The organism is Bacillus sp. SJ-10, from assembly GCF_002843505.1.
In the GTDB taxonomy this organism is placed as follows: Bacteria; Bacillota; Bacilli; order Bacillales; family Bacillaceae; genus Bacillus; species Bacillus velezensis.
In genome coordinates this window covers 933,358-990,077 of the sequence record NZ_CP025258.1, presented here as the reverse complement: position 1 = coordinate 990,077, position 56,720 = coordinate 933,358, and the positions used below count along the sequence as shown (strand labels likewise).

The window sequence follows — 56,720 nt, the reverse complement described above, 5'->3', positions numbered from 1 at the left end:
TCCTCCAATGTGTACATTCGTTCAAAGACACGGTCTTTATGCATTTCATTTATTCCTTTTCCTTTATCTGATATTTCTACAAAAACATCATTATCAGTTATTCTGATCTTTAAACCCACCATCTTACCATCGGAACCATATTGAATTGCATTCGTAATTAAATTATTCAGAACCCTCTCAATTGCATCTTCATCTCCGCTAACAAAGACAGAATCATCGGGTATATCAATCACTACTTCAAATTCTTTGCTGATTAAAATTTCGTAGTAATCCAAAATTATTTTTCGGCTGACTTCACATATGTCAATTCGTGAAGAATTTAATTTTTTATCTCCTGACTCTAATTTTACAAGTTCAAAAAAACGGTTTATTAACGCTAATACCTCGACCGTTTTTAAATTAACTGTTTTTAGTAAACTCATAACCTTTTCCGAAGTCAGACTTTTATCGTTATTTATCATTTCAATATAACCTAGTATAACTGTTAAAGGCGTCTTTAAATCGTGTGAAATATTTGATAACATTTTTCGCATGGACAGTTCAATACTATTGTAGTTCCCTTTGATCTTTTGATTATGGTCTAAAAGACGGTTTATTTGAATTAACAAGGATTTTATATATTTATCTTCCGTGTTAAGCAATAATCTTTCGCCTGTCTCTTCATTAACAACTTTTCGAAGTTTATTTCTTATATATTTAATCTCAGTCCTTAGATTTAATCGGCTTCGGAAAAGAAATATATTTACTGCTGCAGAGCATATGAATAAAATAACCAACATATAAAACAATTTAAAAATCTCCCAACTTATAACCGATTCCCCACAAAGTTTTTATGTACATTGGATGAGATGGATCGTCCTCAATTTTCTCTCTAAGCCGTCTAATATGAACATTAATTACATTCTCATCTCCATGATACTCATCTTCCCATACGGATTTATAAAGTTGAGACTTAGTATATACTTGTGAAGGATTAGAAATAAAGAGTTTTAAAATATTAAATTCTTTTGCTGTGAGATTAATCTTTTCATTGAATTTTTTAACAGAAAAGCCATGCAGGTCAACACTTAAATCACCTATTTTAATGATTTTTTCTTCCTTTGAAGACAGGGAGCTCTTATAGTGTCTTTCTCTTCTAATGGTTGCTTTAATTCTGGCTATTACCTCCAGCATAGAAAAAGGTTTAGAAATATAATCATCAGCCCCGAGGCCGAGACCAAGTGCCTTATCTACATCTTCATCTTTTGCAGACATGATAAGAACGGGAACCATACTTTTGGAACGAATCATTCTTAAACATTCCATCCCATCTATCTTCGGAAGCATTAAATCCAACAATATAACCTCAAACTTTTGGGTGTTCAATATGTCTAAAGCTTCTTCACCATCAAAAGCTGCTGTTACTTCAAACCCTTCTTTCGTTAAGCTTTCGCTTACCATATCGCTTATGAATTGGTCGTCTTCTACAATTAATATTTTGTAACCCAAGCTTTCCGCTCCTTAAATATAAAACTGATATTCCTAATTCACTGTTTATTTCAATCATTATACAGATAATTAATCTCATTATAATTATTTTTTATACAAAAGGAGATAAATATTCCAAAACATTTTAAATACAAACAAATAAGACAACCATTCTTCAATAGCGGGAATTGTTGTCTTGTGTTTTTCTCTTTTTATCTCACCTTTATCGAACCATCTTCACTAGATAGACTCACTTTATTACTTCCCGCGCCAATTTCACCTTTTTTCAGTTTTACGCCATCATGGCTCTTATTAAGCCCATCTAGATCAAACGTTACATCAGAATTACTCTGAGCAAAAACAGCAAGTGAAGTTGGCGCTTTTTTATAAGATACACCTATATCTCCTGATTTCGTATTTACTGATAAAGATGTTCCTTCTGTTATGTCCTTGATTGAAACCGCTCCATCTTTAGAAGTAACCTTTACATTGGAACTATGTATTTCCTTCATCTCGTTATCGCCGCTTGCAGATGTTATATTTAATTTCTCAAAAGAACTATTTTCAACGCTTATCGCCCCATCCTTGGATGAAAACTTTCCAGTATGAGCCGAAACATTATTGATTTTTTCATCACCGGAATGATTATCAACGACAATATGTTCAGCTGAAATTTCACTTAATTGTATATTCCCATCTTTATTGGTTATTTCAATATTGTTCATACCTGAATTGGGAACATTAATATAGATTGTGCCGCCCTGCTTCCCAAAAGTAAATCCATCCAAAAAGCCGCCATTCTTTTGTTCTTTTTGACTAACGACCAAATCTCTCCCATTTTCTTGAAATGTAACTGGAGCCTTATCTTTCTGTTTCCCCTCAGCAGATATTGTTGCCTTATTTGAATTACTCTTTTTAAACTTCACATCCCATGAGTCAGTATATACTTTTAAAGTATCAATTTTTTCAACATTGTAGGACACGTTCTTTTTAAAGTTTTTTGTATCTGTCTTATCAAGGATTAAAACAATTCCGCCGATTACGATTAACACTGCACATGATGCTATAATCTTCTTCATTGTATAATTTCTCCTTTTATCTACAATAAATCTTTCTGATCCACCTTACGGTAAGAAAGATAACCGACTAAAAAACCAAATAAACAAAGTATAATTGGAATGATAATAAATTGACTTAAACTGACTGTTTCTTCTCCGTCGGAAACTGTTGCATTGATAAAGACCCCGATTATGACAGCCCAAGTGATTGTAGCAGAAGTTGATTTTTTTCTCATGCCGAAAAATAAAGGAATCAGACTCACTCCTCCCATCATAAAAGCGGTGAGAAGAGACGATGGCATAGCGGAAATAACTTCACTCATTTCAACAGGCTTCTCGAATAAATATAAGTGCGGACTCACGAAGAGAATTAACAAGTTAATAACAAACGTAGCAATAACAATACTTACAAAGCAGAATAGGAAGACAATAGATAGTTTAGCTTGCATTAATTTTTTTCTTTGTAAAGGATAAGTAAACAGCAATTGTATTGTTTTATTTTTATATTCATCAATAACTAAACGGGATAAAATCACAGCAGAAAAACAAATAAACACAATTCTAATTAAAATATTAGTTAGAGATATAAAATCTGCATAATCACGAAACATAAGTTCATTTTCATTTTTAGATTCCCATCCCATAAGAGCCACTAAGGCAAAGATGATGAATATCCAAAGTGCCACCCATTTAAAATACTGTGATAAGTGATGTTTTTTGTACTCTAATTTCATAAGTTTTAACATTTCAATTAGCCTCCGGCAGAAGAATTTAAGACAATGCAAATAGGTGCATAACACAGACAGGCAATCTATCTAGTGTGTATTCCCTCCCCATTCATAGAATTTAAGAAGTATTCTTCTAAAGAACTGTGTTTTTTATTTATACTTTCTATACCAATGTCATTCAGAATAAGTGCTTTAGAGATTTCTTGTTGTGTAACTGCTGTTTCATAGATACGAATTAATTGCTGGTCAATCATTTTAAAATTTCTTATCCCCAGATTTTGCTCTAAAATATATAACGCTTTTTTTATATTTTGGACTTTTACCTCTACATACTCTGTTTGTTTTCCGTTTATACTCTTCATAGAAACTTCTTTTATTAACTTGCCATTCTGTATGATACCAACAGTATCTGACATTTGTTCCATTTCGGCTAAAATGTGACTGGAGACTAATAATGTAATTCCATATTCTCTGCAAAGTAACTTAAAGAGATCCCTCAACTCTTTTATACCTATTGGATCCAGACCGTTAATCGGCTCGTCTAAAATGAGAAGTTCTGGTCTTGTAGAAATAGCTCTGGCTATTCCTAACCTTTGTTTCATTCCTAAAGAAAACTCTTTCACTTTTTTATTATCAATATTATGTAACTTTACAAGCTCGATAGCGTGGTCAATGGATTTTTTATCGTAATAGCCCATATATTCACAATGGAAATCTAAATTTTCTTTAGCAGTGAGGTTGTCATAGAAAATGGGATATTCAATAATGGTGCCCATTCGTTTTAAAACTTCAAATGACGTATCTGTTAATTTCTCACCGAAAATTTCTATTTCCCCACTTGTTGGCTTGATTAAATTGGTAATCATTTTCATAATGGTTGTTTTACCTGCACCATTGGGACCCAAGAATCCATAAATCTCCCCTTTTTTCACGTGCATATTAACCCCGGAAACAACTTCTTTTCCTTTAAATGTTTTTGTAAGCTGACTCGTTTTTAAGATGTATGTCATTCGCTTTCCCCTTTCCATATATACTCCTACTATATAAAGGAAAGTTCTCTTTTCCCTTAAGCAAATATTACTTTTTTCTTAAGATTTTTCTAATTAAATCCTAATCCTATCCCCATTCTATAAATCATTTATTGTTTTTTAGGATGTATGTTCTTCATAGGAGAAGAAAATAAGAATCTTTTAATTTTTGGTTCCATTAAGGATTAACCGACATCTTCCAAGACATTTTTGATGAAATTGTCCTTCAGGCCAGCAATCATGATAGTCGACGGTCGTATCTTATTCACTAGCTCCATTCACAGCAAATGCTAACATCAGCACAAAAAAACGAAGACATCCGCTGTCTTCGTCTTGTGCGCTACCGGTGAGCCGTCTGCCAGTCAAATCCGATGGTGTCATCATTCCACGGAATTCTTTTTTCGTCAGGCTGATCCGGATTGTAGGACATCGTCGTGAAATAAATAATGGTCAGCGGGGTTTCGCCCAGCACTCTGTACCCGTGTGCGACGCCTTTGGGAATGAGAAGGAGCATCGGATTGTCTTCTCCCATGTAGTAGACATCCGTTTCTCCCTTGGTTGCCGACTCTTCGCGAAGGTCATGGAGCACGACCTGGGCGTGACCCGTCGGAAAAAACCACAGGTCATCCTGTTTCTCATGATAGTGAAATGCTTTAATGACGCCGGGATAGCTTTTGGACCAGGAAGCCTGCCCGAAACGCTCTAAGAGATGTTCATCGTCACGGACGAGTTCTGAGAAAAAACCCCGGTCATCGCTGTGTTTGATCAGCTTTTTGATTTTTACGCCTTCGATCACTTGCACTGTCCCTCCCTTTGTAAATAATCATGCAGCGCTTCCCGCCAATGCCTCATGCCGAGCCCCTGCCGTTCAATCGACTCAAGACTCAACACCGAATAAGCGGGGCGCGGCGTCTCATTTCCGTATTCCTCCGTCGTGACGGGCAGCACGGCGGCGGTTCTGCCGCTTTCTTCAAAAATAGCCTTGGCAAATTCATACCAGCTGCACACTCCGCTGTTTGCGGCGTGATATAAGCCCGGCGGCCTGTCAAACAGACCGATCACCGTTTCGGCTAAATCCTTTGTGTACGTCGGTGCGCCGACTTGATCGTTAACGACACGCACCTGATCATGTGTATCCGCAAGTTTCAGCATCGTATTGACAAAGTTGTGCCCGCCGCTGCCGTACACCCACGATGTTCTGATAATGGTGTGGTTTTTTCCCGTTAACCGGATCAGTTCTTCGCCGAGTTTTTTGCTTTTTCCGTAAATCGTGCCCGGATCTGCGGGATCGTCGGTCTGGTATGGCCGTGTTCCTTTGCCGCTGAAGACGTAATCGGTGCTGATGTGAATGAATTTCGCGCCGGTGTTTTCAGCCTCAAGCGCGGCATAATAAGCGCCGATTCCGTTTATTAAATACGCTTTGTCGAGCTCCGTTTCACATTTGTCAACGGAGGTGTATGCCGCCGTATTGACGACGATATCCGGCTTGTAATGGCTGAACGAGTGCCGCACCGAACGCTGGTCGGATATGTTCATCATCGCTTTTGTCAAGGCGATCACTTCATACCCTTCCCGCTTCAGCTGGCGGCATAACTCCCGCCCCAGCTGGCCGGCCGCTCCGGTTACTAATACCTTCGTCAATCGGATCACCTTCTTTCCGATTAGTCTTGGCTGTCTGTATACCAGCGAATGGTTCTTCTCATTCCTTCTTCAAATGTGACGTCCTGCCGCCATCCCAGCTCATTTTTCAGCTTTGAAGCATTGATGGCGTAGCGGCGGTCATGCCCTTTTCTGTCTTCGACATGAGCAAACCGTTCCTCGACACCGAGCTCCTTCATGATAAATGACGCAAGCTCTTTATTCGTCCGTTCATTTCCTCCGCCGATATTGTAAATGTCACCGAGTGTTCCTTTTTCCAGGACGAGCTTAATGGCGCGGCAATGGTCTTCGGCAAACAGCCAGTCTCTGATCTGCAATCCGTCGCCGTACAGCGGAACCGGCGTGCCGTTTACGGCATGCCTGATAATGGTCGGAATCATTTTCTCGTGATGCTGGTACGGCCCGTAATTGTTGCTGCATCTTGTAATGATGGCTGGAAGCTTATGAGTTTTCACATAAGACATGACGAGCAGGTCTGAGCTTGCCTTGCTGGCGGAATACGGATTGTTCGGAGAAAGCGGCGTCGTCTCTGTAAAAGCGGGATCATCCGGCGCCAAATCTCCGTACACCTCATCTGTGGAAATGTGAATCAGTCTGCCGGCTTTTCCCTGCAACACCGCGTCCGCCAGTCGGTATGTGCCCATCACATTTGTTGTGATGAACGGCTCTGCCTGATTTATGCTTCTGTCCACATGGGATTCAGCCGCAAAATGAATGACAGCGTCATACATGTGGGAAAAGACTTTGTCAATGTCCTCTTTTTTAGAAATGTCACCTTTGATAAAACGGAAACGGCCGTTCTTTTTTAAGGCTTCTATTTCAAGCGGCCTGCTTGCATACGTGAGATTATCCAGGACGGTAATCTGCGCGTCCGTTTCTTTCAGCATCATCTTTGTGAAGGTAAGGCCGATAAATCCGGCGCCGCCTGTAATTAAATATGATTTTGGCATGATTAATGCTCCTGTCCTTTCTGTATTGCCTGATGCGCCAGGCTTCCGGCGAGGTAGAGCGATTCATGCGTGCCCGCATCCACCCACCAGCCCGTTAACACATCATACGTCAGCTCACTGTGTTCAATGTATAAATTATTGACATCTGTAATTTCCAGTTCGCCGCGTTTTGAAGGGGAAATTTGTTCAATATAAGAAAACACTTCTGCGTCGTACATGTAGATCCCTGTGACGCATAGTCTGGTCGGCGGCTGCTCCGGCTTTTCAATGATCGACTTGATCCGTTTGTTTTTCTCATCAATCTCGGCGATGCCGAAGCGCTCCGGATCGTCCACTTCTTTCAGCAGCACTTTCGCTCCTTTTCCCTGCTTTGCGAAACGCTCCGTATAAGGTTTTAATGAATCTTCAAAAATATTATCTCCCAAAAGCAGAACGAACGGATCGCGCCCGGTAAACCGCTTTGCGTATGATAAACCGTCGGAAATGCCGGATGCGGCTGGCTGAACCTGATATGTGATTGAGACGCCGAGTTCTTCTCCGGTTTCGAGAAGTTTATGAAATTGCGGAATATATTCTTTTTGCGTAATCAGCAAGATATCCGTAATCCCCGCTTCTTCCAGCTTCATGATCGACCAGTAAATCATCGGATATGGACCGACAGGGAGTAAATGCTTATTGACCGCTTTTGTCAGCGGCATAAGGCGTGAGCCGGTGCCTCCGGCTAAGATAACACCTTTCACATGAACACTTCCTTACGTGTGGTTTTATCACAAATCATAAAGAATCGCCGCCGCCCGTTTGATGCCCCTGCCGTCAACCAGCGGCTTTCCGTTTTGATGAAGTCCGGACCGCATCGGATAATCAGCGGCCATGTCAGACATATGCCGTGCGAGAACGTCCGCTGATATGCATTCACCAAGGCCGAGATGAACGGCGGCCCCCCGTGCGGCGAATTTTTCCGCCGTCTCAGTTTGATGCTCCACTTGAGAAAGTACGATGCAGGGCACACCCGTACAAATGGTCTCATATAAAGTGATCCCGCCGGACACGACGGCCATATCAGCCCTCGAAAGAAGCGCGGCCATGTCATTTGTCTGCCTTACCATCTCGGCATAAGGCATTTGTGTAAGATGCGCGCGTACGTCATCAGCATGAGGCGCGGCGCCGCCCATGACGATGATCACTCGTTTTCGCTGAATATCGGGAATGCGGCGGCATGCTTCCATCACTTTAAAGACAAGCTTCTTCGGGTCGCTTCCTCCTAATGAAACCAATATGGTCCGGCATTCTTTTCTCAGCTGATAGAGCTGCTTTGCTTTTTCAAAACCCGGATGAAGAATGATATATTCCGGGCCTTCATATACAACGGCGCCGCCCATTTGAACCGTCCGGCTTTTCAGCCCTCCGTAAATGCCGTTTATAACGGCATCGCATAAATGAATGACATGTTCCCGTTTTTCTTCAAATAAGACGATACGTGCCGATGAATGCTTTTTGACTTCCTCTAACCAGTCACACGGCATATCGAGCAGATCGAATATGAGAAGGTCAGGAGCCTGCCTGTTTATTTCCCGGACAATAAATTCCTTCTGTCCCTTGTCAGGCTTGATGATCACTTCCCATTGATCAGAAGACAGATAAGAAGAAGCCTCTTTATTTGTGTAGAACGTTATTGCGCAATTGTTCTTAATGGCACCGGCAAGCAGCTTCATCCGGACCGCGTGCCCCATGCCGATGTCACGGCCCCCGTCCGCGAAAATCAAAACCCGCATGCTAATCAGCCTCTTTTTGCCGGATCATTTGATTAATGGCCCTGAGCTCCGGATCACTATTCAGCAGATGGATCAATTCTCTTGCCGGAATATCAGGACGCGAGCCCGCTTTTACGTACAGCTCGCGGGCCAGCCTGTAGTCCTCTTCTGTATCGACGGTCAGCCGCAAGTGAGGAGCCCGGAGTTCCTGCGGGGGCTCAGGAAAGAGAAGCCGGTACTTCTCAGAGGATTCTCTTATTAAAAGCGTGACATGCTCCTGATATTTGTCCGCCAGCGTTTTGTCGGCATTGATCTCTGTTAAAAGGCGCGCGTTTACCGCCTCGCCGCCGATGCCGAGCGGTGTACCGCAGATATACGTGTAGTCTGCGTGCTGATCTAAATGCGATTGAATCAGAAAATCAAGCAGCGAAGGGTCGACAAACGGGTTATCCCCCGTCAGTCTGACTGCGATGTCCGGTTTTACTCGTTCGATGACTTGTGCAAACCGGTCAAGCACGCGCTGCTCGCTGCCGCGGTGCACACGGTAGTTCTTGCTGAGGCAGTGCGCAGACAGAATGTCGTCGGTCTTGCTGTCAGACGAGGCGACGATCAGATTATCCCGCGATTGATCATAATACTCGCTTTGCTGAACCCTTTTGACAATCATATCGAGGATCGTATAACCGCCGATCGGTTTCAGCACTTTACCGGGAAGACGCCCGCTTCCCATCCGCGCCTGAATGATAAACAAAATGTCAGTCATCATATGGGCTGCCTTTCGTCAAAAGGTCATCCCAAGTGATGCCCGTGTCGGCGGGGATATCCCTGACCGCACGCGCGCCGTCAGTTAAAAGCTCAAAATATCTCGGGTGGAGCCCCTGCGGTTTTTGGCCGGGACGAAGGACGGCAAGGTTTTCAGCCGTAAAACATTCGCCTTTTTGAATCGGCGCTGTTGAAAAAATGCCTCTGTAAGCGAACCTTCTGATATCCCCTTCAATCGGTGTCGTCGTTTTATGGGAGCTTCCCGACAGCACTTCCGGAACCGGAGCGTGATGCCCCTGCCGCAGCTCCGCTTCAACTGAGCGGATCGCCGCAACCATTTCTTTTAATTCATCCGGATTGAGGGCGAAGGAGTGATCGGCACCGGGCAGGTTTTTATCGATCGTAAAATGCTTTTCAATCAGTTTCGCTCCGAGCCTGACAGCCGCGCACGGCACATCATACGGATGGGCGCTGTGATCGGAGAAACCGATCACAGCATCCGGGAATGCGGCGGCAAGCATGGGAATGACGCTCAGATTGCTGTATTCAGGCGGCGCGGGATATTTCGCCACACAATGCATGATCGCAATTTCTGTGTTCCCCTCGCCGGTAATGGTTTGATAAGCCTCCTGAATATCTGAAATATCAGCGCCCGCGGTGGAAAAAATAATCGGGGTCTTCAGCCCCGCGACATATTTCAATAACGGCAGATGGTTCAGCTCGTAGGAGGCGATTTTAAAGGCTGAAGGGGAAGTCGCATACAGTAAGTCGGCAGAGCCTTCGTCACATACTGTGCTTAAAAATAGCACGCCTTTTTTCTTACAATATTCAAGCAGCGGTTCGATCCACTCGGCGGGCATTTCCATTGATTGCACCAAAGAAAAAATAGAGACGTTTTTTCCCGCAGCGGTTTTGTACAAGCCGGGGTCTTTCTGATACATTTTGTCAGCCTGAAACATTTGGAACTTGACCGCGTCCGCGCCGGCCTCACTGGCCGCATCTATCAATTCAAACGCCTGGCTCAGTTTTCCGTCATGATTAATTCCGGCTTCGGCGATGATGAATACGGGCGAACCTTCGCCGATTGACTTCGTTCCGATTTTGCATGATGCCATCAGTCCGCCTCCTTCCCGGGCCACACATGATAGTAGTAATAGGACGCATCCGCTTTAAATCCCATTCTTTCATACAGGCGGATGGCTCTTACATTGTGGAGCTGCGTTCCCGCTGATACAGTCTTATGCTGAAAGCGCAATGATTGTTCAATCACGTGCGCCGCTAAATGGAATCCCGCTCCTTTTCCTTCAAAGCCCGGCTTTACCGCCATCAGATCAAGGACGAATTCATCGCCTTTAGACAGCCCCTGAACAAAGCCCACGGTCTCTCCCTTATATGTGGCGGCGAATTGTAACGAAGCTCTGCCTTCCGCGTTATTCCGCGCCCACTCTTCAAACAGGCGGTTTGCACTTTCATAGCTGAGGCGGGGATCTTGGTAATACCTGCTTTTTGTAAAGGCGTCGCGGGCCAGCCGGCTGATCGCTTCCGTGTCGCCGGGTCCGGCTTCTGTAATCTCAAACGGCGGCGTGCTGTTATATACACGCACCGGACTGACGAGCTTGAGCAGACTCCCTACAAAATAAGCGTTCGGAAGCTGCTGAACGACCTGCATCGCGCCGATATCTTCAGCCGGTATTTTAATAAATATAAAATCAGTGCCTGCCGCCCGCCTTGCCGCGTAAAATTCCTGAAACAGCCTTTTGAGCTGTCCGGTGCTGTTTGCGGCTGCAAGCTTCACATTGATGATATTTTTTCGGAACAATTGACTTTCCCACGAAGAGTTTTCATATAAAATCACGCCTTGAAGGCTGTTTTCTTCCAATAAACAGAGCGACGATTCATAGGCTTCCGGCTGGATGCCCTTCTGATGCAGGAAGGCATGAATTATGTTCTCCGCAAGATTTTCCCTCAGTCTGTACACCTAATCAGCCCCTTTGACGATATCCGTAACGGCTGCAATGACGTATTCAACGTCGTCATCTGTCATTGACGGATAAAGAGGGAGTGACACGGTGCGGTGATAATACGCTGCCGCGGCCGGAAAGTCAGTTTCCTTATATCCGTACGTTTTTTGATAATACGGATGGAACGGAACCGGAATAAAATGAACACTTGTGCCGATATGATATTGGTCTTTTAAAGCGGAAATCAGATCGTTCCGGCTGACCCCGGCCTCCTGCTCCTCTATTTGAAGAACATACAGATGCCATGCATGCCGTCCGTCATCACTGACATGCGGGATGGTCAGCCCTTTCATGTGTCTGAAGGCGTCCTGGTAGCGGCTCGCAATGTCGGCTCTTCTTTGCTGCATGCTGTCAATCCGTTTCAGCTGATGAAGCCCAAGCGCTGCCTGAAGATCAAACATATTCATTTTATAGCCGGGCGTTTCGACCTCGTAGTACCAGCTTCCGTTTGAAGAATAGCGGTTCCACGCGCCTTTGCTCATGCCATGAAGGCTGAGCACCCTGATCTGATCGGCAAGCCCGTCATCGTCCGTCGTCAGCATGCCGCCTTCACCGGTTGCCAGGTTTTTTGTCGCGTAGAAGCTGAATGCCGTCGCATCACCGATTGATCCGATCATTTTCTGTTTATAAGTGGTATACACGGCATGTGCGGCATCCTCTAAGACAAATAACTGATGCTTTTCGGCAATGGCCAGAATCTGATCCATATCACACGACTGGCCGGCGAAATGAACGGGTACAATCGCCTTTGTCCGCGGCGTGACGGCCGCCTCAATTTTTTTAGGGTCCGCATTCAGCGTAAGCGGATCGATGTCAACAAACACCGGAACGGCGCCTGTGTGCACGATTGTATTGGCTGTAGAACTGAACGTCATGGCAGACGTGATGACCTCGTCGCCGGGACCGATCCCTTTCGCTTTCAGGGCCAAAAACAAAGCGGCGGTACATGAGTTCAGCGCGATCGCGTGCTTTGCCCCCGTCCATGCGGCAAAGGCTTTTTCAAACGCCTCTACTTTCGGTCCCTTTGAAAGCCAGCCCGATTCAAGCGTATCAATAACCTCCTGAATTTCGTCCTTCCCGATCATGGGCAATGAATAAGGAAGAAAAGCTGATCTTTTTTGCACCATTTTCTTTGCGCTCCTATCTTTTTTATGAAGGGTCAACCCGTCTGAAGCTGACTCCGGTTTTTTCCTGAAGCACTTGGCATAAAGCGGCAAGCGAATCCTGAACCGGGTAGTTCGCGGCGACAAAAGCACGGCGCGCCTGTTCCGCTTTTTGATATTCCGCGGGGCTTTCGCATATCCGGATTAATTCCTGAGCAAGTGCCTGCGGGTCCTCAAAAACAAATTCTCCAAGTGAATGATAATAAGGGTATCGGCGGGTTCCCGCTGATTTTCCGATCAGCACGGGCTTTTGAAACAGCATCGCTTCAAGACCGACCGTTGATGTCTGTGTCACCGCAGCGTCAACATACGGTAGAATATCATACAGCTCCATCTCTTTTTTGATGATTTTGCCTGCTTTATATTTCCGCAGCACCTGATTGTAAGCATCCAGCTTGTTTTTGCCGATTTCCCACGGATGCGGTTTAATAATGAGCTGCATGTTCTTTTGGCCGGCAAGCTCTTCAAGCACGCCCGTATAAAATTCATCAGAAAACGGCTGCGTGGCGATCAGCACCGTCCGCTGTGACGGGAGAAAAGAAAGTTTGCGGTAAAACGTGTCTTGATCTATCGGCTCTCTTGAGAAAATCTCGTCGAAACGGGGATGCCCCGTGATGATGATTTGTTCATCCCTGCAGCCTTTTGCTTTATACCACTCCGCTTCATAAGCCCCGAATACTGCCTGATAGTCCGTAAATACGGGCAGAAACGCTTCATCTCCCATGAGCGCTCCGTGCTGCAGACAGATGCTGACGGCGTTTTTTTTCGCGGACATCAGCGCCAGCACACGGCTGTAAATATCCTCCGTCGTGCCGACTACAACGGCGGAAATCTTCTCGGCCGTAAACAAAATATCAACGGCATCAACCGCTTCAATAAATAATGGAATGTCTTTATACAAACGTTCCTGAAATTCTCTGTTTCCGAAAGCGGGATGGCTGTGAAGCTCTTTCAAAATGGAATGGGCTTTTTCAATATAAGGGACGGGGTTCCCTTTTTGCCCCATTCCCGTCAGCTCCAATTTGCAGATAACGGGCAGCCCGTAATGGTCAGGCAGACTCCATCTGGCCAGTACCGCTGTTTTTGCCGGATCAAACTGCCGGTAATTTCCCTCGGTGAACCGAAGATGATCGAAATGCAGAATGACTTTTCCGTTTACCGGTTTCTCATCTGTTTTCTTAATGTTTTGCCTTTTTTGATCATAATATGGCTGTATACCGGCTTCAGGAATATGCTGATCAGCCGGACCGAAAAGCTCTGGGTTCTGCTCCATGCTCTCCCGAAGCGCCGGACTGATATATTGATAAAAATTACTGATCAATGCGAGCGGGATGTCTTTGTAGCGAAGTGACTGAAAAAGGTCAATATACTGCCGGTACAGCACCCAATAGTTCGCTAAGTATGCCGACAAGCCCTCACCCCTTTCCAAGCTTTTTTAATGATTCCCTCAGCTCCCGGCACGTGGTCTGCTGCGGAAGACTGTTCACAAACTCGTTTTTCTCCGCCGCGAAAAGCTGATAATGGATGGATTGATCGGTAATATAATTGATATCAAGCTCCTCAGAAATCGGGTAAAACGGATAAAAATGATTCACTCTCCAGAAGAAACGGGCGTCACCGATCCGGTAAAACGCGGGGCTTTCATCCCAATAGGAACCGAATGCCGATTTGACCTGTTCCAGCACGGAAAACCGGTGCATGACCGAACAATGGTCAATGGCGCACGGCGCGTTCCACACGATCCGTTCGGCGGGCCTGGCCGTCTCCTTCACCGTCTCTTTCCGCTGATTCAGATGATAGGTTTTGGAACTTGAATACACGACGGCTTTTTCCGGGTCTTCATCAAGCTCTTTCACCATTTTCTCAAGCCGTTCCGGCACATACGTGTTGTCGTCGGTCGCATACGTCACGTACTCGCCCTCCGCCATTTCTATTGCCTGATTAATCAAGGCGGCGTAGCGTGTTTTTTCCGTTCTTTCTTTGACGCCCGATACATCGCTTTGATAAAACCGGACGCGGTCATCCGTGAGAAAAGGACGTATTTTCACCAATGTCGCTTCATTTGAGTTGTCATCCATAATGAACAGCTCAAAGTCCGTAAACGTCTGAGACAGAATACTTTTAATAGAGCGGGCCACATAGTCACTTTTGTTATAGCTCGTCATGATCACTGACACTTTAGGCAACTCGTCACCCCCTTTTCGCACCTGAAACTACCGCTATCATATGTTCCTTATGCGGAAGATGCGATAGGAATACAGACTATTATGTGAAAAGTCAGCATTGCGCGCACAAAAAAAACCGGCTCTGATGTCCGGACTCATTGGAGCGTATTTTCTTTTTTCGCATAAATCTTTCTGCGGGCTCATATGGTGGAATAGATAAAAACAGCAGCTTCTCTGTCGGCTGTCTGATACTTGTCAGGAGGTTTCAGCATGAAGAGGTTTTCATCAAAGGAGGAACAATATGAAACCGAAAAAGAATCAATATCAGCAAATGCAAGGGATGGGGATGGGAATGGATATGCAAGGATACCAGCCGCAGCTCGGGCCTAATCCTTATCCGCAGCCTCAGGGCGGCCAAGGATCGCAAATGATGCCGATGCAGCAGCAAATGACAATGCCGATGCAGCAAGGCCAGCAGGGCTTCGGCGGGGGGTTTCCCGGCCAGCCGCAGCAGCAGGGCCAGCAGGGCTTCGGCGGGGGGTTCCCCGGCCAGCCGCAGCAGCAGGGCGGCGGCAGCTTTCAGATTCCGTCAGGTCCATCATCGTCACAAAACGTTCCCGGCATGCTGCCGATTGAAGAGTCATACATTGAAAATATTCTGCGGTTGAACCGGGGCAAAACGGCGACGATTTATATGACATTTGAAAACAGCAAAGAATGGAATTCAAAGATTTTCCGCGGTGTGATTCAGGCGGCGGGACGTGACCATATCATCATCAGCGATCCGAAAACGGGCACCCGCTATCTGCTTCTGACCATTTACCTTGATTACATCACGTTTGATGAGGAAATCGCTTATACTTATCCGTACTCCATGTCTTCTTATTCTCCGAGATAAATCAAAAAGCCAATCGCTCACTTGACAGAGGATTGGCTTTTTTTCTTTATAAATATTTGACGGCCGCGACGATAATCATAATCCAAGAGATGATAAACGCCACGCCGCCGAGCGGTGTAATCGCGCCGAGAATGGAAATCTGCGTCACGCTCAATACGTACAGGCTTCCTGAAAACAGAACGATGCCCGCAAACATCAGCCAGCCCGCAACAGAAACACTGCCTGCGCCAGAGAGCTTTTCGGCCAAAAACGCGACAGCCAGAAGACCGAGCGCGTGATACATATGATATTGCACGCCTGTGTGCCACACCTGCAAATATTTATCGGGGATTTTCCCTTCAAGCCCATGCGCGCCGAAAGCGCCCAGCGCCACGGCCAATAAAGCGTTAATCGCACCAAGAATAATAAACACTTTCATCTATTTTTCTCCCGCCTTTTCGTTAAAGTTTCCAATTCAATCATAACCCAACATCGGCAAAATTCAACGTCCGCCGTCCGATGACACGAGATTGTCGGATTTTTTCTTTTTGATAAGCTGGATTCGGTCAATCGCTATCGCCAGCAGCGTCCCGAGCACAAGGCCGTTGCTTAAGAGCGAAATCAGGATCGGGTGCATCCCTGATAACGCGCTCTCCGGCACAAACATGACGCCGACCCCCGTCAGGAGCGCCAGACCGATAATGGAGCGGATTCGTTTTTGCTCCGCTTTCTCATAAGAGTCAAACTCCGTAAAGGCAAGACCTGCCATCGTGGAAAAAACGACGAAGTTTACCGCAAAGCCGACCGGTGAGGGCAGACTCGCAAACGCATTCATAAATAGCGGGATCATACTGATGATCATGACAAATACACTTCCCAAAAGAAACGGCTTTTTCGAAGGAAGCTTCGTCGTCTCAATAAAACCGGCCGCCCCTGAAATCGGTACAGGCGCAATGCCCCCTGACAGTCCGCTCAAAAGGTGGCTGATCGAAGCCGCAAACCCTGCCGGACGCTCACGCCGCTTCCCAACGGTGCCGCCGAATTTTTTCACCGCCGCTTCTACAACCCGGATGCTCGCGAGCATGTTGACAATCAAAAGCACGGTAATGAAGAGTGACGTAATGATCAGACCGCTGTCAAACACGGGTTTTCCAAATGGAAAAAGAGCCGGCAGCTGAATCACGCGATCCGGTATTTGAATCGGTTTGGCAGCGCCGAAGACGGCGAATAAGATCCATCCGCCGGCAAGCGAAAGGAGAATCGCATACTGTCTTAAGAACGTAACATTCGATCGGGACATGATGAACATCGCCGCCGTCACAACCATGGCGAGCCCGAATACAAGGCCGTCGACGCTGTTTTTTAAATAGCCGATGCCCAAAAGGCCTTTCACAATCGGCTGACTCAGCTGCATGACCAACAGCAGCAGATACACACCGGTCACAACCGGCGTAAACAGCACGGCCAGCCGTTCAATCACTTTAAAAAGGCTGAACAAAAAGAAAAATACAGCGCTTAATAACAGCGCCCCCTGCAGCGCCCGCAGCGTCTCGCCGAATGTCGCGAACACCGTGCCAGTCAGTCCGCCGTAAATCGTGTATACGCCCCACCATAAGCCTGCCGGGCTTTCATTAATCGGCAGACGATGTCCCTGGAGACATTGGATGACCGCGGCGACGCCAAGCACAAAAAATGTGCTCTGAATCAATGCGGCAGAATCGGCATGGTTCAAGTGAAATGATTGTGCGATGGCGACAGGAACTACAATCGCAGCCGCAATCATAAATGCCGTCCATTGCAAACCCCCGAGTATCAGTTTCAAGTCAATCAACCTCTCCTGTTAAAAATCGAAAATGGAATCCCCGTTTCCGTCTTCCTCACGTTCGTCTTTCGCTTTTTTCTGATATTGATTCAGCCCGGCGCTGCCCATCATTTTTTCAAGCAGCAGCGGGTCTGTCGAAGGAGACGCGGAAGGTTTCGGCGCCGCTTTCGGAATCGGATTCTGCACAGGCGCCGGAGCGGTGTGCGTCTGAGTGCCGAGCACGACATCACACAGAGAGCGGATGGCGGCTGCGTGCATTTTGACCTCCTCGGTGCGGGTCGCCGTTTTCGCCTGCCTCAGTTCTTCTTCCATCTTCTGAATCAAAGCAGAGATATGTATGTTCATGAGTAAATCCTCCAGCAGTAATTTGTCTTCTTCCTGCATTTTATCAAATTTCTGAGTGAATCGCAGAATTGAGTTTGTTATTTTTTCTGACGGCATATCGCCCTGAACGTCAAAAAAGACGCTTCCGCCGGGCGGAAGCGCCTCAAAAAAAACGTTTATTGCGGCAGGTCGGGGATGCACCAATCGATCGGCTGCTCCCCCATTTTTTCAAGGGCGGCGTTTGTACGGGAAAACGGTCTGCTCCCGAAAAAACCGTTCCTTGCCGAAAACGGGCTCGGATGAGTCGATTCAATAATAATGTGTTTCGATGTGTCAATGCGCTCTTTTTTCATCTGCGCGTGACGCCCCCACAGGATAAAGACAATCGGTTTCTCTCTTTCATTCACCACATCAATGATGCGGTCAGTGAGCCGCTCCCATCCCTTGCCTTTGTGGGAATTGGCCTGACCGCGGCGAACCGTAAGCACTGTGTTTAACAAAAGCACTCCCTGCTTCGCCCAGCTGACGAGTGATCCGTGGTTCGGTACGGAGCAGCCGATATCGTCCTGAAGCTCTATGAAAATATTTTTCAAAGACGGCGGCTGTCTGACCCCGGGCTGAACGGAAAAACTAAGCCCGTGCGCCTGTCCTGGCCCGTGATAAGGGTCCTGTCCGAGAATGACCGCTTTTACATCCTCATAGGGCGTATAATGCAAGGCGTTAAAAATATCATGGCTGTCAGGATAAATCGTTTGGCTGCTGTATTCTTGTTTCAGCATTTCTCTCAGCTCTTGATAATACGGTTTGTCAAATTCATCTTTCAGCTGATTCCACCAGCTGTCCTTTAAAAGCTGTTTCAAACTGTCCGTCCCCCCTTATGAACTGTGCAGTCTTGAATGGACGGGCTTTCCGTCCCACACAATGTCAGTCGGCGCCTCCCGCCTCTTCATGTCCGGCTCTTCAAGAAGAACCGCGAAGTTTTTCGTCGGGAGCTCCCCAAGCCCGTGCTTTTCACTTAACCGGTCTAAGTACCGCTTCCGTTTGCCGCCGAGATCCGCGGACTGATTGCCGCCTCCCTCAAAAAACGCATATATGACGCTCGCGCAAGGAACACGCTTCACACGGTGCTGTTTCGCGGCGCGCAAATAAAAGTCCCAGTCCCAATAATTATGGACATCCGGATCAAAATACCCTAACGTGTCATGCAGAGAACGCCTGTACATGCTGCCTGACGGAACGTACGTGGAAAACACCCGCATATCCGCATAATCCGCCGTATAGGCGAACGGCTTTCGTGACACCGGGTATCTCGTGCCGCCCCGTTCTTCAAATGACACAATTTCCGCGTCAGAATGGACAAAATCCGCATCAGCAAGTGCAGCCGCCATTCTTTCCAAATGGCCCGGCGTAATGAAATCATCATCATCGCACAGCATGATACAATCACCCGACGCTTTTTTCACACCTGCGTTCCGCGCTTCCACATGTCCGGCATTCTGTTCTAAATCAATAATCTGAATCGGCAGATCGCTGTACAGCTGCTTCGCTTGTTCGACCGATTCCCCGGCATCATTTACGATGATGACTTCATAAGGCTTTATGGTCTGCATGGAAATCGACTCCAGCAGCTCACACAAAGCCGGAATCCGGTTATACGTGACTATAACAATTGATATATTCATGACCCGCTCCTTCTGCTTTTTCTCATGTTCTATTAAAACATAAAGCGGCGGAGAGATCAGGGGGGATTTTTGATTTCGGCCCATTCAGAAACAAATCCAGGTCATGCCCGCCAGCAAAACGAGAATGATCAGAAGGTCTCCCCAAACAGTGCATACCGCCTTGGCATTAAGTCTGCCCGCCTCCATGGCGTTCCAAAGTTTTGATTGATAAACAGGAACCAACACCATCGCATAGCATGTGCACAAACAGACAAAAGCCGGCGGGACAAGCGCACATCCATCCTCATTCCAATCATGAATCAGTTCCGGTATACTCACTCCGCTGTCAATGTACAAGTATAATATACCCGCCAGCGGAATGAGCGAACTGATCTGCAGCTCGAAAAGTTTCACCTTCCACTCACGCGCAAACGAAACGGCCCAAATCCATCCCAGCGCATAAAACAATAGAAGAAGCAAAATACTGAAAACAACAAAAATAGCGTCTTGCATCCCATTCAGAACCATAATAAAAAGACTCACAACGGGCAATGCAAGAATCAAGCCGCAGACGGTAAATACGGTAACGGCTATTTGGGCGCACGCGCCGTACATCCACGAACCTAATCTCATTTTAACACCCCTATATAGATTCCCTATGTATATAGTGAAAAAGATCAGGCAAGCCTCTGCCTGCCTGCGTAAAAACCTATTTTGCCGCAAAACGGAAAACATACCGTCACAACGGCGCATACTGCCGCAAAACTCGGTGTGACCGCCGAAGGAAACAGCCCAGCCGGAACCAGATTGAACAAAAAGACAAACATAAAACATAGATTCGGCACCATTGAAGCCCATACCGTCCGCTCAGCAAGCTTTTTTCCGCCAGCCCCGAACTCTTTGCCAGCTTGATAGCCGATTTGGAACCAATACAGCACATAACCGATCATAATCAGCCATACTGACACGGAAATCCCTTTCCACAGCGCGTCAACAGCGGGATGAATCCTCCACGCGTGCATCATCGTAATCATCGCCCCCATCACAAAAAGACCGCAGTTGCAGAACAGATAAAAGAGCATAAAAGTCCGCGCGGGCACCGCCGAAGCTTTTTGAAAAGCAGAGATAATCTCAGACGGAGTCCCCACTTCCCGCAGAATAAGCGCCATCGCTTCGCTTTCGGTTTTGCCTTTTTCCAGATGATCACAAATGGCATGATGAATATGACTTTCGATTTCCTTTAATAATTCACGGCTTCCGGCCTTGCCTTCCAGCCCTTTTCTGATTTCCTGCACATAAAGGTCTTTATCCATTCTGCCCGCCCCGCTTCAGCATCCGGTCCATCAGAGCAGAGAACAGATTCCATTCCTTCGTCCGTTCGGCTAGAATGTTTTTTCCTTCATCGGTGATCCGGTAATATTTTCGGTCCGGCCCTTTGGTCTGCTTTTCCCAGTAAGAAGAAATATAGCTTTGGCGTTCAAGCTTATGAAGCGATGGGTACAGCGTGCCTTCCTTCATTTGCAGTTCATTCCCGCTTCTTTTCTCCATTTCTTTCACTAGTTCATACCCGTACATGGGCCGTTCATTCAGCAGCGTCAGCACCAGAATGACCGTGCTTCCCTTTACAAGCTCCCTGTTGAGCATTTATTTTCTCACCCTTACCTAGTAATCTTATGTAGGTATTGTACGCACATCCCCCGCGGCTGTCAAATCATTCCTCCAAGCCTTCCGTATTGTGATCGGGAGAAAATCTAACTATAATGAGATATAAAACACTGATGGAGGCCATTGATATGTCAATGCACAAAGCACTTACTATTGCCGGTTCTGATTCCAGCGGCGGCGCGGGAATTCAGGCCGATTTAAAAACATTTCAAGAAAAAAACGTATACGGAATGACGGCTTTGACCGTGATCGTAGCGATGGACCCGGAGAACAGCTGGGATCATCAAGTATTTCCGATCGATGCCGATACGATTCGCGCACAGCTGGCGACGATTGTTGACGGAATCGGCGTAGACGCCATGAAAACGGGAATGCTCCCTACCGTGGAGATCATAGAGCTTGCGGCGAAAACGATTAAAGAAAAACAGCTGAAGAATGTCGTTATCGATCCTGTCATGGTCTGCAAAGGAGCGAACGAAGTGCTGTATCCGGAGCATGCCGAAGCGCTTCGCACCCAATTGGCGCCGCTGGCAACCGTCATCACGCCCAACCTGTTTGAAGCAAGCCAGCTGAGCGGTATGGATGAATTAAAAACGGTGGAAGACATGAAAGAAGCGGCCAAGAAAATTCACGAACTCGGCGCGAAATATGTATTGATTACAGGCGGAGGCAAATTGAAACATGAAAAAGCGATCGACGTGCTGTATGACGGAGAAACCGCGGAAGTATTAGAAAGCGAAATGATTGATACACCTTACACGCACGGAGCCGGATGCACATTCTCCGCCGCCGTGACGGCAGAACTGGCCAAAGGCGCTGAAGTGAAGGAAGCCATCTATGCGGCAAAAGAATTTATCACCGCGGCAATCAAAGAATCCTTCCCGCTGAACCAATACATCGGACCGACTAAACATTCGGCGATGCGTCTTAGCGGAAAATAAAATAAATATCCCCCTCATGATCGAGGGGGATTATTTCATTTTTTTCGCGGATGACCGCAAAAACATCTCAATCGATTGCACAAACAGCGCATATTCCTTCATCTGTTCATATGTATGCATCAGCCGAGCACTCCATTCATTGTGCGGCTCAGCCCTCTTGAGCATGCGATTCAGCTGAAGCAATACTTCTTTATATTCTTCCCGCTTATCTTCCACTTGCTCTGCGGCTTTGACAAGTAAACATTTCGGCGTCATCTTCTGATTTTTCAAAACTGAGAAAACAACTCCTTTTATTCCTGGAATCATAGTCTTTCGTTTGAAGAATAGCACAGATGGCATAGGTTTCACATAAGAAAAAAGAACGATTTTCTACAAAAGTGTCCAAATTGAGCCATTTATTTCCGTTTTTCCTACCGAAGTGACGGTTACGTCATCATTTCCCGGGAAAGGAAAATATCTGGCGCTGAAAACCTCTTCTCCATCATTCAAAAACAATTCGATGGAGGATGCATCCAGAAAGAGCTGCACGGAATGCACCTCGCTGATGGCGCAGCTTCTCTTTTCTTTTTCTTCTCCGCTGAAAGCGGTGCGCTCCAGCACAGCCAGCCCCTCTTCCTGATGAAATATAAACCGGGCCGCGCCCCGAATTGAGATTTCAAAACCGGATTCGCAAGTGATGTCTTCCAGCAGCACTTCAGCCCGGGACGCATCTTTCACCGGCAGGCTTACAGACGAGCACTCCAATTGAAGACGGCGCTTTTGCTCATCCGTGCGGCGCGATTTCATTTCCGGAAGCGGACGCTGTATGATTCTGCCGTTGGACAGTGACAGCTGTCTCGGCATCGTTAAGCAGTGAATCCAGTGATACGCATGTGTCGGATGTTTGTCCTCATGCTGATCCGGAACGCCCATCCAAGCGAACAGAATTCTCCGTCCCTTATCATCTTCCAGCGTCTGCGCCGCGTAAAAATCAAATCCTCTGTCAAGCTCCGTAAATTCACCGTGCTTAAATTCTGGCGGCTCTGTATGAAACCTGCCGAGGAAATAGCCCGCCTGGTGGCTGTTATGATATTTTATCCCGGCGGCTTCAAGCCCCTGCGGACATACGAGCAGCACGTCGGTTCCGTCAAGGGAAAACACGTCGGGACATTCCCACATATAGCCGAATGACCCGAGACCGCCGGATTCCGCCCCCGCAATCGCACCGAGAAACGTCCAATCCATCAAGTTCTCCGATGTGAACAACACAGCGCTTCCGGTGAGCTTTTCTGTCTGCGCGCCGAGCACCATGTAATACGCTCCGTCTTTCTTCCATACCTTCGGATCACGGAAATGAGCGGTATAGCCTTCCGGGAGACGCGCGACGACTCCTTTTTTTTCAAATACGATCCCGTCTTCGGATACGGCGAGGCATTGGTACGTTTCCCGATTGCCTTCTCCGTCACGGACATTGCCTGTGTACATTAGGCAGAGGCGCCCGTCTTTTTCGATGGCGCTTCCGGAATAACAGCCGTTTTTGTCATACCACTCACCCGGCGCAAGCGCGATTTCTTCCTCTTTCCAATTAACGAAATCCTTCGTCGTCACATGCGCCCAAAATTTCGCGCCGTGCCCCGTATGAAATGGCTGCCATTGAAAAAACAAGTGATATACGCCGTTCCATTGGATCACGCCGTTCGGATCATTTAAAAGCCCGACCGGCGGCATAATATGATAGTTCTGGCGGTATGGATCTGACGCGGCTGTTTCTTGCCGCTTCTTTTTCGCTTCCTCAGCCTGCAGGCGCAGCTCTTGATCCGGTGTCCTCATTTGACGGCCTCCTTTTCTTTAGCTCCCATAATGTAAGCGGCAATAAACGCTGAGACAGAGGCGATGCCCATTCCGATCAGATAGTTTATAAGATTTCCTAAACCGAGCGGAGCCGTGATGGCAATCATCGGAATTCCGGTCAGACCGTAGGCATTGGCGGCGACACCGGTCACCACGACATAGGCTCCGCCCAGCGCTCCGCCGATCATTCCCGCGATAAACGGCTTGCGGTATCTTAGGTTCACACCGAAAATGACTGGTTCGGTTACGCCGAGAAAAGCGGAAAATGCGGCAGGCAAAGCGATTTCTTTCATTTTCGCTTTTTTCGTCAGGAAAAATACAGCCAGTCCCGCCGCGCCCTGAGCGACATTCGCCATCGACCAGATAGGAAGGATATAGTTTCTGCCCAAATCAGCGATGAGGCCGGCCTCAATCGCATGAAAGCTGTGATGCACACCGGTAAGCACAATAAGCGGATAAAGACCTCCGAAAAGCAGTCCGGCAACAATGCCCGCATGATCATACACATACGTCAGCGAGACGGTAATGCCTGATCCGATCGCCCTGCCAAGCGGACCGATTGCGATAAAGGTGATAAATCCCGTGACAATCACCGTGACAAACGGCGTGACCAATAAATCGAATGCGTGAGGCACAATTTTTCTCGTGCCCTTTTCCACTTTGCTCATAATGTAAACGGCTAACAGTACGGGGATGACCGTCCCTTGGTAGCCGAGCAGCGCAATGTCGAAGCCGAAGAGCTGCATAAAATCAGGCGGTACATCCGCAAGCCCCCACGGATTCAAAAGCGCCGGATGGATCATAATTCCCCCGAGCACGGCACCGAGAAAGGCATTACCGCCAAATTCCTTCGCCGCGCTGAACCCGATGAATACGGGCAGGAAGATAAACGCCGCGCTTGAAAACATGTCTAGAAGCTTAAACAGCGATGATTGTTCAGACACCCAGTGAAAAGCCTTCATCATGCCGAGCAGCCCCATTAAAAGTCCGCTTGCCACGATAGCCGGAATGATGGGAACGAATATGTTAGACAGTGTTTTCGCAAATCTTGCGGCCGGATTCAGCTTTTTTTTCGCTGCGTCCTGATGTGTCTCACGATCCTCCCGCTCCAAATCAGCTTCTTTTGAAAAAGCGTCATACACTTTATTCACGAGGCCGGTGCCGAATATAATCTGATATTGCCCCGAGCTGCTGAAAGCCCCTTTTACTCCTTCTGTCTCTTCAATGCCGGCCTGGCTGATCTTCTGTTCATCTTGAATGACGAGCCTGAGCCGTGTGGCGCAATGTGTCGCGCTGATGATATTTGATTTCCCTCCGATGTGTTTGATAAGCTGTTTTGCCGTTTCTTGATAATTCATTATGTATCCCCCTTTCTAAAATCAAAAAAGACCTAAAATTCGCCAACGAAAAAGGTCAGCATGATCCCTTTTTCATGTACGCAAATTTTAGGTCTTGCCTGCATTACCAGTCACAATCCCGCCGGATTCAGTTTTTTTAATGCGCTTTCATTCTATTCCATGATAGCGCTTTCGTCAATATGTTTTCAAAAAAAAAGTCTGTTTCTCGAAACAGACGCGTTATTCCGGGTTTTTTTGCAGACGCTGGACATGCAGCGTGATATAGCCGGCCTCGGATTCCGGCAGTTCCAAATCATATTCAGTTTTTAAAAACGCCGCCAGTTCAAGCGCACACCGATAAGCAAACGGATACTTTTTTTGGATGAAATAAAGCATCTCCTCGTCCATGGAATGGAGTGCTTCATTTGAGTCCAACCGGCTGACCGCATACCGCAAGTGCGTGACGAGGCGCTGATAGGAAATACTGTCTTCATCCACCTTCTGTTCGAAAAAGGATTCGATCTTTTCGATCATTTCTTTGATCATGGTTGTATGCTTCATCGCCGAATACATGCTTTTGGCATCCGCCTTGGCAGTGTGGATATGAAGCGCGATATACCCCGCTTCATCATCAGGCAATGATATACCGAGGGTTTGTTTCACGTGTTCAACCGCCCAGCGGCCGATCTCATATTCTTTTTTATAAAGCGCCTTAATTTCATGAAGCAATCGGTTATGCACCTGAAGGCCGTTTTGAATCCTTTCGATCGCAAAGGATAAATGGTCCGCCAGCGCAATGTGGATGTGATCGTTCAAAGGTGCCGCAAGCTCTCCCTCCGCATGGCTGATGATATCTTCAGCCGCCTCTATATGCTCTTCGGGAAGCGTTTCTAACACTTGTTTGAACTTTTCATTTTCGTCGTGCACGACAAATATTTTTTCAATTTTATGCTTTTGAATCACATCATTTTTTCTCTTTTGAAAAGCGATTCCGGGACCCATTACGATCTTTTCCCGTCCGTCTTCTTTTATTAACGCCGCATTGTTGTTTAATACTTTGTCTATTCTCAAGAGGTTCGCTCCCGTTCATATGTTTAGTGGGATTGTACCCTCTTTTTCATATGATGTAAAGGTGCCGGACCCGCGCGCTCCCGTTTCGGCAATTCTTTGCGGACAGGCATCCATCGGTTTTTATCCAGCCTGCCGCGGGCCGATTTCGTTTCATCGGTCAAATCCGCCGATCGGACACGGCTCACAAACGAAAAAACCCCAGCCGTCCGCTTCGCTTTCTTATGATAAGCCGCTTGGTTTCCGTACACGGCGGCTAATGGATATCTTCCGTTACCCGGCGCCATCCAGTTCATCAGAAAGACCATCCACACCCGTAAAGATACTAGCAAACGTTTCATTGCAAATCATCCCTCCGCTTCTTTTTGACAGACAGCTTGTTCGCAGGCCTGTTTTTCTCTCCGCTTTAACGGAAAAGGCGGCCGATCCTTCTCCGCTAAAAACTAGCGGGTCTAGCAACCCTATGACTCTATGATAGACGCGGCCGGGCGAATAGTTTGTCACAATATGAGTGAAAAAACAAACTAGTTTTCAGAAGTTTTGTTGAAAGCTGATGGAAATGACCTGAAAAATGGAAAAGCCGATAAAAAAGTTATACACACCTTATCCCTTGGTTAAGCACAGCTTAAACACAGTGTATATCCACATATCCACAAACTCGATCTATATTTTGTATAGGAACATTCGTTCCCAACAATATATATACACAAATTTATTCAGTTATACACAGAATTCTGTGTATAACTCCCTCCTTATTCACAGACCAATTTCCATAAATGAGTCATATGTCACAAGGATTATTTTGAATTTTCAAGAAATATATACTAGATTTCTAATTTAGATAAAGAAAAAGGGGGAAACACGATTGAAAAAAGGAATCATCCGTTATCTGCTTCCGGCTTTTGTCTTATCCTTTACCTTATCCACAAGTTCACAGGCTGCGCCGGCTTCAAAACCGCAAACTCCTGATCTTGAGAAGGCTGAGGTGTTCGGTGACATTGATATGACCACCGGCAAACAAACGACAGTCATCGTGGAGCTGAAGGAAAAGTCACTGGCGGAAGCAAAGGAACTCGGCAAAGCACAGACAAAAAGCAAGCTGAAAAGCGAACGCTCAAAAGTGAAAAAGAAAGCGCTCAAAACCATTAAACACGGAAAAATCAACAGGGAATATGAGCAAGTGTTTTCCGGCTTCTCCATGAAACTCCCGGCAAATGAAATCCCCAAACTGCTGAGTGATCAGGATGTCAAAGCGGTTTATCCGAATGTCACCTATCATACCGATCAGCTCAAAGATAAAGACATCACCCTATCTAAGGATGCCGTGTCTCCGCAGATGGATGACAGCGCGCCTTATATAGGGGCAAATGACGCGTGGAAGCTCGGCTATACGGGTAAAGGCGTCAAGGTTGCCATTATTGATACCGGTGTCGAATATAAACACCCTGACTTAAAGAAAAATTTCGGACAATATAAAGGATACGATTTTGTGGATAACGACTACGATCCTGAAGAAACGCCGTCCGGTGATCCGAGAGGCGCGTCGACTGACCACGGAACCCATGTCGCGGGCACGGTAGCGGCAAACGGAACGATTAAAGGCGTCGCACCCGATGCTACACTCCTTGCCTACCGTGTGCTCGGTCCGGGCGGAAGCGGAACAACGGAGAACGTCATCGCCGGCATCGAACGCGCCGTACAGGACGGAGCGGATGTCATGAACCTTTCTCTCGGCAATTCTGTGAATAACCCAGACTGGGCGACAAGCACGGCGCTTGACTGGGCGATGTCAGAAGGCGTCACGGCCGTTACATCAAACGGAAACAGCGGGCCGAACAATTGGACCGTCGGCTCTCCGGGAACGTCCAGAGAAGCCATCTCCGTCGGAGCGACCCAGCTGCCGCTGAACGAGTACGCCGTCTCCTTCGGTTCCTATTCCTCAGCTAAAGTAATGGGCTACAACAAAGAAGATGACATAAAAGCACTGAATAAAAAAGAAACAGAGCTCATAGAGGCGGGTATCGGCGAGCAAAAGGATTTTGAAGGCAAAGATATGAAAGGAAAAGTCGCTGTCGTCAAACGGGGCAGCATCGCCTTTGTGGATAAAGCCGACAACGCCAAAAAAGCGGGCGCGATCGGTATGGTTGTGTATAACAATGCCCCGGGAGAAATTGAAGCCAACGTACCGGGCATGTCAGTGCCGACGATTAAGCTTTCATCAGAAGACGGCGAAAAACTCGTCAGCCAATTAAAAGCGGGCGGCACAAAAGCGACATTCAATTTATCCGTGGCTAAATCGCTCACTGAACAAATGGCAGACTTTTCGTCACGCGGTCCGGTTATGGACACGTGGATGATTAAACCTGACGTCTCCGCTCCCGGCGTAAACATCGTCAGCACCATTCCGACCCATGATCCGGCCGACCCGTACGGCTACGGATCGAAGCAGGGAACGAGCATGGCTTCCCCGCATGTAGCCGGCGCAGCTGCCGTCATCAAGCAGGCCAAACCGAAATGGAGCCCGGAACAAATAAAAGCCGCTCTCATGAACACGGCGGAAACCTTAACGGACGCGGACGGTGACGTATACCCGCATAATGCGCAAGGCGCCGGAAGCATCAGAATCATGAAGGCGATCAAAGCAGACTCCCTTGTCGCCCCGGGAAGTTATTCTTACGGAACGTTTATGAAAGACAAAGGCAATGAAACGAAAAAAGAAACCTTTACGATTGAAAACCAATCGTCCATCAGAAAATCATATCAGCTCGAGTACTCTTTCGACGGCACGGGCATTACCGTTTCGGGCACAGACCGGGTCGTGATCCCCGCTCATCAAACCGGAAAGGTCAAGGCGAAAGTAAAGGTCAATGCCAAAAAAGTAAAGGCAGGCACCTATGAGGGAACCGTCACAGTGCGTGAAGGCGGAAAAACAGTCGCAAAAGTGCCGACACTGCTGATTGTAAAAGAGCCGGATTATCCGCGCGTGACGTCAATCGACGTGCAGGACGGCACAACGCAGGGAACCTACCAAATTGAAACCTATCTTCCGGCGGGAGCCGAAGAGCTTGCCTTCCTTGTATATGACAGCAATCTTGACTTTGTCGGCCAAGCCGGCATCTACAAAAAGCAGGATAAAGGCTATCAATATTTCGACTGGAACGGCAAAGTCAATGGTGACACCGCACTGCCGGCAGGAGAATATTATATGCTGGCCTATGCCGCGAACAAAGGGAAATCAAGCCAGGTGCTGACTGAAAAACCTTTTATCATCGAATAACCGAACAACCCTGCTGGAGCATCAGCAGGGTTTCTTTCTGATCATTCGGCAAAAGCTTCTCGAAGCAGGCGGTATGACTGAAGTTTATCTTCAAAATGATGAGTAATGGTTACAGCCATCACTTCTTCTGTTCCGTATGCTTTACTGAGAGCCAGAATCTGTTCTTTCACTTGCAGCTTCGTTCCGATGATCATTCGATTCCGATTATCGGCAATTCGTCTTTGTTCATACGGTGTATACGTATTGCCGCGGACGATTTCGTAAGACGGTACGCCGTGAAGCGGAATCCCCTGTTCACCCGCAAGCAGCGTATAATCCATGACAGCCGCGAGTTCCTCCGCTTTCTCCTCCGTGTCGGCGCACAGCACAAACACAGCCACGGCCGTTTTTGGTTCTTTTCCTAATGCGGAAGGTTTAAATCTGCGCTTATATTGTGCTGTCGTGCTTTCTCCGCCTTCTCCATTAATAAAGTGAGCAAACATATAGCCTGCTCCCGTTTCTGCGCTCAGAAGCGCGCTTTCCCCCGATGAACCGAGAAGCCAGACTTCCGGCGCCGTCTTAATAAGGGGTGATGCGGTCAGATTCGGAAAACGGTGATTGTCATCAGCTGCATCATGCAAATACATCGCCAGCTCACGAATCTGCTGCGGATATTGATCAGCATTCCGCTTCCCGCCGTCATTCAGCGCCCATGATGCGATCGGCATTCCGCCCGGCGCTCTCCCTAATCCGAGATCGATTCTGCCCGGCGTCAAACCTTCAAGCACGCGGAAATTCTCCGCCACCTTATATGCGCTGTAATGCGGAAGCATGACACCGCCTGATCCTACACGAATCTCATTCGTTTTCGCCGCAATATGGCTGATCAGCACTTCAGGGCTTGAACCCGCCAACCGCTCTGAAAAATGATGCTCTGACACCCAAAACCTCTTATATCCGAGCTTTTCCGCCTCCTGCGCCAGTCTTACTGTATTCCGCAGCGCGCTTTCCGCGGAACTCCCTTCTGATACAGGAGATTGATCTAATATGCTTAATGAAATCATCACTGTCACCTCCTCAACATCGTACCACTGCTAAGCCGTTTTTTCTTTCTGTATGCTTATAAGCATCCCTGATGATAAACATTTATATACCTTGTTCCATTTTGTCGAAATATGTTACACGTGAAACATAAAAAAACCTCTCCCGGTCGGGAGAGGTTTTTTCTTAATTCTTTTGAAAACCTTTATCTTTTACATATTGATTTAAATAGGTTCTCGGTTTTTGTTTCATGAACTGCAGGATTTGATCAGACCACGTTTCAACCCGCTTGCCGTTTGTCCGTTTATCATAATAAGCGGAAATGGTTTCATCATATTCCTTCATATAACTGCGGAAGTGTTCTTCATTCGTATCGTACGTGTTTTCATGATATACGGCTTGTTTCGGCAGGCGCGGCTTTTGACCGGACGGATGAGCGGGATGACCGACTACCAAGCCGAACAGCGGCAGCACATGGTCAGGTGTTCCAAGCACTTCTGTCACCTGATCAAGTTCATTTCGAATGCCTCCGATATAACAAATGCCAAGTCCCATTGATTCCGCGGCAACACTTACGTTTTGTGCGGCAAGTGCGGCATCAATGACGCTGACCATAAACATTTCCGTATTCTCAAGAAGCTCGGTAATGTTTTCACCTTTTTCCTCAGCAAGTTTTTTATGACGGTACAAATCAGCGCAAAACACAAACAAGTGCCCGTTATTTTCGACGTAAGGCTGGTTTCCGGCCAGTGCCGCCAGCTTCCGCTTTTTCTCTTTATCGGTTACACCGATGATGGAGTAAGCCTGCACGTAACTGGACGTTGACGCCGCCTGGGCGCTTTTCACTAATGTATCTATCTCTTCTGCTGTCAGAAGCTCGTCAGTAAATGATCGGATCGACCGATGATTAAGTATGGTTTCGATGGTATTGTTCATATAAAAGCCTCCTTCTTTATATATCATATCCGAAAGGGAATCATGTCAAAAGCGAAATGCTCTAAACAAAAAAAGACAGCCCGAAAAACGAGCCGTCTCACATTAAGAATTGAACAAGTAGCTTTTATATTTCGTCAGCTGCACACTTGCGTTATATACGATCCCGAAGCTGATTAATGTAGAAAGCACCGAGCTCCCCCCATAACTGACAAACAGCAGCGGAATACCGGTAACCGGCATAATGCCGATATTCATCCCGATATTCTGGAAGGTGTGAATCACGATAAGTGCAGTAAATCCTACGCAAAAAAACGCTCCAAATCGGTTAAACGCATGCAAGCGGTCAATCAGCACCACAAGTCTGTAAATTAAAAAGAAAAACATGACAACCGCAATGGCGCAGCCTAAAAATCCAAAACTTTCACCCAAAATCGCAAAGATAAAGTCGGTCTGTCCCTCAGGTACGTACACCTTCAGATTATGAACGCCGTTTCCGGTAATGCCGCCCGATCCGATCGCCATAACGGCCTGATCCACCTGCCAGCTTTTATCGCTCTCTGCCTGAGTCGTTGCCGCACTGGAGTCAGACATCCACGATGTAATCCGGTTAATTTGATAATCCGCGATGCCGATTGAATTCGCCACATGGGGAAATTCAATCACGAGAACTAAGAAAAGGCCAAGCACAAGCGCGGCCGAACCGCCGATGATGGTGATCAGCTTCCAGTTTACACCCGACATAAACACCATCACCATAACGATAAACAGACAGATCGCACCCGTTCCGGCATCCTGCAAAACGATCAGCCCGAGCGGAATGACCGTCCATGCCGCAATTTTCAAGAGCAGATTCACATCTTCCCGAAGTGATCTTTGATCCTTCGGGCCCGCCTTCGATATAATGGACGCGACCATCATCATAATTCCTATTTTCGTAAACTCAGAGGGCTGGAGGGTAAAGTTTCCGATTTGAAACCAGCTCTTCGCTCCGTTTTTAATCGGCGCGATGGATTCCGGCGCCACACGCAAAAGGAGCAGTGACAGCACGCCGGCAATCAATACGTACAGACTCAGTTTCTCAAGCTGCTCTAAATCAAAGTACAGCAATAATCCGATGAATCCCGCACCTATAACATAGAAGACAATCTGTTTCATCCAGGCACTGCCTCCGTACTGCCCGAACTGTCCGGCCGCATAAATCGCCGCAACACTAATTATTAAAAACACACCAAATATAAAAATCAAATCCCCCTGATAATAGGGATTTTGCTGTTTCTTATATCGACTCATTCTATCCCGCCTTACATTTTCATCGGAAGTCACTATTGTTTATTATACATGAACACAGTTCAAGAAAACATGATGAGGTTGCTTCCTTTTTATTTTTTACGGTTTGGGGACTACACGACATATGACGTGTCAGAAAAGGAAATGTTTCGGTCATGATGAAACTTTTCCGATAAAAAACCCCTTCTCATCAGAAAAGGGGTTTCAGCTTATGTTTAACGTCATAAACAAGCTGTTCGGGTTCTCTTTATAATGTGCAAACGGATCACAATATTGAAACCCGGCTTTTTCATACAGGCGTCTGGCGGGGAGAAAAGCCTCCATAGAACCGGTTTCTAAGCTGATCCGCTGATAGCCCCGCCGCCTTGCTTCTTCAAGCATATGGCGGAGGATCCGGTTGGCTGCGCCTTTTCTGACATGATGCGGAGAGGTTTTCATTGATTTGATCTCACCGTGCCGGCTGTTTAGCTCCTTTAAGGCACCGCAGCCGAGCAGGATGCCGTTTTCCCTCGCACTCCAAAACGTAACGTCAGGCTGACGCAGCCGGTCCGCATTGAGCGCATGTATACTTTCCGGAGGAGAATGCATGGTCATGCTCTTCAGATGATCCTGCAAAAGCGCAATGACATCCGGTGCTGTGACATCTTCTTTCCTTACGTCCACTTCAAACCACCCTTGCTGTGCATGTTTCTTTGACCATAGCAAAGGTTCACAGCCTGCGCCATTCCATTGTCCGGAAATGTGACAGGGTATTTGGCCTTTCCGGTTTCTTGTACCTATCCAAAAATGAGGCAATAGTTGCAATACATTTCTCGAAAAAGCGGTATCAAAAATTGGAAAACATGGTATAATAATTGTAACAAAATGTTCAAAAAACGACCACAAAACAGACACATTTTATTCTCTGTATTTCATTTTGGAAACGCTCCCATAAAATGAAAGGAGACATGTAAGATGGACATGTTTTTTGCTTATTTACTGGTCGCAAGCGCAACACCCCTCTTTATCTGGCTGGATAACAAAAAAGTCGCTCTTTCGGCCATACCGCCAATTATTCTCATGTGGGTTTTCTTCTACTTTTACGCAACCAGCAGCCTATCCCCTCTCGGCCACACACTCATGATCATCCTGTTTGCCGCCAACGTCATCGTTGCCCATATCGCCGCCTTTATCATTTACGGCCTTCCGCGCCTGCGCCGGAGAAGAAGCCAATAAAGGCACAAAAAACCCTCTTCGCATAGACGAAGAGGGTTTCTTTTTATTCCTGATGTTCGGAATGTTGCTTCGCACCGCCAGGAGGGTTTCCATCCATATGGTCACCGTGATGGTAGTGCGCCGCAAAGATCCAGATGGAACCAAGGATGATAACAATCGCTCCGAAAAATCCGAAGAGCGTGTTTCCGACTTGAATTCCGCCGTTTTCGCTTTCTGTCATGTGCATGAACATGAGAAGCTGAAGACCGGCTTGGATAAATGCGAATCCGAAAATGATCCAGAGTTTTGCTGATGGGCTTAATTCCGTATATACCGCAACCCAAAGGGCCAGCAGGGTCAGAATAATAGACAACGCAAAACCTACGATATGCTTCCACGGAAAGTGGCTGTGTTCAGCAGATTTGTTTGCCATATTATAGTCCCCCCAATCCGATGAGATAAACGCCTGTAAAGATGAAGATCCAAACAACGTCTAAGAAGTGCCAGTATAAACTTGAGATAAAGATTTTTGAAGACGTCTGCGGCGTTAATCCGCGTTTCTTCAATTGCAGTAAGATGCCGGCAATCCAGAAGATACCGATCGTTACGTGCGTTCCGTGCGTTCCCAGAAGGACGAAGAATCCAGACCAGAAAGCACTTGTACCGAGAGATGCTCCTTCATGTACATAGTGGATGAACTCGTTAAGCTCACATCCGACAAAGCCCGCGCCGAGAAGAAGCGTAATGATCGTCCAAATGACGACGCCTTTTAAACTTCCGCGACGCATTTCATGAACAGCGATCCCGCAGGTGAAACTGCTGATCAGAAGCAGGAATGTCATGATCATGACAAGCTTCACTTCAAATAATTCAGCCGGTAAGACTCCTCCTGCTGTTCTTCTTTGAAGAACGAAGAAGGTTGCAAATAGTGTTGAGAACAACACAATCTCTGCCCCTAAAAAGATCCAAAACCCGAGAATATTGAGTCTGCCGGTTTCAGATTGATATTCCATAGGCGCGTTAGAATTGCCGTGTTCTGCATGTTCCATAAATCACGCCTCCTTTATTCGGAAATCTTTCTTTCCGTCTCTTTTATTTCTTCAACAGGTATATAGTAGCCATTGTCATATTCAAATGAACGAAGCACCATGCAAAGCAGAATGCCGATCAAGCCGACAATGCCCATCCAGAACCATTCAAATACAAGTCCGAAGCCTGCAATACCGAACGCCACTGACATAATAAGCGGTCTTCCGGAGTTGTGCGGCATATGGATTTTCTTGAACTTGCTTTCCGGATGAATATCCGTTTTGTCTTCTTTCAATTGCAGGTACGCATCTTGAGATTTCACTTCAGGAAGCACCGCAAAGTTGTAATGCGGCGGAATCGCAGATGAAGTCGCCCACTCAAGCGTACGTCCCACGCCCCATGAATCTCCGCTGATCTCGCGAGTAGAGTAGCGGAAGCTGTAGTAGATGTTGTAGCAAAGGATTAAGAATCCGACACCCATCATGAAGGCTCCGACAGTTGAAATAAAGTTCAATGCAGTCCATCCGTCATTCGGTCCGTAAGTGTAAATACGGCGAGGCATACCTTGCAGCCCCAAGAAGTATTGAGGGAAGAAACATACATTAAATCCGATCATAAAGATCCAGAAGAACCATTTTCCGATTCTTTCGTTCAGCTTGTGGCCGAACATTTTCGGATACCAGAAAATAAAACCTGCGAAACATGCAAATACCGTACCCGCGATCAGCACATAGTGGAAGTGAGATACGAGGAAGTACGTATTATGGTATTGATAATCCGCTGCAGCCATCGCAAGCATAACCCCTGTTACCCCGCCGATAACGAAGTTCGGGATGAACGCAAGCGCCCACAGCATCGGTGTTGTAAAACTGATTCGGCCTTTATACATCGTAAAGAGCCAGTTAAAGATTTTAACCCCGGTCGGAACCGAAATCGCCATCGTTGTAATCGAGAAGAAAGAGTTAACAGACGCACTGTTCCCCATTGTGAAGAAGTGGTGAGTCCATACAAGGAAACTCAGGACGGAAATGGCGATAATTGAGCCGACCATCGCTTTGTAACCGAATAACTGCTTTCTTGCAAACGCTGAAATAATTTCAGAGAAAATACCGAATGCCGGTAAGATAACGATATATACTTCAGGGTGTCCCCAAATCCAGAACAAGTTAGCCCAAAGCATCGGCATACCGCCGGCTTCCAGCGTGAAAAAGTGAGCGCCGAACAAACGGTCAAATGATAACAGCGCCAATGCCACTGTCAAAACAGGGAAGGCGAATACGATAATAACCATTGTAATCAGCGTCGTCCATGTGAACATCGGCATACGCATCAGCGTCATGCCTTTCGTACGCATTTTCAGGATCGTCACCATAAAGTTGATACCCGTCATCAGCGTACCGATACCGGCAATCTGAAGACCGAGCAGGTAGAAGTTCTCACCAGGCCCGGGACTCATGTCGTTGCTTGCCAGCGGCATGTAACTCGTCCAGCCTGCGTTCGGAGAACCTCCGATAACGAAAGAAATATTGAAAAGCATCGCACCTACGAAGAACGTCCAGAAACTCAGGTTGTTCAAGTAAGGGAATGCTACGTCGCGCGCACCGATCTGCAAAGGTACGACAACGTTGATCAGACCGATTAAAAACGGCATCGCCATGAAGATAATCATGATCGTACCGTGAGTCGTAAAGATCTCATTATAGTGGTTTGAGTCTAAAAAACTGTTATTAGGAAGCGCTAACTGGGCGCGCATCATCAAGCCGTCGACCCCGCCGCGGAACAGCATGATAACAGCAGAGATAATGTACATGATTCCAAGTTTCTTATGGTCTACAGACGTAAGCCATTCAGACCAGAGCCATTTCCACTTTTTGAAGTATGTGAGTACAACGATGATAGCAATAGTGGAAAGCGCAATGGAAACTTGTGCGCCCAGAATTAATGGGTCACCTGTTACAAAAAATTCATCCCATCTCAATTTCATTCGGGCTTCCTCCTTTCTTGTTCAATTTCAATCTTGTTTATCGTCGGATACTTTAAATTCGTTTTTCTTTACATTTTCCCACGGATCTGTTTTAGAGTGCGGTGATACGGCTTTGTAGCCAAGGCGTTTGCGCGCCTCCATCGCATATTCGGCATCTTGGCCGTGGTCAACGTATTTTAAGTGTGTAGAAGAGAACGTTAATTTTCCGACATTCTCCGGAAGCATCAGTTCGTCATACTTCTCTTTCGTCAGCTTTGGAGAATCGCTTTGGGCTTTTTTCACCCAGCTGTTAAAGTCTTTTTGCGTAACAGCTTTTACGTTGAATTTCTGGTCGGCAAAGTGTTCGCCGGTGAAGTTCGCGTTGCGGCCTTCATATGTTCCCACTTTGTCAGCCTGTAAGTATTGATCCATCAGCATTCCCGCCATCGCGTATTTTTGTCCCCCAAGCTGAGGAATCCATAGCGATGCCATTGAATCGGCTGAAGAAATTTTAAATAAAACCGGACGGTCTACAGGAATGTTCAGGTAGTTAACCGTCTCAATATCCTGCTCTGGGTAGCTGAATACCCATTTCCAGTCTACCGAAGTAGCATAAACAACAAGAGGCTCTTTATCCTTTGTCGCTTCAGGCGCTTTTTCTAACGAATATATCGTCTGTACGGTAGGCACAGAAAGTGCAATAACAATTAAAATTGGGATCACTGTCCAGACTACTTCTAAGAACGTGTTGCCGTGCATCTCGGGCTTGTAATTTCCGCTGTCTTTGCCTTTGCGGTCGCGGTATTTCACTAAAATGATTGTAAATAGTACGAATACGACGCCGACAATGAACAGCATAAATCCGATTGACAAGAGAATCAGATCTTTCTGCTGGTCTGCTACAGGTCCTTTCGGATCTAAAACGGAAATGTCGCTGCATCCGCCCAGTACGAAAACAACAGCCAACATCGCTAATAAAAGTAACGGTTTAAATGCTCTGAACAAGAAGATCACCATCCTTCCTATTGATGTAGTGAATCTGAAATGTACTTTCTCAAAATCTTTTCTCTATCTACCTTGTTATGCTATCAAAATCTGCCCTTATTAGCTTTATTTTTTTCTAAAGTTCATCTTTTTTTCGACCTAATGTCACAAAATCGTCAAAAAATGCATGAACTTTTTCCACTTGCGCAAATCAAACATAAAAAGTTTTAGATCATTTAGCATATATAGAGAAAAAAGATAGTGAGAACGAATAATACCAAATAAAGGTTTACCATAATAAAAATCGCTGGTCAACAAAAAGTTTCATTTTGTTAAACATTCTACAAAAGAAATATTTTTTCCTTCGCTCACACCTTTTCACACGGTTTCCATTTTAACGCAACGCATTGTGAAAAAAAAGACCGGAACGCGCCTTGAGTATGTTCATTATAAAAAACGCATTCATATGTTTAATATGGACAAAACGAAGGAAACATATAGGCATAAATAATAAAAAATAGGAAGTGATATTTATGAGTTTTATCGTATCTCTGATTGTCGCTATTATTATCGGCTGGATCGGAAGTTTATTTGTAAAAGGCAGTATGCCCGGAGGAATCATCGGGTCAATGATCGCCGGTCTGATCGGCGCATGGATCGGGCACGGACTGCTCGGCACATGGGGTCCTCACCTTGCCGGCTTTGCCATCATTCCGGCAATCATCGGAGCTGCGATCGTGGTATTCTTATTCAGCCTGATCGCCAGAAGCAGAGGATAAAAAAAAGCCTCGTCCCTTATGGGATGAGGCTTTTTTCCGGTAGAGCGCCCAAATGGCGGATAAACCGCCGGAAAGCCGCTCTGCCTTCTTCTGTCTGTTTAAAGACGCCGGCATGCTCCAGTATCCGCGCAAAGGCATGGCCGATTTCCTCTTTCAGAATCTGTTCCGCGTTTTCTTTCGTTATCTTCCGCTTATGCAGCACACTGAGCGCCCAATCTTTATGCTTTGCCGCAGAAGGGCCTGCCGTTAAGACCGCTTCCGGGTCCGGTGAGCACAGCGCTTCAGCCGTGTATTTCATTTCTTGTTCAAGGCGGCCCGGCAGAATCGCAAGCCCCATTACCTCAATCAGTCCGATATTTTCTTTTTTCAGGTGATGAACTTCCTGATGGGGATGAAAAATTCCCAGCGGATGCTCATCAGAGGTGCGGTTATTTCTGAGGACGAGATCTAATTCGAATAAACCGTTTCTCCGCCGGGCAATCGGCGTAATTGTATTGTGCGGTGTTTCTCCTGAAAAGGCGAGGAGATCAGCCGCCTCATCGGAATAACCGCGCCACGCCCGCAGGATGGCATCCGCCGCGCCGGAAAGCTCAGACGCGCTCCCGCTTTGCAGGCGGATGACCGACATCGGCCACTTCACAATTCCCAACATCGTTTTCGGATAGTCAGGCAGCCTGTACCGGCTTTCTGTCTCCGCCCGCGCCATCGGGAATTCATAATTGCCCCCCTGAAAATGGTCGTGGCTTAAAATACTGCCGCCGACAATCGGCAAGTCAGCATTGGAACCGAGAAAATAATGAGGATACTGGCTGACGAACGACAGCAGCCGGTCAAACGTTTTTTTGCTGATCTTCATCGGTTCGTGCCGGTCTTTCAAAACGATGCAATGCTCCCGGTAATACACATACGGAGAAAATTGCAGAAACCACTGCTCATCGCCAAGAATTACCGGAATGACACGAAGGTTTTGACGCGCCGGGTGATCCGGTCTCCCCTCGTACCCGACATTTTCTTTACAAAGAACACATCTCGGATAATCGGATTGAGGCTGCTCTTTGGCAGCGGCAATTGCTTTCGGATCTTTTTCCGGTTTTGAAAGGTTGATCGTGATGTCCAGCTTTCCGTAAGCCGTCTCAGCCGTCCACCCGACATTCCGCTGTATTCTGTCCGAACGGATATAATACATATCCTCTGAAAATCGGTAAAACGCCTTTGTCGCCTGCTCCGGCCCGTGCACCGCCTTTGTTTCTTCAAAACGACGGACAATCTCGGACGGCTGCGGGGCAAAGCAGCCCATGATCTTCGCGCTCAGCAGGTCGCGATAGGTGTCTGTACCGGCTGCAATCCGGCCCGTTTCTGCCGCCCATTCATAAATCGGGGCCAATATGTCCGGCAATGATGCCGCCGATTCATTTTCTTTCTGTTCTGAAACCTCCGGATGGGTGATATGCAAAGCTTCATATAAACGGTTTCTTGTATATTCAATATCAAGATAGGAAATCAGCTCTTTTTGCAATCCGTACCGGATTAAACGTTCCACGTGCCGCTCAATTGCCATCGTCATCCCCCTTTAGTTCTCTCGCTCCGGCTCCGACATCCGCCGTGTAAAAGTCAGCTTTTCTCCCTGTCTTCTCCTCATAGCGGGCCCCTGCCGTTTCAATAAAATCCGAAACCGCATCGTCCTTGACGATACTGACTGTACAGCCGCCGAAACCGGCTCCCGTCATCCTTGATCCGATCACCCCGCCGTGGCGCCAGGCCGCTTCAGCCAGTGTATCCAGCTCATGACTCGTCACCTCGTAATCATCGCGTAAAGAGAGATGCGAATCCCTCATTAATTCACCGATATGATGAAGCTGATTGTTACTGAACATGTCGGCGGCCTCTATTGTGCGGTGATTTTCATAGACGGCGTGTTTCGCCCGGCGTCTGTTCACTTCATTCTGAATCAGCTCCGCATGGGCGTCAAAAGCGGAAGGGGTCAGCTCTCCCAGTGATTGAACGGAAAGATGCTTCTGAAGATCACAAAGCGCTTCCCCGCACTCCTTGAGCCTCGTATTATAGCCTGAGTCTGCAAGCGTTCGTTTTTTATTGGTATTTGCAATAACGATCGACAGCCCCGACAGCCCGAGTTTTGTATATTCAAAGCTGAGCGTCCCGCAATTCAGCAGAATCGCATGATGTTTCTTTCCCATTCCGATGGCGAATTGATCCATCATTCCGCAGCTGACGCCGATAAAGGAATTTTCCGCCGTCTGAGCGAGCTTCACCAAGTCGAGCATATCCGCCTCAAGCTCATGGCATTCCTTGAGAATGACCGCCGTAACAAGTTCAATGGAAGCCGAAGATGACAGCCCCGCGCCGTTCGGGATGTTTCCCCAGAACACAATATCGAAGCCGTGCGGAAGGGAAAAACCGCTGCTGAGACATTCCGCCATGACCCCTTTCGGATAGTTGGCCCACCCGTCCTCTTTTTGATAGCGGATATCATCGAGACTGCATTCCTTTATGCCCGCTTCCTTAAAATGATGAGAGTACATTCTGACGAGCCTGTCCCCTCTCTCCCGGACAGCTGCATATGTACCGATCGTCAGCGCGCACGGAAAGACGTGGCCCCCGTTATAATCCGTATGCTCTCCGATGAGATTCACTCTGCCGGGCGCAAAGAAAATGCGCAGGTCCTCCGATTCCCCGAATACATCAGCAAACGCTTTCTTTATTTTGTGCTTCATACGCATCCCCTTTCACCATTACACTTTCCCCCGGGGCGCGGAAAGAAACCGTTATGACACGCCCTCTTCTTTCGCTTTTCTGAAGACAATCCACTTGCTGGCCGCATAGTTGACGACTACGATAATGACGTTATCGGCGATTTTCGCCAGCGTTTCGTTCATATGAAATTGACTGACCAGAAGAATCATCATGGCGAGATCGATGGCGAGAGACAATACCCGCACGCTGAAAAAGGCCGTCAATTCTTTCATCAGACTCCGCATCCCCGCGGTCTTTTGCTGAAATACATACAGTTTATTCGTGACATATGCAAATAGAACGGACAGAACCCAAGCAGCGACAGTCGCCGCCTTGTAATCCATCTCAAATGCCGACGTCAGAAAGTAAAAACTGACGATATTCACGATGGTCGTGAATATCCCCATAATGATATACATCATAATTTCTCTGTAACGCATGGCAGTTCCTCGCTTTCTGAAAGACTTTTCTAAACCTTTTGTCAAATCAAGAAGAACGTTACCCTGATTTTCTGCCGCTGACAAAAACATAAAGCGCGTCAAACATGCTGCGGAAAGTAACCGGCCTTCCCAGCACATTGGATTGCTTAATCATCCCGTCGATGAGCGCGCACATCATTTTAGCGGTATGCTCGGTATCTATATGGTCTTCTATTAAATTTCTCGATTTGAGCCAATTTATGTACATGGTGCTTTCTTCTATCCATAACTTATAAAGACGGATATAAGCTTCATATTCACTGACGACTTTGTAAGTAGGCATATGAACGGCAAAAGACACAACATTCCAGGCAGGCTTGCTGTTTACAAACCGCATCAACAGGCTGGCCGCGCTTGCCGCAGCTTCACAAAGCGTCAACGGCCGCGCGGTTTGCTTTTCTAATTCGTCGAGATAGCCGGTGATGATCCTTTTTTTAATCTGACGCCTGTCTAATAAATGCTTCAGAAAATCTTCCTTGCTTTCAAAATGAACGTAAAACGCGCCTTTGCTGAAACCCGCCGCTTTACTGATGTCATCGATTGAGACTGAATCGTAAGCTCTTTCAATCAGGAGATGAAGGCCTGCGTCAATAAAACTTTCAAATGTTTCTTCTCTCTTAATTTGAAATTTGTTTTTTTTCATTTTTTACCCCAGCTGTTTGATCATTCACTTTATCTTACACCGAATCATTCTTTTGCGGTATTTTTTATGCAAAAAGAATATGCTAGTCGACGCTTTGAGGGTATATGTTAATAGGTCATATGATTTATTTTTATTTGCATACTATCCAGTCAGTATTTATTTGTTTATTATTATATGTAAGAATTCTTGAAGGATTTTGGTTATTTCAGTCATTTTCTTAGGGAATAGGTAGGTGAATTCATCTTCAATTTGGGATTACCGGCCAACTATGTGTGATATTTGTTATACATTGGCTGCTGTAGCTGGGCAAATCAATTTTTCAATTGGAGGTTCTTATGAAAACTCATGTAATGAAAGATATAGATCAAGATTGGCAATTGTTAATTCAAGAGGCTAGAATCATGGGTTTGCACATTGACGATGTGAGGCGCTTCTTAAATACTGAAAAAGCGGTGAAGAAAAAAACACCAATGAAAAACACCATCCGCCAGCGGTAAGATTTACAGGCGGATCCTTTTACTATATGACCTGCCACAGTCCGCCCGCACCCGAGTTTTCAAAGGAACATCCGCAATAAGAGGGGAATCAGAGAACAAACCGTATACCGGACAACCATTCCCGTCCGCATTCCGCAATTGAACAGCCAAACATGGTGATATGAGATCCCCCGCTGCATATCTTGTGTATATGCCCATTTATGAGGTGATACACAGATGGATACGAATCCCTATTATGATGAAAAACAACAGAACTACTACGAAGGCCTGAATCCTTATTTATTGAACAAAATAGACGAAAACTGGCGGACAGTGCTTGATGTCGGCTGCGGCACAGGCAATTTAGGAGCGGCGATCGAAGACCGCGGAATAACGGTTTACGGCATTGAAGCGTATCCCGAAGCCGCAAAAAAGGCGGAAAGCAAATTGAGCCACGTGCTTTGCGGCGACATTGAATCCGCCATTCTTCCGTACGAATCAGAGCAATTCGACTGCATGCTGTTCGGAGACGTTCTTGAGCATCTTATCGACCCGTGGTCCGTGCTGAAAAAGCTTCGTCCTTATGTAAAAAAAGACGGCACGGTGCTTGCATGCATACCGAATGTCGGCCACATCTCAGTGGTGCTGGAGCTTTTAGCCGGCAAATGGACTTACAGTGACGCCGGATTAATGGATCAGACCCACCTGCGTTTTTTTACCCGTGAAGAGATGCTTTCATTATTTAAAGCCGCCGGCTATGAGGTGAAACGCATTGAGGCGATCCGCGTTGATCACCCCACTTACCACAAAGCCATCGCATCATTGCACGAAGTATGCGTACAGCTTGGCATAAGGCATGACTTTATGACAGAAGCATCGGCGTATCAATATGTGATTGAGGCCGAGAGGAGCATGTAATGGATGCACATTCATTTCTGTTTGTCGTCTGTGTGAATGACGAGTCGCTGTACTCCCGGTGCAAAAGCCATATCATGCAGCTTACCGTCCCCCCTTCATACTCCGTTGATATCATGCCGATATACGATTCAGCAAGCATGGCCTCGTCCTACAACAAAGCGCTGAAACACCCCTCCAAATATAAAATTTATCTGCATCAGGATACTTTTATCATTCATCAGCATTTCCTTCATGACATGCTTCATATCTTTCAATCTCATCAGGAGCTCGGCCTTCTCGGTGTCGCCGGCTGCAAAACCCTGCCGCCGAACGGCATTTGGTGGGAAAGCGGAGAGCGGATGGGAAAAGTGATTGAATACCGGGGGAATGCTTATCACCCCTTGGACTTTGAGCACGGTGATGAAGACGGCCTGTTTACGCCCGCTGACGCCATTGACGGCTTGTTAATGGCGGCTCAATATGACGTGGAGTGGCGGGAGGATTTGTTCCGCGGCTTTCATTTTTACGACACATCACAGTCGCTTGAATTTCAAAAACACGGCTATCAAGTCGGCGTCGCCTGCCAAAAAGACCCTTGGTGCCTTCATTTTTGCGGCGACTCATTTGACGCCGCGGCATATGAAGCGGACAGACAAACATTTGTCAAACACTATATGGCAAAGCCCTCTCGCTGATCGAGAGGGCTTTTTACGGGTTAACGTTTATTCAGTTCCCGCTCAATGATTTGTTCAAAGGTTTCCTTTCCCGCCGCGCCAGGGATTCTCTCATCGCCGATGATAAACGTCGGCACTGCCGTAATGCCGGCTTCCTCATAAGCATGGCGGAGCGCTTCCTGCTGTACGTGTCTGTACGCTCTTGTCTCAAGCGCCTCTTTGAAGGCAGCACCGTCAAGTCCCGCTTCTTCCGCAAGCTTTGTCAGCACGCCAACGTCACCGATATTTTGTTCTTCCTGAAAGAACGCCTGAAAAACGCGTGTATGGTATTCGCTTCCTTTCCCATGTTCCTTTGCGAAATGAAAGCCTTCAAATGCCAAATCCGTGTAAGGATGCGGTGACACGCGGGGGAACGTGATGTCAACGCCTAACGACTGCGCCATCGGCTCAATGGAGTTTTTCCACATCTGCCGCTTGGCGGGATCATTCACCGGATCAAGTTTCGGCGAGGGGCTCGGACGCAATTCAAACGGCATCCATTCCACCTGTACGTCCTTGTCCTTGATTGCTTCTTCAAACGCCGCTTTGCCGACAAAGCAAAACGGACATACATAATCAGAATATACTTTAATCTGCAGTGTCATTGTAAGTCTCCTTTCCTATTCATTTTAAGCTGTAACACATATAGTTACAAGTGTTTTTTTAAAAACACCCTCCATATGGAAGGTGTCACGATTCCAGCAGCCTTTGGGCGATATATTCTCCTTTTTTACAGCCGCCGGGACAGGCGAATAAGGAAGAGCCGATCGTTTGTGTGTATTCATTCAGCGCATCCTTTGCCGCCAAAGCCTTCAGCATCGGGACAAATTGGCGGTCCGGGTCTTTTTGAAAGCAGATAAACAGCAGGCCTGCGTCAACATAGCCCGTCTTCGGATCAATTCCGTCCGTATAGGAAAATGCCCGGCGCAGAATCTGTCTGCCGGTTGATTTTGCCACGCTGACATGCGAGTCGGCGGGAATTTGATTCAGCTTCACGGGATCGGTTTCCTTTTTTTGTCCGAAAGGCGCGCCCGAGCTTTTCACCCGCCCGAACGTGTCCTCTTGTTCCTTCAAGGATGAACGGTCCCATATATCTAAAAACATCTTAATTTTCCTAAACGCCATGTACGTGCCGCCCGTCATCCAGTCCGGCTCCCCTGATTGAACCCAAACGATCGAATTCATCAGGTTTTCATCCTTCGTGCTTTGGTTGCCGGTGCCGTCTTTGAATCCGAAGAGGTTGCGCGGTGTTTCTCCGTTTTTCCCGCCGCTTAAGAAACCTTTATTGAGAAAGCGGACTTCGCACACCCCCGATGCCTGTTTGATCAGGTTGCGCACCGCGTGAAACGCCGTTTGTTCATTATCCGCGCAGACCTGTATGACGATATCACCGCCGCCTTGTTCCTTATCGAGCTTGTCGTTAGGCATCGGCGGAATATCGGCGAGGTGCTTCGGTTTTTTATCCTTCAGTCCGAAGCGGTCTTTCCCGTCTTTCTCGAAAAACCCGGGGCCGAAGCCGAAGGTAACGGTCAAATTCGCCGGTGCCAGATCCTGCGACTCCCCGGTATCCTGCGGAGGCATATCTTTATTTTTCTGTTCGCCCGACGGGACGGCGCCTGAAGTCAGCAGCTGCGTCAGGCTTGTCCAATGTTTGAAAAGGGAGATGACATCGGCTTTGTCGCTTGACATGACATCAAGCGCCGCAAAATACACATACGTCTGATGCACCGTTGTGATTCCTGCTTGGTGCTTTCCGTAAAAAGGAACGATTTGATCACGATCACTTTTTCCTTCACTCTTCTTTGAAGCGGTGGCCGCCGGTTTGAAGAGCGGCGCGAGTCCTCCGAGGCCGCTCGCTCCGACAGCAACGGCGGCGCCCGCGACGGCGCCCCACTTCAGGACATCCCGTCTGTGGATCTGTTTTTCCTTGTTATGTTCATCGCTCATGCTGTGTCTTAACTCCTTTTAAAGCACATCGGCAATCTTCGACATGGTTTCAGAAAGGGCCGTCAGCTTTGTGCTTATCTCTCTGATTTGATCTGTACTTAATGTATCACAGGACGTATACGATTGATCGCACGTTTTGTATTTCGACATCAAAACTTCAAATTCGCTGAATTCCGCATTAAGTTTTTCCGTGACCTCGAAATGATCTCTCACTGCGCGCTTTTCACTGTTTTATAGAGGGCTTTTGAGCCTTCGGCGCCGACGGTGATTGGTTCAGGCGTCACTTTGAGCGAAACGATAGAGCCATCAAACGCTTCGGTCGATATTGCAAGCTGATTGCCCTGTTCTTGACATACGGCTTATATTCTCCAAGGTCCGTCACTGCCTTTTTGCGCAAACAAGAAAAGGGCCGCCCTATCGGGACAGCCCTGCTTTGGAGTGCCGAATTTCCTCTGAAAACTTGCGCGCCGCCGCTTTTGGATCTTCGGCTTGGCTGATGGCGCTGATCATGCTGACGCCGTCTGCACCCGCTTCAATGACGGGCGCCGCGTTGTTAGCCGTAATGCCGCCGATTCCTACAATCGGAATGGTGATGCCCTGACGCCGCACCTCTTCAATCAATGTAACGCCCTGCACAGCTTCAGCATCTTTTTTTGTTTCGGTCGGATAGACCGGGCCCATTCCGACGTAATCGGCTCCGGCTTCTTCCGCCCGCTTCACCTCGGAGACGTTATGTGCTGACACACCGAGAATCATATCGCCGATTGCCTCTCTCGTTTCTTCGGCGTCTGCGTCATCCTGTCCGATATGCACTCCGTCCGCCTCAAGGCGCAAGGCCAATTCGACATCATCATTAATGATGAAAGGAATCCCGGCCTGCCTGCAGACATCCTGCACCTGCTTCGCGAACAGGACACGTTCATCCCCTGTTAAAGAACCGCTCCCCTTTTCCCGAAATTGAAAAAGCGTAGCGCCGCCCTCAATGGCTTTTTTCACCACGGAAACGGGGTCTGCGCTTGTATTGTTTGATCCCATAATAAAATAAACCGATAACATATCCTTCATCATTTCCCGAGAAATACGCGTCATTTTTCTGTCACCCTTTCAATTGCAGCAAGCTCGGCCGCTTCTTGTTCTGAGATGCTTGCCAGCTTGTTTAAAAGCTCAATCTGGAAGCTGCCCGGCCCCTTATGGGAGGTGTCCAGAGCGGCAAGCTGAGCGGCGCTTCCGTATACAGAAACGGCTGAAACGGCCGCTTGCAGAACGTCCTTCTCCGCTGCGCAGAAGGCTCCGATTACAGACGTCAGCAGGCATCCCGCCCCCGTCACCTTCGTCAGCAGTTTATCACCGTTATGTACGGCGTATGTGTCGGTGCCGTCCGAGATGACGTCGGTTTTTCCGGTAATCGCAATGACCGTCTTCATCCTGCTTGCAGCCGTCTTAGCGAGCTGAACCACATCTCCTCCGGCTTCCCCCGCATCCACGCCTTTTATCTTCCAATCAGGGGCGCCGGCAATATTGGCGATTTCCGCGGCATTTCCGCGAATGACGGACAAGCGGACCTCCTGTATGATCTTGCTGGCTGATGCCGTCCGAAACGGCGTGGCGCCGGCGCCTACCGGATCAAAAATGACCGGAACACCGTTTTCATTGGCCGATTTTCCGGCTGCGATCATAGCTTCAACCGACGCCGAACTGAGGGTGCCTATATTCAGGACGAGCGCTCCGGCGATTTTCGCCATGTCGGCGGCCTCCTCAATTGCATAAGCCATAACGGGCGATGCGCCGAGCGCGAGCAGTCCGTTAGCGGTGAAGTTCGTGACGACATTATTGGTGATACTGTGAACGAGCGGGTTTTGATCCCGCACTTTACTCAAGTGTTGAGCTGCGGTTTGTGCATCCATGCTTAATCATCCTTTTTTCTCTTTTTCGGATTCCATAAATACGATTTCGTATGCTCCAGCCAGGCTCTGGCGGCAAAGGACATATAGCGGTCTTTCCGCCAAATGATGGCTAAATGCCACGGAATGACCGGATGAACGAGCGGAATGGTTCTGACTTTGTCAGGATCAAGACCGCGGCAGATTCTTTCCGGCAAGAGGCCGATGCCGAGATTGGCCGATACCATTTCGCTGATAAAGTCCCACTGTGACGTTTCATAAATGACGTGCGGCCTGAATCCGGCTTTCACGCATTCCGTCATAATTCGATTATGAAGGACAAAATCCTCCCTGAAAAATATGAACGGCTCTTCTTTCAATTCGTGAAGACTGCATTCTTTCTCGTCAGCGAGCCGATGTGACGGATGGACGACGAGCATAAGGGTTTCCTTGACGATTGTGAACGTATGAAAAATTTCTTCATTCGCGGGAAGCACGACGACCCCGATATCAAGCGAGCCGTCCTCAACCCCTTGCTGCACTTTAATAGAGCCGTCCTCAACAAGCTGAAACGTCACATCGGGATATGTGACGCGGAAGTCACCGAGCACTCTCGGGAAAAAGCCGGACCCGATCATCGGCGGAAGACCGATGCGGACGTGCCCTTTCTTCACTTCCATAATATCGTTCAGCTCTGACGTCAGGTTTTGGAATGACTTTGTGATTTCCTGCGCCTGCACATACATGCTCTGCCCGGCGTCAGTCAGTTCAACTTGCCGGCCATTGCGGTAAAACAGCTTAATGCCGAGCTCCGTCTCCAGGTTTTTAATCATTTTTGAGATTGTCGGCTGTGAAACATACAGCGACTGTGAAGCCTTCGTAAAGCTTTTCAAACGGGCCACTTCCAAGAAATACGTTAAGTGCCGGATATCCATTACATTTCATCCTTTCTATAGACAAAAGGAATACACATTATTCTTTATATGTATTTTACCTATAGCAAAACCTTCTGTACAATATAAATATAAGGGAGGCATCATTATGAAAAAATTGTTGCTTACCGTTATTCAAATCGCTCTGCTGTTTATATTTGCGCGTCTGATCAATTGGGTCACGGCGGCTCTTCATATAAATATTCCCGGCAGTATAATCGGGATTGTGATTCTTTTCACATTATTGCATTTCAAGATTATCAAACTTGAATGGATTGAGCTTGGCGCAGCATGGCTCCTCGGTGAGCTGCTGCTGTTTTTCATCCCGTCTGCCGTCGGAGTGATTGAATACGGAGATATTATGTCTAAATTCGGCGTAAGCATTTTACTTGTCGTCGTCATCAGCACATTTGTCGTGATGGTTTCAACAGGTACGCTTACACAGCTGATAGCAAAAAGAAAGGAGAAAAAACAAACGTGTTCATCGGAATCATAAGTTTATTCTTAACTGTCTTAGTATATTTGGGCGCGAAAAAACTTTACACTCGTTTTCCGCGGGTGTATACGTCGCCGCTTCTGATTACGCCCGCTGTTTTAGTCGTACTGCTGCTTCTTGTCAATGTCCCGTATCAGACATACAATCTCGGCGGCGGACTGCTGACCGATATGCTTCAGCCGGCAACAGTGGCGTTCGCCATCCCGCTTTATAAATATTTCCCGATTTTAAAGAAATACGCCGTGGAAATTATTTTGAACGTAGCGGTCGGTTCATGTATCGCCATTCTGTCAACGGCCTTTATCGCCAAATGGTTCCATCTCGGCAGCAGCTTAGTCGACAGTCTCGTGCCGCGATCCGTGACGACGCCGATTGCCATGAACGTTTCAGAAATGATCGGCGGGATGCCGGCCGTTACAGCGGTTTTCGTCATTTTAACGGCTTTATTGGGAACGATCATCGGGCCGATGGTCATCCGCTATTTCCGCATTGATAACGAAATTGCCCGGGGCGTGCTGCTCGGAACCAGCGCGCACGGAGCGGGAACATCTAAAGCATTTGAGCTCAGCTCCGTATCAGGAACGATCTCAAGCGTGTCCATGATTCTCGCCGCGATTATGACACTGTGCGCGGCCCCGATTTTGCTTTCGTTTATGTCATAAAAGACTGCTCCTTACAGAGCGGTCTTTTTTTATTTGCTATGAAGGATTGATTTGTCTGTCCTTCATAAAAAGACGAAAACACGATATGATAAGATATGAAGTGAAAAGACTGAAGAACGGATGTGTCATATGAACGGCCAGCAGCGAAGCAGCATCAGAAAAGGACTTGAAGTCGATATCGTCCTGAAAGCCGATCAGCGTTCAGGAAAGCTGACAAGAGGAATCGTGAAGGATATTTTGACGAACTCAAGCTTCCACCCGCGCGGCATTAAGGTCCGCCTTGAAGACGGGCGAATCGGCCGGGTGCAGCACATTATTGAATAGAAAAAAGCCGGAGCTTCACGCCCGGCTTTTTTTCTTTAATTTCAGCAATGAAATCCTCATATGTTCTCCCTTTATATACAAAAAATCTTTAACCAACTATTGACTCTTACGCTGCGTAATACTTTAGAGTAGCCATTAAGGAGGCGGCAAACGTGATGGGTATGAAAGTAAAAGAAGTAGCTGAACTGATTGGAGTAAGCATACGGACTCTCCATCATTACGATCAAATTGGATTATTGACTCCTCAGGAAACGACCGATTCCGGTTATCGGCTTTATTCTGAAGAGAATCTTGAACAGCTGCAGCAGATACTATTTTTCAAGGAGCTCGATTTCTCCTTAAAAGAGATTAAAGAAATCATTAATAGTCCTTCATTTAACCGAAGGGAGGCATTACTTTTACAAAAGAAAATGTTGATTGAGAAACGGAATAGAGTCGATAAGATGATTGAAACCATCGATAAATCAATCAAACATATGATGGGAGAGATTTGCATGACGAACAAAGAGCGGTTTGAGGGAATGAACTTCAATCATAATCTTTATGAACAAGAAGCTCGCAAACGGTGGGGTGATCAACCTGTCGATAAGGTAAATATTAGATTGAAAAACATGACTGATGGTGAGCAAAAAGATTTATCTGATAAGTGGACTGCAATGTTCAATAAATTTGCACTCCTTATTAACCAATCTCCCAAGTCCCCAGACGTACAAACAGCTATCAAAGAGTGGTTTGATTTTCTCAATGAAAATTTTGGTGAATATTCTTTTGATGCCTTTTACGGATTAGGTCAACTCTATATTGAAGATAAACGCTTCACTAAGAACATCGACCGGTATGGTGAAGGGTTGGCGAAGCTCATGAGTGATGCCATTACAATTTATATAGATAACCAAAAAAAGGGTGGTACCCATTAAAATCATTATCGAGGATACAATTGGGCAATACGAAACGTTATTTTCAATGATTGAAAATAGAGAAGATTATTATCGGTATTCAATGATGAAACCTTTTGAAGATATGTGGAAAAAGATGAATGTTCCCTTAAAGGCAAAGCAGCCTAACGGATATGATGTAATCATGGCTGCAAATATGCTGGGCTATCTGAGCATATTTGATACGGAAACCGGAAGAAAAGCATTAGAGAATCTAAAAGAAATTCAAGCTCTCCAAATTGCATATGATACTTTAACTCATTGTGTAGAATTTATCAAACAAAACCGCTTAAAAATAAATGCTGATGAAATAAGGTTTGGGATGTATTTGGCCAATCAAAAAAAGCTTGAGTTACATAGAGGGTATTGTGGATTCGGAGGAATTCCGGGATTTATTCAAGTTTCAATATTCCCCAATTCATATAACATACCGAGACTGCCTGCTGTAATCGCACATGAATTTCATCATAATATTCGTTTTTCGTATTTCAATTGGGATTATGGGAACGTAACGGTTGGGGATTACTTAATTATAGAGGGGCTGGCAGAATCGTTTGCCAAAGAACTTTACGGAGAAGCTCTGTTAGGTCCCTGGGTTACTTCTTTTGAAAAAGAAGACTTAGAATACTCAAAAGAAATCATCAAAGACTCATTAAATGTGAAAGGGTTTGCTGAGGTCAGCAGTTACATGTTTGGTGACACCTTTGCAGCCGAACAAGGTTATCAGCCTGTCGGCTTATCACCGTTTGCCGGTTATGCGGTTGGCTACCAAGCGGTGCAATCCTTCATGAAAGCCAACAATGTGGGCATTAGTGAGGCCACTTTACTTGGCACAGATGAGATACTAAGAAATAGCGGGTTGTTTCTTTAAGAATGAAGATTATTTTATCCCGTATTAAAGCGATGGAAGAGGGTTTTCTTTTCCCCTCTTTCCACGCTATAAATGATCATCCTATTTTTTCCGCAAGAAAACAACCTTCAAATAATTCCCTTCTTTAAACGCGGGAATCGTTTTGAAATCTTCCGGAAGCGTATATTCTTCCAAAATGTCGTAACGCTCATTTGTTTCTTTAAAGGCGGTCTCTATAAAGCCTTTAAATTTCTTCATATTGAAGGCGCTGCTGTTTGTCGAAGCGATGATGATGCCGCTTTTTGCAGTGATGGCGATCGTTTCCTTCAGCAGGTTTTTATAATCTTTCGCCGCGCTGAACGTCCGTTTTTTTGTGCGGGCGAAAGAAGGCGGATCAAGGATGATGAGGTCAAACTCCAGCCCTTTTTTTGCCGCATAGCCGAAGTATTTGAAAACATCCATGACCTTAATGTCATGCGCCTCATAATCAATTCCGTTGGCGCTGAACTGTTCAATCGTTTTTGCGAGACTGCGGTTGGCGACATCGACGCTGGTCGTTTTCTCAGCTCTGCCAAGCGCCGCCGCAACGGAAAATGCCCCCGTATAAGAGAACGTATTCAGCACCCGTCTGCCGTTTGCATACTTATCCCGAATCGCTTTGCGCACATGACGCTGGTCTAAGAAAATGCCCGTCATCGCCCCATCGTTTAAATCCACCGCGTACCGTATGCCGTTTTCTTGAACAATGACCGGAAAATCTCCTCTTTCGCCTTTGACAAAATCGTCGTCTTCCACGTATTGCCCGGCCGTATCGAATCGTTTCTTTTCATAGATCGCTTTATAAGAAAGCTCCAGGCCGTCAATCGCCTCCATCATGCTGTCCTTATAAGCGTAAATGCCTTTACTGTACCATTGAATCAGCAGATAACCGTCATAAAAGTCAATCGTGACGCCGCCGATGCCGTCGCCCTCACCGTTGAAAAGCCGGAACGCCGTCGTATCGGGCGCCTTAAACAGATGGGCTCTTGCTTCAGCCGCTTTTTTCAGCTTGTCCAGAAAGAAACGTCCGTCGATCCGTTCATCTCTCGCGCGGGACAGCACCCAGCCGACTCCTTTATTCTGCAAACCGTAATAGCCTTTTCCGATAAACTCACCCTTCTCGGATGTCACATCAAAAAGATCGCCCTCTGTTAAATGAGCCGAGCTTCCGGACAGAGCGTCTTTTTCAATCAGGGGGAATCCTTTTTTCAGCTTTCCGGCAAATGTATCTTTCACTGTAAGTAGCTTCATTGTGCATTCCTCTTTCGTTTTGCTTTCTCTTATCGTACCATAAAACATGATCAACACCGCATTGTCCCGAAAAATTCAAAACAGGGGGAAAACCATGACAGCCAAAAGAATCGACCATACAGGCATTATGGTCAAAGATATTGAAACATCCATCGCCTTTTACCAAGACGTTCTCGGTATGCAGTTAAAGGATCGTATCACTCATACGAACGGCATTATTGAACTTGCCTTTCTCGGCTTTCAAGAAGGGCCGGAGACAGAAATTGAGCTGATCCAGGGCTACAGCAGCGAGCTTCCCGCAGAAGGAAAAGTTCACCATGTCGCTTTATTAACTGAAGATATTGCGGCGGAGTTCACACATGCAAAGCGTCAGGGCGCCGTATTCATTGATGAAGAAATCACGACGCTTCCGAACGGGTACCGCTACTTTTACATTGAAGGACCTGACGGCGAATGGATCGAATTTTTCCAGCGTTAAAAAAAACGGGCGAAAGCGCCCGTTTTTTTATGTTTCTTCTGTGACGTTTTGTTCCGCCGCCCGTTCCTCTCTCCATTTTTGAAGATCCCAAATTCGGAAAAACGGATAATAGATGATAAATGTAATCAGGAGATTGATCAGCTGCATGACCGAACCGGAGATTTTCCCGCCCGTCGCCAAATAACCGGATATCAGCGGCGGCATCGTCCACGGCACGGCGATTCCCGCCGGTTTTGCCACCATTCCCGTGCTCATCCCGATGTACGTCGCCGTAATGGTCAAGAGCGGTGCGATGATAAAAGGCACGATTAACAGCGGATTCATGACGAGCGGCATCCCGAAAATAATCGGTTCGTTAATGTTAAAAATCGCGGGCCCGATGCCGAGACGGCCGAGCTGTTTCATCTGTTTGCTTCTGGAGCGCACAAGCATGGTCAGCACAAGGGCAAGCGTCGCTCCGCTTCCGCCGACATTAATCCATATTTGAAAGAACTGTGTCGTAAAAATGCTCGGCAGCGCTTCTCCCGCCTGAAAAGCCAAACGGTTGGCGTCCATCGCCCCGTACCAGATCGGCGACATGACGCCGCCGATAATGGACGCGCCGTGTATGCCGCACGACCAAAGCAGCATTTGCACGAATTCGGCGATAAGACTTCCGCCGAGACTCCCGCCCAAAATAGACAGCGGGGTGCCCAGCAGATCGCCTACGACATTGTGGAGGCTTTTAAAAGGAGTTATTTCAATAAACAGACGGGCCAGCCATACAAGCGTAATAATAATGAAACCGGGGATGAGCGCAACGAACGATTTGCTGACCGCAGGCGGCACTCCGTCAGGCATCTTAATAACGATATTTCTTTGTATGATAAACCGGTACACTTCCGTAGACAGCATTGCAATGATCATCGCGACAAACAGACCTTTGCTTCCGAGCAGCGAAATCGGAATACCGCCTCCCACCATAATCTCTGTTGCCGAGCCGTCAGGAATAAACGGAATCTGATACGGCGTCGCCAATAAAAAGGCGGCAAGGGCAATGGCTCCCGACGACAGGGCATCCACCTCATAGCTTTCCGCAAGCCGGTAAGCAATCCCAAAGGCGGCGACAAGCGCCATAATGTCAAAGGACGCATTCACGGGATACCCGAGCTTTTCAACCCAATTTTCACCGAAAAGACCAGCCATAAAGTCGGCATAACCGGGAATCGGAAGACTCGTCAGAATCAGAAAAACCGATCCGATGATGATAAGCGGCATTGTCAAAATAATGCCGTCCCGTAAAGCTCTTAAGTGCCTTTGACCGGCGACTTTTCCGGCGACAGGCATGATTTTTTCTTCCATGACCCGATTGAACGTACTCATTTATTCAAAAACCCCCTTTTTGAGTTCATTGCGCAGATGTCTTAAAGCATTTTCTCCATCATATTTTGGAAACGCTTACATTTGCATACAGAAATTTTCCTTATCCCTTAGGAAAAAAAGAATTCCGCACTGCCGATATATAAAGAAAAAGGGGGAATTGCAATGTATCACACCCTGAAACCGATAATGGCCGCGGCCTTGTGTGTCGGCCTGTTCTCCGCCGCGGCGCCCGCGCACGCCGAGACGCACGACCGGGACGTTATCGTGGTGTACAAAAATCAAAACGGCAAGGAATCCGCCATAGACAGCGGAGCGGATGTGGAACAGACTTATCAGCATCTCCCGGCAGTCGCCGTGTCAGCCGATTCACAAACGGTGAAAGACCTGAAACAGGACCCTGACATCTTATATGTAGAAGACAATGTATCCTTTCAGGCAGCAGGCGGTTCTGATATCCGCCCGTTATCAGCGTCCCAAAGCAGCAGTTACGCGCTGCCGCAATGGGATATAGAACCGACTCAGGTCAAGCAGGCGTGGAAAGAAGGCTTGACGGGAAAAAAAGTGAAAGTGGCTGTCATTGACAGCGGCATTTACCCTCATGATGACCTTTCCATTGCCGGAGGCTATTCCGCAGTCAGCTATACTTCCTCATACAAGGATGACAACGGACACGGGACGCATGTCGCCGGAATCATTGCGGCCAAACATGACGGATACGGCATTGACGGCATCGCGCCGGATGTCCGGTTATATGCGGTTAAAGCATTAGACAGAAAGGGTGCAGGGGATCTTAAAAGCCTTCTTAAAGCGATCGACTGGTCGATCGCCAACAAAATGGACATCATCAATATGAGCCTCG

The 56,720-nt window shown here is 47.0% G+C and carries 63 protein-coding genes and 1 pseudogene (2 of these 64 only partly in view); 15 read left to right on the top strand and 49 right to left on the bottom strand.

Translation table 11 applies throughout. The features are described from left to right. From CXL14_RS05045 to CXL14_RS04970, 16 genes are all read right to left on the bottom strand, one after another. Nucleotides 1–788 carry the 5' portion of a sensor histidine kinase gene (locus CXL14_RS05045; RefSeq protein WP_014419157.1) on the bottom strand. It extends 148 nt beyond the left edge of the window, so only the first 788 of its 936 coding nucleotides appear in the window; it begins with the start codon at nt 786–788; the stop codon falls past the left edge of the window. 1 nt (nt 789) lies between these two features. Further along, complete coding sequence (locus CXL14_RS05040; RefSeq protein WP_014419158.1) at nt 790–1,488, bottom strand: response regulator transcription factor; 699 nt, start codon at nt 1,486–1,488, stop codon at nt 790–792. Nucleotides 1,489–1,679: 191 nt separating this feature from the next. After that, on the bottom strand, nt 1,680–2,546 hold the full coding sequence (locus CXL14_RS05035) for a DUF4097 family beta strand repeat-containing protein (protein ID WP_014419159.1): 867 nt from the start codon (nt 2,544–2,546) through the stop codon (nt 1,680–1,682). 20 nt (nt 2,547–2,566) lie between these two features. Continuing rightward, complete coding sequence (locus CXL14_RS05030; protein ID WP_014419160.1) at nt 2,567–3,271, bottom strand: ABC transporter permease; 705 nt, start codon at nt 3,269–3,271, stop codon at nt 2,567–2,569. 65 nt (nt 3,272–3,336) lie between these two features. Beyond that, nucleotides 3,337–4,263: an ABC transporter ATP-binding protein gene (locus CXL14_RS05025; RefSeq protein WP_025649399.1), complete on the bottom strand. Its 927-nt coding sequence runs from the start codon at nt 4,261–4,263 to the stop codon at nt 3,337–3,339. Between the two features lie 358 nt (nt 4,264–4,621). Beyond that, nucleotides 4,622–5,077, bottom strand: a complete 456-nt coding sequence (locus tag CXL14_RS05020) for a dTDP-4-dehydrorhamnose 3,5-epimerase family protein (protein WP_003150986.1) — start codon at nt 5,075–5,077, stop codon at nt 4,622–4,624. Then, a complete protein-coding gene (rfbD, locus tag CXL14_RS05015) occupies nt 5,074–5,922 on the bottom strand; it encodes a dTDP-4-dehydrorhamnose reductase (protein WP_015418465.1) in 849 nt (282 codons plus the stop codon). The genes CXL14_RS05020 and rfbD overlap by 4 nt, the downstream gene beginning before the upstream one ends. Nucleotides 5,923–5,942: 20 nt before the next feature. Then, complete coding sequence (gene rfbB, locus CXL14_RS05010) at nt 5,943–6,890, bottom strand: dTDP-glucose 4,6-dehydratase (protein WP_021494763.1); 948 nt, start codon at nt 6,888–6,890, stop codon at nt 5,943–5,945. A gap of 2 nt (nt 6,891–6,892) precedes the next feature. Further along, on the bottom strand, nt 6,893–7,630 hold the full coding sequence (locus tag CXL14_RS05005; protein WP_014419164.1) for a sugar phosphate nucleotidyltransferase: 738 nt from the start codon (nt 7,628–7,630) through the stop codon (nt 6,893–6,895). A gap of 27 nt (nt 7,631–7,657) precedes the next feature. Next, nucleotides 7,658–8,662, bottom strand: a complete 1,005-nt coding sequence (locus CXL14_RS05000) for a PseG/SpsG family protein (protein ID WP_021494761.1) — start codon at nt 8,660–8,662, stop codon at nt 7,658–7,660. A 1-nt stretch (nt 8,663) separates the two neighbouring features. Beyond that, nucleotides 8,664–9,404 carry a cytidylyltransferase domain-containing protein gene (locus CXL14_RS04995; protein WP_198318154.1) on the bottom strand — a complete coding sequence of 247 codons (741 nt, stop codon included), beginning with the start codon at nt 9,402–9,404 and terminating at the stop codon, nt 8,664–8,666. Then, on the bottom strand, nt 9,397–10,518 hold the full coding sequence (locus CXL14_RS04990) for an N-acetylneuraminate synthase family protein (RefSeq protein WP_007614529.1): 1,122 nt from the start codon (nt 10,516–10,518) through the stop codon (nt 9,397–9,399). Before CXL14_RS04990 ends, CXL14_RS04995 begins: the two co-directional genes overlap by 8 nt. Next, nucleotides 10,518–11,381: a GNAT family N-acetyltransferase gene (locus tag CXL14_RS04985; RefSeq protein ID WP_014419167.1), complete on the bottom strand. Its 864-nt coding sequence runs from the start codon at nt 11,379–11,381 to the stop codon at nt 10,518–10,520. The genes CXL14_RS04990 and CXL14_RS04985 overlap by 1 nt, the downstream gene beginning before the upstream one ends. Further along, complete coding sequence (locus CXL14_RS04980; RefSeq protein WP_014419168.1) at nt 11,382–12,551, bottom strand: DegT/DnrJ/EryC1/StrS family aminotransferase; 1,170 nt, start codon at nt 12,549–12,551, stop codon at nt 11,382–11,384. It abuts the gene before it with no gap. A 22-nt stretch (nt 12,552–12,573) separates the two neighbouring features. Further along, on the bottom strand, nt 12,574–13,998 hold the full coding sequence (locus CXL14_RS04975; protein ID WP_017418666.1) for a capsular polysaccharide export protein, LipB/KpsS family: 1,425 nt from the start codon (nt 13,996–13,998) through the stop codon (nt 12,574–12,576). Nucleotides 13,999–14,002: 4 nt separating this feature from the next. Further along, nucleotides 14,003–14,773, bottom strand: a complete 771-nt coding sequence (locus tag CXL14_RS04970) for a glycosyltransferase family 2 protein (protein ID WP_017418665.1) — start codon at nt 14,771–14,773, stop codon at nt 14,003–14,005. 280 nt (nt 14,774–15,053) lie between these two features. Between CXL14_RS04970 and gerQ the strand changes: the two genes are divergently transcribed. Then, on the top strand, nt 15,054–15,650 hold the full coding sequence (gene gerQ / locus CXL14_RS04965; protein ID WP_014419171.1) for a spore coat protein GerQ: 597 nt from the start codon (nt 15,054–15,056) through the stop codon (nt 15,648–15,650). Nucleotides 15,651–15,696: 46 nt separating this feature from the next. Here gerQ and CXL14_RS04960 read toward each other — a convergent pair whose 3' ends face one another. The 8 genes from CXL14_RS04960 to CXL14_RS04925 form a co-directional block, all read right to left on the bottom strand. Beyond that, a complete protein-coding gene (locus CXL14_RS04960) occupies nt 15,697–16,068 on the bottom strand; it encodes a DUF423 domain-containing protein (RefSeq protein WP_003150969.1) in 372 nt (123 codons plus the stop codon). A 63-nt stretch (nt 16,069–16,131) separates the two neighbouring features. Beyond that, nucleotides 16,132–17,451 (bottom strand): purine/pyrimidine permease, encoded by a 1,320-nt coding sequence (locus CXL14_RS04955; protein ID WP_021494757.1) that lies wholly within the window; start codon nt 17,449–17,451, stop codon nt 16,132–16,134. Nucleotides 17,452–17,469: 18 nt separating this feature from the next. Further along, nucleotides 17,470–17,892, bottom strand: coding sequence for a YwdI family protein (locus tag CXL14_RS04950; RefSeq protein ID WP_022553956.1), 423 nt, complete (start codon nt 17,890–17,892; stop codon nt 17,470–17,472). Nucleotides 17,893–17,951: 59 nt separating this feature from the next. After that, on the bottom strand, nt 17,952–18,635 hold the full coding sequence (locus tag CXL14_RS04945) for a uracil-DNA glycosylase (protein WP_012118732.1): 684 nt from the start codon (nt 18,633–18,635) through the stop codon (nt 17,952–17,954). Nucleotides 18,636–18,650: 15 nt separating this feature from the next. Further along, a complete protein-coding gene (locus CXL14_RS04940; RefSeq protein WP_007407698.1) occupies nt 18,651–19,457 on the bottom strand; it encodes a glycosyltransferase family 2 protein in 807 nt (268 codons plus the stop codon). 84 nt (nt 19,458–19,541) lie between these two features. Next, the gene (locus CXL14_RS04935) at nt 19,542–20,069 is read right to left on the bottom strand and encodes a hypothetical protein (RefSeq protein WP_014419174.1); all 528 of its coding nucleotides are present in this window, start codon (nt 20,067–20,069) and stop codon (nt 19,542–19,544) included. 44 nt (nt 20,070–20,113) lie between these two features. Beyond that, nucleotides 20,114–20,749, bottom strand: a complete 636-nt coding sequence (locus CXL14_RS04930) for a permease prefix domain 1-containing protein (protein ID WP_014419175.1) — start codon at nt 20,747–20,749, stop codon at nt 20,114–20,116. Next, nucleotides 20,742–21,080, bottom strand: a complete 339-nt coding sequence (locus CXL14_RS04925) for a PadR family transcriptional regulator (protein ID WP_003150960.1) — start codon at nt 21,078–21,080, stop codon at nt 20,742–20,744. The genes CXL14_RS04930 and CXL14_RS04925 overlap by 8 nt, the downstream gene beginning before the upstream one ends. A gap of 149 nt (nt 21,081–21,229) precedes the next feature. On the opposite strand from CXL14_RS04925, the gene CXL14_RS04920 reads away from it, so the two are divergent. Further along, on the top strand, nt 21,230–22,042 hold the full coding sequence (locus CXL14_RS04920) for a bifunctional hydroxymethylpyrimidine kinase/phosphomethylpyrimidine kinase (RefSeq protein WP_003150959.1): 813 nt from the start codon (nt 21,230–21,232) through the stop codon (nt 22,040–22,042). Nucleotides 22,043–22,072: 30 nt separating this feature from the next. On the opposite strand, the gene CXL14_RS04915 is transcribed toward CXL14_RS04920, so the two are convergent. The 5 genes from CXL14_RS04915 to CXL14_RS04895 all read right to left on the bottom strand — a co-directional run bounded on the left by CXL14_RS04915 (nt 22,073) and on the right by CXL14_RS04895 (nt 26,618). Continuing rightward, complete coding sequence (locus tag CXL14_RS04915) at nt 22,073–22,348, bottom strand: hypothetical protein (RefSeq protein ID WP_014721983.1); 276 nt, start codon at nt 22,346–22,348, stop codon at nt 22,073–22,075. Between the two features lie 63 nt (nt 22,349–22,411). Then, nucleotides 22,412–23,851 (bottom strand): sucrose-6-phosphate hydrolase, encoded by a 1,440-nt coding sequence (locus tag CXL14_RS04910; RefSeq protein ID WP_014419177.1) that lies wholly within the window; start codon nt 23,849–23,851, stop codon nt 22,412–22,414. Further along, nucleotides 23,848–25,230, bottom strand: coding sequence for a sucrose-specific PTS transporter subunit IIBC (locus CXL14_RS04905; RefSeq protein WP_014419178.1), 1,383 nt, complete (start codon nt 25,228–25,230; stop codon nt 23,848–23,850). The genes CXL14_RS04910 and CXL14_RS04905 overlap by 4 nt, the downstream gene beginning before the upstream one ends. A 219-nt stretch (nt 25,231–25,449) precedes the next feature. Further along, the gene (locus CXL14_RS04900; RefSeq protein WP_014419179.1) at nt 25,450–26,280 is read right to left on the bottom strand and encodes a PRD domain-containing protein; all 831 of its coding nucleotides are present in this window, start codon (nt 26,278–26,280) and stop codon (nt 25,450–25,452) included. Nucleotides 26,281–26,303: 23 nt separating this feature from the next. After that, nucleotides 26,304–26,618 carry a hypothetical protein gene (locus CXL14_RS04895; RefSeq protein WP_089072470.1) on the bottom strand — a complete coding sequence of 105 codons (315 nt, stop codon included), beginning with the start codon at nt 26,616–26,618 and terminating at the stop codon, nt 26,304–26,306. Between the two features lie 524 nt (nt 26,619–27,142). On the opposite strand from CXL14_RS04895, the gene CXL14_RS04890 reads away from it, so the two are divergent. Next, entirely contained in the window at nt 27,143–29,554 is a 2,412-nt protein-coding gene (locus CXL14_RS04890) for a S8 family peptidase (RefSeq protein WP_014419180.1), read from the top strand. Nucleotides 29,555–29,595: 41 nt separating this feature from the next. Here the strand turns inward: CXL14_RS04890 and CXL14_RS04885 are convergent, their stop codons facing one another. From CXL14_RS04885 to CXL14_RS04870, 4 genes are all read right to left on the bottom strand, one after another. Continuing rightward, nucleotides 29,596–30,597 carry an LLM class flavin-dependent oxidoreductase gene (locus tag CXL14_RS04885; RefSeq protein ID WP_014419181.1) on the bottom strand — a complete coding sequence of 334 codons (1,002 nt, stop codon included), beginning with the start codon at nt 30,595–30,597 and terminating at the stop codon, nt 29,596–29,598. Between the two features lie 163 nt (nt 30,598–30,760). Beyond that, complete coding sequence (gene nfsA, locus CXL14_RS04880; RefSeq protein ID WP_007407708.1) at nt 30,761–31,510, bottom strand: oxygen-insensitive NADPH nitroreductase; 750 nt, start codon at nt 31,508–31,510, stop codon at nt 30,761–30,763. A 102-nt stretch (nt 31,511–31,612) separates the two neighbouring features. Continuing rightward, entirely contained in the window at nt 31,613–32,800 is a 1,188-nt protein-coding gene (locus CXL14_RS04875; RefSeq protein ID WP_014419183.1) for an FtsW/RodA/SpoVE family cell cycle protein, read from the bottom strand. A gap of 201 nt (nt 32,801–33,001) precedes the next feature. After that, complete coding sequence (locus tag CXL14_RS04870; protein ID WP_029972914.1) at nt 33,002–33,460, bottom strand: GNAT family N-acetyltransferase; 459 nt, start codon at nt 33,458–33,460, stop codon at nt 33,002–33,004. A 291-nt stretch (nt 33,461–33,751) separates the two neighbouring features. Here CXL14_RS04870 and ywcE point away from each other — a divergent pair, with 291 nt between their 5' ends. Next, on the top strand, nt 33,752–34,012 hold the full coding sequence (gene ywcE / locus CXL14_RS04865) for a spore morphogenesis/germination protein YwcE (RefSeq protein ID WP_007614574.1): 261 nt from the start codon (nt 33,752–33,754) through the stop codon (nt 34,010–34,012). Nucleotides 34,013–34,055: 43 nt separating this feature from the next. Here ywcE and qoxD read toward each other — a convergent pair whose 3' ends face one another. The 4 genes from qoxD to qoxA are packed head-to-tail and all read right to left on the bottom strand — an operon-like array spanning nt 34,056 to nt 37,997. Continuing rightward, nucleotides 34,056–34,424 (bottom strand): cytochrome aa3 quinol oxidase subunit IV, encoded by a 369-nt coding sequence (qoxD, locus tag CXL14_RS04860; RefSeq protein WP_014419185.1) that lies wholly within the window; start codon nt 34,422–34,424, stop codon nt 34,056–34,058. A gap of 1 nt (nt 34,425) precedes the next feature. Continuing rightward, nucleotides 34,426–35,040 (bottom strand): cytochrome aa3 quinol oxidase subunit III, encoded by a 615-nt coding sequence (gene qoxC / locus CXL14_RS04855; protein ID WP_003150930.1) that lies wholly within the window; start codon nt 35,038–35,040, stop codon nt 34,426–34,428. A 14-nt stretch (nt 35,041–35,054) separates the two neighbouring features. Next, nucleotides 35,055–37,004, bottom strand: coding sequence for a cytochrome aa3 quinol oxidase subunit I (gene qoxB / locus CXL14_RS04850; RefSeq protein WP_014419186.1), 1,950 nt, complete (start codon nt 37,002–37,004; stop codon nt 35,055–35,057). 27 nt (nt 37,005–37,031) lie between these two features. Beyond that, nucleotides 37,032–37,997 (bottom strand): cytochrome aa3 quinol oxidase subunit II, encoded by a 966-nt coding sequence (qoxA, locus tag CXL14_RS04845; protein ID WP_012118744.1) that lies wholly within the window; start codon nt 37,995–37,997, stop codon nt 37,032–37,034. A gap of 503 nt (nt 37,998–38,500) precedes the next feature. Between qoxA and CXL14_RS04840 the strand changes: the two genes are divergently transcribed. After that, nucleotides 38,501–38,746, top strand: a complete 246-nt coding sequence (locus CXL14_RS04840) for a GlsB/YeaQ/YmgE family stress response membrane protein (RefSeq protein WP_014419187.1) — start codon at nt 38,501–38,503, stop codon at nt 38,744–38,746. A gap of 16 nt (nt 38,747–38,762) precedes the next feature. Here CXL14_RS04840 and galT read toward each other — a convergent pair whose 3' ends face one another. The 4 genes from galT to CXL14_RS04820 form a co-directional block, all read right to left on the bottom strand. Then, nucleotides 38,763–40,304, bottom strand: a complete 1,542-nt coding sequence (galT, locus tag CXL14_RS04835; RefSeq protein ID WP_014419188.1) for a UDP-glucose--hexose-1-phosphate uridylyltransferase — start codon at nt 40,302–40,304, stop codon at nt 38,763–38,765. After that, nucleotides 40,294–41,478 carry a galactokinase gene (locus CXL14_RS04830; RefSeq protein ID WP_022553959.1) on the bottom strand — a complete coding sequence of 395 codons (1,185 nt, stop codon included), beginning with the start codon at nt 41,476–41,478 and terminating at the stop codon, nt 40,294–40,296. Before CXL14_RS04830 ends, galT begins: the two co-directional genes overlap by 11 nt. 51 nt (nt 41,479–41,529) lie before the next feature. Next, nucleotides 41,530–41,916 (bottom strand): GtrA family protein, encoded by a 387-nt coding sequence (locus tag CXL14_RS04825; RefSeq protein ID WP_042635745.1) that lies wholly within the window; start codon nt 41,914–41,916, stop codon nt 41,530–41,532. A 79-nt stretch (nt 41,917–41,995) separates the two neighbouring features. Continuing rightward, the gene (locus CXL14_RS04820) at nt 41,996–42,619 is read right to left on the bottom strand and encodes a TetR/AcrR family transcriptional regulator (RefSeq protein ID WP_014419191.1); all 624 of its coding nucleotides are present in this window, start codon (nt 42,617–42,619) and stop codon (nt 41,996–41,998) included. Between the two features lie 335 nt (nt 42,620–42,954). Here CXL14_RS04820 and CXL14_RS04815 point away from each other — a divergent pair, with 335 nt between their 5' ends. The 3 genes from CXL14_RS04815 (at nt 42,955) to CXL14_RS04805 (ending at nt 44,687) form a co-directional block, all read left to right on the top strand. Then, nucleotides 42,955–43,116, top strand: a complete 162-nt coding sequence (locus CXL14_RS04815; RefSeq protein ID WP_003150917.1) for an anti-repressor SinI family protein — start codon at nt 42,955–42,957, stop codon at nt 43,114–43,116. Between the two features lie 216 nt (nt 43,117–43,332). After that, nucleotides 43,333–44,013: a class I SAM-dependent methyltransferase gene (locus tag CXL14_RS04810; protein WP_065180323.1), complete on the top strand. Its 681-nt coding sequence runs from the start codon at nt 43,333–43,335 to the stop codon at nt 44,011–44,013. Continuing rightward, nucleotides 44,013–44,687 (top strand): glycosyltransferase family protein, encoded by a 675-nt coding sequence (locus tag CXL14_RS04805; protein ID WP_089072471.1) that lies wholly within the window; start codon nt 44,013–44,015, stop codon nt 44,685–44,687. The genes CXL14_RS04810 and CXL14_RS04805 overlap by 1 nt, the downstream gene beginning before the upstream one ends. Before the next feature lie 20 nt (nt 44,688–44,707). Here the strand turns inward: CXL14_RS04805 and CXL14_RS04800 are convergent, their stop codons facing one another. The 6 genes and pseudogenes from CXL14_RS04800 to cidR form a co-directional block, all read right to left on the bottom strand. Further along, nucleotides 44,708–45,310: a DsbA family oxidoreductase gene (locus CXL14_RS04800; protein WP_014419194.1), complete on the bottom strand. Its 603-nt coding sequence runs from the start codon at nt 45,308–45,310 to the stop codon at nt 44,708–44,710. 85 nt (nt 45,311–45,395) lie between these two features. After that, nucleotides 45,396–46,652 carry an iron uptake transporter deferrochelatase/peroxidase subunit gene (gene efeB, locus CXL14_RS04795; RefSeq protein ID WP_089072472.1) on the bottom strand — a complete coding sequence of 419 codons (1,257 nt, stop codon included), beginning with the start codon at nt 46,650–46,652 and terminating at the stop codon, nt 45,396–45,398. 18 nt (nt 46,653–46,670) lie between these two features. Continuing rightward, a pseudogene (locus CXL14_RS20575) lies at nt 46,671–46,990 on the bottom strand (Efem/EfeO family lipoprotein); the annotation flags it as partial. Nucleotides 46,991–47,066: 76 nt separating this feature from the next. Beyond that, nucleotides 47,067–47,741 carry a thiamine phosphate synthase gene (gene thiE / locus CXL14_RS04785; protein ID WP_089072473.1) on the bottom strand — a complete coding sequence of 225 codons (675 nt, stop codon included), beginning with the start codon at nt 47,739–47,741 and terminating at the stop codon, nt 47,067–47,069. Beyond that, on the bottom strand, nt 47,738–48,556 hold the full coding sequence (thiM, locus tag CXL14_RS04780) for a hydroxyethylthiazole kinase (protein WP_014419198.1): 819 nt from the start codon (nt 48,554–48,556) through the stop codon (nt 47,738–47,740). The genes thiE and thiM overlap by 4 nt, the downstream gene beginning before the upstream one ends. A 2-nt stretch (nt 48,557–48,558) precedes the next feature. Further along, complete coding sequence (gene cidR, locus CXL14_RS04775) at nt 48,559–49,467, bottom strand: cidABC operon transcriptional activator CidR (RefSeq protein WP_003150908.1); 909 nt, start codon at nt 49,465–49,467, stop codon at nt 48,559–48,561. A gap of 106 nt (nt 49,468–49,573) precedes the next feature. Between cidR and CXL14_RS04770 the strand changes: the two genes are divergently transcribed. The 5 genes from CXL14_RS04770 to CXL14_RS04750 all read left to right on the top strand — a co-directional run bounded on the left by CXL14_RS04770 (nt 49,574) and on the right by CXL14_RS04750 (nt 52,752). Continuing rightward, nucleotides 49,574–49,960, top strand: a complete 387-nt coding sequence (locus tag CXL14_RS04770; protein WP_007407725.1) for a CidA/LrgA family holin-like protein — start codon at nt 49,574–49,576, stop codon at nt 49,958–49,960. Further along, entirely contained in the window at nt 49,942–50,622 is a 681-nt protein-coding gene (locus CXL14_RS04765; protein WP_007407726.1) for a CidB/LrgB family autolysis modulator, read from the top strand. The genes CXL14_RS04770 and CXL14_RS04765 overlap by 19 nt, the downstream gene beginning before the upstream one ends. 129 nt (nt 50,623–50,751) lie before the next feature. Further along, the gene (locus CXL14_RS04760; protein ID WP_003150901.1) at nt 50,752–50,946 is read left to right on the top strand and encodes a YwbE family protein; all 195 of its coding nucleotides are present in this window, start codon (nt 50,752–50,754) and stop codon (nt 50,944–50,946) included. Nucleotides 50,947–51,101: 155 nt separating this feature from the next. Continuing rightward, a complete protein-coding gene (locus CXL14_RS04755) occupies nt 51,102–51,863 on the top strand; it encodes a MerR family transcriptional regulator (protein ID WP_029972922.1) in 762 nt (253 codons plus the stop codon). Next, on the top strand, nt 51,850–52,752 hold the full coding sequence (locus CXL14_RS04750) for a DUF2268 domain-containing putative Zn-dependent protease (RefSeq protein ID WP_088056382.1): 903 nt from the start codon (nt 51,850–51,852) through the stop codon (nt 52,750–52,752). The genes CXL14_RS04755 and CXL14_RS04750 overlap by 14 nt, the downstream gene beginning before the upstream one ends. Before the next feature lie 81 nt (nt 52,753–52,833). On the opposite strand, the gene CXL14_RS04745 is transcribed toward CXL14_RS04750, so the two are convergent. Continuing rightward, entirely contained in the window at nt 52,834–54,021 is a 1,188-nt protein-coding gene (locus tag CXL14_RS04745) for a class I SAM-dependent rRNA methyltransferase (RefSeq protein WP_101287705.1), read from the bottom strand. Between the two features lie 94 nt (nt 54,022–54,115). Here CXL14_RS04745 and CXL14_RS04740 point away from each other — a divergent pair, with 94 nt between their 5' ends. Continuing rightward, nucleotides 54,116–54,499, top strand: a complete 384-nt coding sequence (locus CXL14_RS04740) for a glyoxalase GlxA (protein WP_003150894.1) — start codon at nt 54,116–54,118, stop codon at nt 54,497–54,499. A 27-nt stretch (nt 54,500–54,526) separates the two neighbouring features. Here the strand turns inward: CXL14_RS04740 and celB are convergent, their stop codons facing one another. Next, on the bottom strand, nt 54,527–55,861 hold the full coding sequence (gene celB, locus CXL14_RS04735) for a PTS cellobiose transporter subunit IIC (RefSeq protein WP_007407728.1): 1,335 nt from the start codon (nt 55,859–55,861) through the stop codon (nt 54,527–54,529). Nucleotides 55,862–56,023: 162 nt separating this feature from the next. Here celB and CXL14_RS04730 point away from each other — a divergent pair, with 162 nt between their 5' ends. After that, nucleotides 56,024–56,720, top strand: the start of a protein-coding gene (locus CXL14_RS04730) for a S8 family peptidase (RefSeq protein WP_014419205.1). Its footprint extends 1,049 nt past the window's final position; only the first 697 of its 1,746 coding nucleotides appear in the window; it begins with the start codon at nt 56,024–56,026; its stop codon lies off the right edge, out of view.

Excerpts from the sequence above, each read along its gene's own strand:
- CXL14_RS05030 (WP_014419160.1), bottom strand. The coding sequence starts at position 3,271 with ATGTTAAAACTTATGAAATTAGAGTACAAAAAACATCACTTATCACAG.
- CXL14_RS04930 (WP_014419175.1), bottom strand. The coding sequence starts at position 20,749 with ATGGATAAAGACCTTTATGTGCAGGAAATCAGAAAAGGGCTGGAAGGC.
- CXL14_RS04910 (WP_014419177.1), bottom strand. The coding sequence starts at position 23,851 with ATGAGGACACCGGATCAAGAGCTGCGCCTGCAGGCTGAGGAAGCGAAA.
- CXL14_RS04875 (WP_014419183.1), bottom strand. The coding sequence starts at position 32,800 with ATGAGTCGATATAAGAAACAGCAAAATCCCTATTATCAGGGGGATTTG.
- CXL14_RS04740 (WP_003150894.1), top strand. The coding sequence starts at position 54,116 with ATGACAGCCAAAAGAATCGACCATACAGGCATTATGGTCAAAGATATT.
- CXL14_RS04925 (WP_003150960.1), bottom strand. The coding sequence starts at position 21,080 with ATGCTCAACAGGGAGCTTGTAAAGGGAAGCACGGTCATTCTGGTGCTG.
- CXL14_RS04745 (WP_101287705.1), bottom strand. The coding sequence starts at position 54,021 with ATGAAGCTACTTACAGTGAAAGATACATTTGCCGGAAAGCTGAAAAAA.
- qoxD (WP_014419185.1), bottom strand. The coding sequence starts at position 34,424 with ATGGCAAACAAATCTGCTGAACACAGCCACTTTCCGTGGAAGCATATC.
- CXL14_RS04825 (WP_042635745.1), bottom strand. The coding sequence starts at position 41,916 with ATGTATATCATTATGGGGATATTCACGACCATCGTGAATATCGTCAGT.
- efeB (WP_089072472.1), bottom strand. The coding sequence starts at position 46,652 with ATGAGCGATGAACATAACAAGGAAAAACAGATCCACAGACGGGATGTC.
- CXL14_RS04815 (WP_003150917.1), top strand. The coding sequence starts at position 42,955 with ATGAAAACTCATGTAATGAAAGATATAGATCAAGATTGGCAATTGTTA.
- CXL14_RS04805 (WP_089072471.1), top strand. The coding sequence starts at position 44,013 with ATGGATGCACATTCATTTCTGTTTGTCGTCTGTGTGAATGACGAGTCG.
- celB (WP_007407728.1), bottom strand. The coding sequence starts at position 55,861 with ATGAGTACGTTCAATCGGGTCATGGAAGAAAAAATCATGCCTGTCGCC.
- CXL14_RS04810 (WP_065180323.1), top strand. The coding sequence starts at position 43,333 with ATGGATACGAATCCCTATTATGATGAAAAACAACAGAACTACTACGAA.
- CXL14_RS04755 (WP_029972922.1), top strand. The coding sequence starts at position 51,102 with ATGGGTATGAAAGTAAAAGAAGTAGCTGAACTGATTGGAGTAAGCATA.
- CXL14_RS04895 (WP_089072470.1), bottom strand. The coding sequence starts at position 26,618 with ATGAAACGTTTGCTAGTATCTTTACGGGTGTGGATGGTCTTTCTGATG.
- CXL14_RS04800 (WP_014419194.1), bottom strand. The coding sequence starts at position 45,310 with ATGACACTGCAGATTAAAGTATATTCTGATTATGTATGTCCGTTTTGC.
- CXL14_RS04990 (WP_007614529.1), bottom strand. The coding sequence starts at position 10,518 with ATGGCATCATGCAAAATCGGAACGAAGTCAATCGGCGAAGGTTCGCCC.
- CXL14_RS05025 (WP_025649399.1), bottom strand. The coding sequence starts at position 4,263 with ATGACATACATCTTAAAAACGAGTCAGCTTACAAAAACATTTAAAGGA.
- CXL14_RS04935 (WP_014419174.1), bottom strand. The coding sequence starts at position 20,069 with ATGAGATTAGGTTCGTGGATGTACGGCGCGTGCGCCCAAATAGCCGTT.
- CXL14_RS04915 (WP_014721983.1), bottom strand. The coding sequence starts at position 22,348 with ATGATTCCAGGAATAAAAGGAGTTGTTTTCTCAGTTTTGAAAAATCAG.
- CXL14_RS04950 (WP_022553956.1), bottom strand. The coding sequence starts at position 17,892 with ATGCCGTCAGAAAAAATAACAAACTCAATTCTGCGATTCACTCAGAAA.
- cidR (WP_003150908.1), bottom strand. The coding sequence starts at position 49,467 with ATGGATATCCGGCACTTAACGTATTTCTTGGAAGTGGCCCGTTTGAAA.
- galT (WP_014419188.1), bottom strand. The coding sequence starts at position 40,304 with ATGGCAATTGAGCGGCACGTGGAACGTTTAATCCGGTACGGATTGCAA.
- qoxB (WP_014419186.1), bottom strand. The coding sequence starts at position 37,004 with ATGAAATTGAGATGGGATGAATTTTTTGTAACAGGTGACCCATTAATT.
- CXL14_RS04995 (WP_198318154.1), bottom strand. The coding sequence starts at position 9,404 with ATGACTGACATTTTGTTTATCATTCAGGCGCGGATGGGAAGCGGGCGT.
- qoxC (WP_003150930.1), bottom strand. The coding sequence starts at position 35,040 with ATGGAACATGCAGAACACGGCAATTCTAACGCGCCTATGGAATATCAA.
- nfsA (WP_007407708.1), bottom strand. The coding sequence starts at position 31,510 with ATGAACAATACCATCGAAACCATACTTAATCATCGGTCGATCCGATCA.
- CXL14_RS04770 (WP_007407725.1), top strand. The coding sequence starts at position 49,574 with ATGAAAAAATTGTTGCTTACCGTTATTCAAATCGCTCTGCTGTTTATA.
- CXL14_RS04905 (WP_014419178.1), bottom strand. The coding sequence starts at position 25,230 with ATGAATTATCAAGAAACGGCAAAACAGCTTATCAAACACATCGGAGGG.
- CXL14_RS04830 (WP_022553959.1), bottom strand. The coding sequence starts at position 41,478 with ATGAAGCACAAAATAAAGAAAGCGTTTGCTGATGTATTCGGGGAATCG.
- CXL14_RS04980 (WP_014419168.1), bottom strand. The coding sequence starts at position 12,551 with ATGGTGCAAAAAAGATCAGCTTTTCTTCCTTATTCATTGCCCATGATC.
- CXL14_RS04885 (WP_014419181.1), bottom strand. The coding sequence starts at position 30,597 with ATGATTTCATTAAGCATATTAGATCAATCTCCTGTATCAGAAGGGAGT.
- CXL14_RS04920 (WP_003150959.1), top strand. The coding sequence starts at position 21,230 with ATGTCAATGCACAAAGCACTTACTATTGCCGGTTCTGATTCCAGCGGC.
- CXL14_RS05000 (WP_021494761.1), bottom strand. The coding sequence starts at position 8,662 with ATGCGGGTTTTGATTTTCGCGGACGGGGGCCGTGACATCGGCATGGGG.
- ywcE (WP_007614574.1), top strand. The coding sequence starts at position 33,752 with ATGGACATGTTTTTTGCTTATTTACTGGTCGCAAGCGCAACACCCCTC.
- CXL14_RS04820 (WP_014419191.1), bottom strand. The coding sequence starts at position 42,619 with ATGAAAAAAAACAAATTTCAAATTAAGAGAGAAGAAACATTTGAAAGT.
- CXL14_RS04760 (WP_003150901.1), top strand. The coding sequence starts at position 50,752 with ATGAACGGCCAGCAGCGAAGCAGCATCAGAAAAGGACTTGAAGTCGAT.
- gerQ (WP_014419171.1), top strand. The coding sequence starts at position 15,054 with ATGAAACCGAAAAAGAATCAATATCAGCAAATGCAAGGGATGGGGATG.
- thiE (WP_089072473.1), bottom strand. The coding sequence starts at position 47,741 with ATGACGCGTATTTCTCGGGAAATGATGAAGGATATGTTATCGGTTTAT.
- thiM (WP_014419198.1), bottom strand. The coding sequence starts at position 48,556 with ATGGATGCACAAACCGCAGCTCAACACTTGAGTAAAGTGCGGGATCAA.
- rfbB (WP_021494763.1), bottom strand. The coding sequence starts at position 6,890 with ATGCCAAAATCATATTTAATTACAGGCGGCGCCGGATTTATCGGCCTT.
- CXL14_RS04960 (WP_003150969.1), bottom strand. The coding sequence starts at position 16,068 with ATGAAAGTGTTTATTATTCTTGGTGCGATTAACGCTTTATTGGCCGTG.
- CXL14_RS05035 (WP_014419159.1), bottom strand. The coding sequence starts at position 2,546 with ATGAAGAAGATTATAGCATCATGTGCAGTGTTAATCGTAATCGGCGGA.
- CXL14_RS04940 (WP_007407698.1), bottom strand. The coding sequence starts at position 19,457 with ATGAATATATCAATTGTTATAGTCACGTATAACCGGATTCCGGCTTTG.
- CXL14_RS04840 (WP_014419187.1), top strand. The coding sequence starts at position 38,501 with ATGAGTTTTATCGTATCTCTGATTGTCGCTATTATTATCGGCTGGATC.